The following is a 49,873-nucleotide window of genomic DNA, read 5'->3' as shown; positions in this document are numbered from 1 at the left end:
GGCTTCCCGGATACCAAAGTACTCAAACCCGAACACTTCCTGGCCCACAAGGAGCTGCTGAGAGACGCAGACTGGGTTCTGTTCCCGGAATACTGGCAGTTGAACGCCCTGGTTCATGGTTTGAAATGCCGGGTGTTTCCCAGCGTTGCCAGTTATCGCATCGGCCACGACAAAGTGGAGATGACCCGTGCTTTCCAGGTGGTGGCTCCGGAGCACACGCCATGGACATTGATCGAGGCCAACGGCCCCGAGGAACAACAGGCGGTGTGGGATGCCATGGTGCTGCCGTTTGTGGCCAAGTTACCGAAGGCGAGCATGGGCGAAGGGGTCTGGCTGATCGAGAACCGGACCGGCGCCGCTGTGGCCGGTTGCGGTATAGTCCGGATCAGGCCCTGACGTCAACGGTGGTGCCAACCTGCTCGGATGGATTGGCGCCAGTGGTGGCCACTGCGGTTTCAGTCACGCCTTCCAGCAGTTGCATGGCGCCCTGCTGGGCCATGTCCTGGGATTGTTTCATGACCGCAATCTGCGCCTGTTCCCGGACGTTCTGCTGACTCATCTGGGTACTGCTGGCAGCCAGGGATGCAATGTCAGACATACAAACTCCAAGTGCATAGTGGATTTACCATTACCGTAGCATACCGAAACGGCCTTTCCAGCCCTGATTAGCAGACCGTAACAAAACTCCCTACAAATGCGACACGCCCGGGTTTTCGATGGCGGTCACCTATGGTTAGATGTGCTCATATCCGGGCTCTCGGAAAAGCCCGATGATCCCGCGAAATTACCGGGGAAATCCATCCATGACCGAGTCTGCCAACGCCATCATCGACCGCCAGTACAATGAACTGGTGGAAGGCTTTCCCTATGCCAGTGTCTACTACGCGGTAAAGGCCAACCCGGCCCCGCAGGTTCTGACCATGTTGCGGGACAAGGGTGCCAGCTTTGATATTGCGTCTGTGTATTAACTCGAGAAAGTCATGGCCCTGGGTGTAACTGGTGAGCGCATCAGCTACGGCAACACCATCAAGAAAGCCAGGGACATCCAATCCGGAGAAGGCGAAGACTGTGTTATTGCAGGTCCAACGTGCGACAGTGCCGACATTATGTATGAGCATCACAAATATCCATTGCCACTGATCCTGGCCATCGGCGATCGCATGTACTGGCTGTCCACCGGCGCCTATACCCCCCCCCACCCCGCGGCCAGGCACAGAGCTGACCAATAGCACCAGATAAAGGGTCAACCCTCGGGTTGGCCCGTTTGTCGTCTCAGGTCCAGAGTAAAGGCCAGCGGAAGCACCAGTAAGGCGTAGGCGATGATGAAGAATATGGCGAAGCGGGCATCACCGCTCCAGTCAGCGAGTAACCCTCCAACCATGGGAACCGAAAACGCCAGAGTGTAACCGACCAGAAAGTTACCTGCTGACAGTCGGCCGGTATCTCGCGATTCCACCAATACAGGTGGTAATGCCACCAGCAAGATCAGCAGCATGCCTGCTGTAAGACTCATAAATGTCGCACTGGCGATGGCCCACCAGCCGGTTAAAAACAGTGTTCCAACTGTGCCAATAATGCTACAGCTGGCGGTCACGATGATGGGAAATTTCCGGCCCATCCAGTATCTGGCCATTTTCAGCATTACCAGGGATGCGATCACCTGGGCAAAGTTGTACCAGAACAGGGCATCCGCCAGCATTTCAAAGTTGCCCTGCTGTTCCAGAAGATTGCCCATATAGGCGTTCAGGCCGAAGAACATGGAGCCTGACAAACCCAGAAGCAGGCCGATTCTCAGCGTCAGGGGGTTTTTCCAGTCAGGCAGCCATGAAGGTTTTCGTACCGGCCGTGACATTTCACGGCGGGGCAGGAACAGCGCCGCGGCTACCAGTAAGCCGGGCAGGGACCAGGCCAGCAGGGTGGCTCGCCAGCTATCATCCATCAATGGCATCAGTAACGGCAGGGTGATGCCTGCGCCGATGAATTCGCCCATCAGCATGCCATTCATGTAAATGGCCGAACCAATGGCCAGGTGGTGGGGTTCCAGCCACCTCGGTAACAAAGCAGGCAGGGAGGGCTGCATCATTGCAATCCCCAGGCCCATGACAGCACTGGTCAGCATCAGGGTGATGGTGTCCGGCGAGAGGCCGCGGCCGGCGGAGCCGATGACCATGATCACCATGGCCAGGGCCAGGGTGTTCCGTGGGCCCAGTCGTGCGATGGCCAGGGAGCCTGGCATGGAGCCGACGGCCAGCATCAGTATGGGCAGGGTGGTGAGTGCGCCTGTCAGGGCCTGGGACAGGCCAAGTTCGTCGCTGATAAACGGTGCCAGGGGCGGCGCCACCAGTACCGGTATGCGCAGATAAACACCGGCCAGCCAAAGCAACACCGCCACCGGGAGCAGCTTTGCTGCCGGTGGCGGTGTTGTGGTCTCTGGTGCTTCAGCCACTGGGGCCGGGCTTAGTTGTCGCCGGTGTCCGGGAGGTAGGCACCGTCTTCGTCGTGAACTTCACGGCCGGTAACCGGCGGGTTGAAGGCGCAGATCAGGCGCATGTCTTCGGTGCCGCCACGGAGGGTATGGGGGTCGTTCTTGTCCAGAGCGTAGAGGGTTCCGTCACTGATTTCGTGGGTTTCCCCGGTTGTCTTGTCGTAGATGCTGCCGTTGCCGGCCACGCAATAGACGGCTTCGAGGTGATGCTTGTACCAGAGGTTCAGCTCGGCACCTGCAGGGATGATGGTCTCGTGGAATGAAAAGCCCATGCCATCTTTCTTGAGCAGCATGCGGCGGCTGGTCCAGCCCGGCCCGCTGACTTCACGTTCGGTGCCGATGATGTCCTGAACTCGTACAATTTTCATATTTATCCCTCATTATTTGGTGGAGCAGTCCTTCAGTATACACGTCCCGGTCAAGTTCGGTTCAACCGCCAATCGTCGTAAGCACCCATGGCCTGTTCGATGGCCGCCGTTAGTGCCATTCGGGTTTTGTCGTCCAGGGCGCGCTGTTTACGGCAGCGTTCGAGGGCTCGGTGGATGATCTGGCGGTTGGCCCGGTCCAGGTGCTCGAGCCAGTGATTGTCAGCCGGTGCCAGGTCCAGCAGTTCGCGTCCGGCGTGATTGCGGTGGCTGATATGCCACCAGTGATTTATTGCCCTTCCCAATACGACATAGCCGAACTGGCTGTCCTGTACTGGCCCGAACGTGGCCGTTCTGAGGCCGTTGGTCAGCACTCCTGTGTTGAGCACCGGCAAAGTCAGTCGGTCACCGTAGAAATAGCTCCCCGCGGCACCGATTAATCCGCCGACCAACGCACCGGCACCCAGTGAATGGCCCAGTGCCACTGCATCCACGCCGGCCCCACCTACGGCTCCGGCCCCGAATCCGGCCGTTGCCAGGTAGCGCCTGTTAACGCCCCAGGCCTTGCGGCTGTCCTCGCTGAACAGGTCGTGCTCGCTGTGCCACTCCAGCTCGGCCTCCTGACGTTCCACGCGGTGGTGCTCATAAAGTCTTTCAATGGCGATTCGCAGGTGCTGTTCCCGTTTCCGCTGGTTGTCATACCAGCTGGTTCGCAGCTGTCGGGCAAGCTCTTCGTCAGACAGTTCGCTGGTCTGTAGGCTGGTCAGGGTCCGCTTCTCGCGAAACGACATCATGTCTTCCAGAGTACGAGCGATCAGCGCGGCTGCCTGGGCCCGGCGTTGGCGGCGCTGGGCCTGGAGAAAGGCCGTTGCCTGCTCAAGAGGCTGCTCCCACTCCGGCTCCAGTTGGCCAAATGCCCGTAAGAGGCTCAGATGTTGTTCGAACGGTGCGCTAACGGCATTGAATTTGCGCACGACCTGGAAAAACTGGCCAAGCGCTTGTGCCCAGGTGTCGCTGTAGTCGTCATCACCAATGCTGTTGATCAGCGCCAGGCTTGGCCGACCGGTCCATCGCAGGATCGTCATTTCAGCCTCGTGCTGAGCGCTGTAGGGTACCGAGCCATCAACCACGTAAATGATTCCTGCGCCTTCGGTCAGCGGTGTCAGCAGCTCACACTCATCGGTGAATCCGTTGTCGCCACGATGCTGGACAATAAACGCCTGCACGGTTTCCGCCCGGTCCGAGGCGGCGATGCTGTGGGCTTCCAGCCATTCCAGTGCCCGGCGGGGGCGCTGGAAACCCGGAGTGTCCACCAGGGTGTAAAGGGTTTTGCCATCGACCGTTAGCGGGTATTCCTGACGCTGGCGGGTCGTTCCCGGTTCCAGGGCAATGGCGATGGCATCGTTCTGGGACAGGGTGGCCACGATGCTGGATTTTCCCTTGTTGGGATGGCCAACCACGGCAAATACGGGTGCGGTCATGGTCGGTGCTCGTCCTGAAGTGCACGGTGAATGCGGGCTTCTGGTGACGCCATGTCCGGCGTGCTGACAACGATCCGGCTGTCTCCGGTTCTGTCAGCAAATCGCAGCCACTGGTTTACCTGATGGTGCGGAGGCAGCTGTTCCGGCTCCGCCGCCATGGGTACCAGGGCGATGAGCGTGGTGGGTGGCCAGGATGCCCGGGCTTCGCGCAGGAAATCTGCCAGCTCACCGGTAGGCGGTTCCCAACTGCGGGTGACGATCAGAGCCGCGGGGCTGGGGTTGGCTGCAAGCACTTGCCGGGCGTTCTGGATCACATGATTGTCATGCTCCAGAGAGACGTTTCCTCCTGCCGCAAGAATGCTGCTGTAGCCGGTTGCCAGGGTGTCAGGAAGTTCGGGTTCGCCAGCGCCGGCCCAGCAGATCAGGACCTGTCCGGCAGGCAGTGGTTGTGGTTGCCCGGCGGTGTTGGTATCCGGCTGGTCGGCCGCATCGTTATGAAGGTTTCCGGTATCCAGTGCCGGGGTTTCCATGCGGTACTGCAGGGCGATCATGCCAGGGTGTCGGGCCAGTTCCCTGCGCGCCCTCATGCCGGTATGAATGCTTGCCAGCATCAGCAGCACCAGACGCGGCAATATGACATAGGTGACCCAGATCATCGCGACGAATGGCCACCAACGTCCCCAGAGCGCGGGGTCCTGGGCGTTCTCAGCGCCACTGCGGAAGAAGCGTGTGGCATCCACCAGTTCCCTGTCGGGAAACGCCGCAGGCCAGAGGTTCTGCCATGGCGTGGCGAGTGTTGCCAGTAGTTGGTAATAGCTGCCGGATCCGGTATCGAGGGTGGTGCTCCAGCCAAAGGCAAGATCCTGGACGACCACAAGCACCAGCAGGGTGAGCAATCCGGCCAGGCCAAGCATCAGCCCGCCGGTATGCGCGGCGCGGGCCATCAGCATGGGTTGCAGGGGACGCAGCGGGCCGGCGGAACTGCTTCTGTCCAGTTTTCTCAGCAGCCACTGCCAGGGTTGCCAGCCGGCAAAGGCCTGTACTGTGGTGATCGCGGCAAGCAGGCACTGGAGCATGACGAACGCCAGAATGACCGTCAGGTTGATTCTCTGGCCACCGTCGTAGAACAGCAGGCCCAGCATTGCCATAAACCCCGTCATCAGGCCCACAAGTGCGAAGCCCGTGGTCAGTTGCCGCCAGCGGCGCAAGGGGTTTCTGGTGGGTAAGGGCGGGCGCAGTCGACGGACATGCTCAAGCCACAGTTCCGGGGCGGGCGACAGACCTCTGTCACGGCAGTCCAGGGCAAAACGGCGATCCCTTCGATGGAGGAAGGCGGGCGACTGGTCGCTGTCGCGCTGAACCTGGCTGTCAAACTCCAGTAATCGTCGAATGGCGCTGTCCTGCATTGATTATCCTGGTGAACTGCGGGTGAGAGCCTTGCTGGAATGCTAGGATAAGGGTACCCCATAATCCGGTGCCAGACACAACATGACCAACCATCTGATGAACCTGCGTCACGTTCCCGACGACGAAGCGGATGAAATCCGTGAGCTGTTTGAAGCGCACGACGTGCCCTACTATGAAACCCCGCCCAGCCGCTGGGGGATCAGCATGGGTGGATTCTGGGTCCACGATGACGACGAGGCCCGGCGCGCCAGGGAACTGCTGGATAACTATCAACGGGAGCGTTTGCAGCGCCAGCGTGAAGCCTACAAGGCGGATCTGGCTGAAGGAAGAACAGGGGGCTTCTGGCATCGGTTGCGCCACAGGCCGGTCACCACGTTTGCTGCCTGCCTTGCCATTCTGGTTATTCTGGCGCTGAGCGTAGCCCCTTTCGTCACCCTCTAGCTGCTGGCTAATTGCTGGCCTGGCGCTCTTCCCCGGCGGGTCGGGCGTGCCGGAGCAGAAAGTCGGTGGCCTTTTCAACCGCATTGCCGGCGGTGAGAAAGCTGGTGACATGGCCGCGCAGATGCATCAGGTACAGTTCACTCTCGACACCATGTTCCGTCAGTAGCGCCCGAAACGCCTCTGGCTGGCGGGCAGGTACCAGCATGTCCTGGGCGCCATGGAACAGGAAAAAAGGCGGTGCGCCGGCGGTGATGTGGGTAATGGGTGATGCGGCCTCATAGACGCCGGGAATATCGTCCTGTTCACCACCAAGAAACTGGCGGATCAGTTTTCCCGAACCGAACGCACGGAGATCTCCCGGCAGCCCACCGGCCACAACGGCTACCGGCCTGGCGTACTTTCCTCCATGGGGCTGGTTTAACGGATGCCGTGATTCGGCGACAAGGGCCATCAGGCTGACCAGATGCGCGCCCGAGGAAAATCCGAAGGCACTGATGGCATCCCGGTCCAGATTGTAGCTATCGGCCTGGTTGTGAAGCCAGTTCATGGCTATCTGAAGATCGTATAGCTGGGCCGGAAATAAATGCTCCGGCGCAAACCGGTAGTCGATGTTCATCACCGCGAAACCCCGGCTGGCAAGGTGCTCGGCAATCCACGTCATATCCTCCCGCGAACGTCGCTCCCAGCCACCGCCGTGGACGAGAAGTACGGCCGGTAAAGGCTCATCTGTCTGCGGAAGATAGATATCGGCCTGCAGGGTCTGGGGCCAGCCATCGGGCGAGAAGGTAATGTCGGTTTGGGTGCTGAAGCCGGTTTCCGGTACCTGCGCTGCATCTGCCGGTGCATTCTGGTGAGAGGCACAGGCAGTCAGCAGAACGCTGGCGAACAGGGCCAGCAGTCGTGAGGGGTGCATCGGTTCTCCGTTGTGTGATCCGGTACGGCAAGTAATACGCCGGAATTGCGCCTGTGGATGCACGGCGCTTTTCACAGGCGCAACGGCTCAATGGTGGAGAGTGTCCGGTAGGCGAGACACTGTCTGGATATCCCTACACTTGTCCCTGCGGCTCTGGGCACAGCCATGGTGCCGCTTTTCTTGCTTGTTTCGGGTTCAGACTGTCCGGCAATCCGGAAATCTGTGTCCCATACCTTCCATGGTCTCCAATTATCTACAAAGTATCAAAGACTTGCTTTATTGGCACACGATACGCATGGGTTTTTCGTAGTGGCCGGAGTTTATGAGGAGTGCCGGATTCCGGACTGAATCCCGTTTGCCCCGCTTGCGGGGCACCCATATACTTTAACGATCGCTGCACGGTCCTGGCCGGGTAGTGACAGGGTATGACCATGCAAGACACTCTTCCCGGCGGTAATCAGTTCATGACACAGCTTTTCACCAAGAATAACAAAAGCGGGCTGACGAGGGACCTGATTGAAGCTCTGTTTCCCATGTTCGAGGAAGCCAGTGCGGGGGCCATTGCTGTCGACCACGAAAGCCGTATTACCTGGATTAACAGCAGCTACTCCCACCTGTTGGGCCTGGGTGATCCCAAGGACGTCATTGGCAAGCCGGTGCGCCACGTTATCCCCCAGACCCGGATGCCGGAGGTGGTGGAATCCGGCAAGCCTTTGCTGCTCGACATTATGGAGCACAACAGACAGCAACTGGTGGTTACCCGTTTGCCCTTCTATGACGATGATGGGCGAATCATGGGGGCGGTTGCTTTTGTTCTTTACGACGACCTGCAACCGTTGACGCCGCTGGTGGCCAAATATCGTCGTCTGCATCAGGACCTGGCCGCTGCCCGCCAGGCGTTGGCGAAAAAGAGCCGTGGAACCCGTTACAACCTGGCTGACTTTGTCGGAGCCAGCCCCGCGGCACTGGAGGTCAAGCGTCGTGCGCGGCTCGCGGCCGGACGTGACATGCCGGTGTTGTTATTGGGGGAGACAGGCACCGGCAAGGAAGTGTTGGCGCAGGCCATTCACTCCGTCTCCATCCGCGCAGAGAAGCCGTTTGTAGGTGTGAACGTTGCCGCCATTCCCGACAATCTGCTGGAAGCCGAGTTTTTCGGTGTCGCGCCAGGAGCTTATACTGGCGCGGATCGACGTACCCGAGAGGGCAAATTCCAGCTGGCCAACGGTGGCACCCTGTTCCTGGATGAAGTCGGAGATATGCCGCTGTCGCTACAGGCGAAATTGTTGCGGGCCCTGCAGGAGGGCGAAATTGAGCCCCTGGGGTCAAACAAGGTTGCGTCAGTGGATGTGCGTGTCATAGCCGCGACCAGTCGAAACCTGGAGGCGATGATCGCCGACGGTGAGTTCCGGTCGGACTTGTATTACCGACTGAATGTTCTGGAAATACCCATACCCCCGCTGAGGGACCGTCTGGCAGACCTGGGCGTGTTGTGTGAAGCCTTGCTGGGTGAGATCTGCGAAGGCCTGGAAATGAGAGGGGAAATCACAGACGCGGGTGTATCCGCACTGGGCAGTTATGATTGGCCCGGTAACATCCGTGAACTGCGTAATGTGCTGGAGCGGGCCCTGACCATGGGCGAAGATGGCGGGTTGCTGGACGCTGATGCCATTTTCAAGGTGTTGCCACGCAATGGTAACCGGGCGACCTCTTCATTGGTGCCCCAGCCAGTGCGTCGCCTTGCCAAAACCCTGGCTGATGCAGAGGCGCAGGCCATTGAGGAAGCACTGGTAGCAAGTCGGGGCAATCGAACCCGGGCGGCCAAGCTGCTGGGCATTTCGCGCTCTGTACTGTATGAAAAGCTTGCAAAAATGTCCTGATGTCCGGACACCTGTCTTGATATCCGTGCAAACCCCTACCACCTTTGTCTAAAACTGTCTTTTATTCCGGACACCTAACTATCCGGCGATATTGAACTAAACTTACAGAACGCTGATTTAATGAGGATTTCAGTCTCTGGCACAGTGTCTGCTTTATCAATCAGCGCAGGACGTCAGAATAACCGTGATAACAAAACTGGCGCACATGTTGGACCCACCAAGAAGTCCGTTTTGTTACCTGCGGTATCTGGCTGAACTTCAGACCAGGACTGTCGCGGTTGATTCCCGACAAGCCGAGCACAACAACAAGAAGGATCATCTTCATGTCGATCAAACACAAGATTTCGCGTCTGAGCTATGGCGTTGCTACGGCAGCGATCATTTCAGGCAGCATGATCAGCAGTAACGCAGTTGCAGCAGAAAAAATCCGCTGGCAGGTGCCATTGGCGTTTCCCTCTCACCTCGTCGGTCTGACCACGCCGGTCAAGCACCTATCTGAAAGTCTTAAGGCCATCTCTGGTGGCGATGTTCAGCTTCGTTACTATGAGCCGGGAGAACTGGTTCCCCCATTTGAAATCATGGACTCCGTCAGCGAAGGCAAGTACCCGGCAGGCTACACCTGGGTTGGCTACGATCAGGGAACCATTCCTGCGCTGCCTCTGTATTCCGGCGCTCCATTCAATATGGAACCTTCTGCCTATCTGGCCTGGTATTACGAGGGTGAAGGCAGAGATCTGCTGGAAGAAATCTATGACGAGCGCAACATTCACCCGATGCTGTGCAGCATTATCGGTCCGGAGGGCGCCGGTTGGTTTGCTGATCCTATCGAGAGCCTGGATGACTTTGACGGGTTGAAGATCCGCTTCGCCGGCATCGGTGGCAAGGTGCTCGAAGAACTGGGAGCGTCAGTCACCATGATTCCAGGTGGCGAACTCTATCAGTCCCTGGAACGGGGCACTATTGATGCAACCGAATTTTCGCAGCCGGCCATCGACAAGATGCTGGGCCTCGATCAGATCATCAAGAACTACATCATGCCGGGCTGGCACCAGACTCTGACTACGTCACACCTGCTGGTAAATAAGGACGTCTGGAACGACCTTGAGCCCGAGAGCCGTGCACTCATCGAGATGGGTTGCGAGTCGGCCACGCTGAAAGGCCTCGCAGAGAGCGAGTTTGCTCAGCCAACAGCTCTGCGTGACTACGAGAGCGAAGGCGTGAACGCCCAGACCCTGCCAGAGCCGGTTCTGCGTGAATTGGAAAAGGCCACCAACAAGGTGCTGGACGATATTGCCGAAGAAGATGAAATGTTCGCTCGTGTACTCGAGAGTCAGCGTGAGTTCATGGAACATCACTCTATCTGGCACAACCAGGGTTACCTGCCACGGGATTTCTACCAGTACGACTGATAGACGCCCCATTGTGTAATACAGGCACCGCTTTTGCGGTGCCTGCTATCCCTTCCCGTTTTTATCGAGGTTCCCGTGACTGATAAGCACGATACTCATGAGGTACCAGTACCCCAGCCGGCCACTGACCATCTGCCCTACAACCGTGTGTCCTGGAAACTGGACCGGTTTGTGGTTGCGGTTGGCAAGGCGAGTTCCTGGCTATGGATTGGTGTGCTGCTGGTAGTGCTGGCCAATGTTTTTGCCCGTTTTGTTTTGAATGCCGGCTCCGTAGCGTTGGAAGAGGCATCCTGGCACCTGTTTGGCGCCGCGATGATGCTGACGCTGGCCTATGCCGTGGTGCGCGACGATCACGTTCGCGTCGATGTACTTCATGAAAAATTTTCTTTGAAAACCCAAGCGGTGATCGAGTTTCTGGGCCTTGTGATACTGGCACTGCCGATCATCTACCTGATGATCGAGGTATTGATTCCATACGCTTACAAAGCCTATGAGCTGAATGAGCGCTCCCAGGCCCCCAGCGGTCTGCCTTACCGGTTCGTTTTCAAAAGTGTGTTGCCTGTGGCGATGATCCTTATCTGGGTGGCGATGTTTTCCCGCCTGCTTCGTTGCACAACGCTGTTGTTCCGCTTTCCGCGGGAAATTCAAATTCCTCGTGATGACCGCAATGGCGGCCATCCGATTCCCTGAGCAAGAGGCAAAGACGTCATGGGTTTGGAAGAAATTCTTGTAGCGGCCATGTTTGCCAGTTTTATGCTTCTGTTGCTGCTGGGCTTCCCGGTGGCCTGGTCGCTGGCCGGCATTGGCCTGGTGTTCGGGGTAACCGGCTTTGTTCTGGTGGAGTATTTCGACGCCGATATATGGTTTACCTGGAGCGGCACGATCGGAGCGCTGGACTCCCGTATTTACGGTATTGTCGCTAATGAGTTGATGGTGGCACTGCCACTTTTCATTTTCATGGGCATCATGCTGGACCGTTCCGGCATCGCCGAGAAACTGATGCACAGTCTGGTCCGGGTACTGGGTCCTCTGCGCGGTGGTTATGCCATTACCGTGGTCATTGTTGGCGTTCTGCTGGCGGCGTCTACCGGCATCGTCGGGGCTTCCGTAGTGCTGCTCGGCATGCTCTCCCTCGGGCCGATGATGCAGGCCAATTACAGCAAGTCACTGGCAGTTGGCACTGCATGTTCTGTCGGCACGCTGGGCATTCTGGTGCCGCCAAGCATCATGCTGGTACTGATGGCCGATCGGCTCGGCACCTCCGATGCATCGGTTGGCAAGCTGTTCATGGGCGCACTGATTCCCGGTGTCATGCTGGGTGTTATGTATATCCTGTATATACTGATTGCCTCCTGGATCAAGAAGGACCTGGCACCAGCACCGAAAAATCGCGAGCCTTTTACCGCAAGGGCATGGCTGGACGTGCTTCTCGCCGTGGTTCCGCCGCTGGCGCTGATCATGGCGGTGCTGGGGTCCATTTTCTTTGGCATTGCCACTACCACGGAAGCCTCTGCCGTTGGCGCTGCGGGCGCCCTGCTGATGGCTGTTGCCAGCCGGCGGCTTGACCTGGAAGTGCTCAAAGAGTCGCTTTACCAGACCAGCCGCACAACGGCCTTCATTTTCGGCATTTTTATCGGTGCCACGGTGTTTGCTGCCGTTTTGAGAGGCCTGGGCGGTGACGACGTCATCCGTGAAGCAATCAACAGCCTGCCCTTCGGCACCACCGGAGTTCTGCTGACTATCCTGTTCATTACCTTCTTGTTGGGCTTTTTCCTGGACTGGGTAGAGATCACGCTGATTATTCTTCCACTGGTCGCGCCGGTCATCTTCTCAATGGGTGTTGAACCTGTATGGTTTGCCATCATGTTTGCTATGTGCCTGCAGACATCGTTCCTGACTCCGCCAGTAGGTTTCTCACTGTTTTACATCAAGGGTGTATGCCCGCCGGGGATTACCACCCGCCACATCTATCTGGGCGTGTTGCCATTTATCGCGCTTCAGTTGCTGGGGCTGGCCCTGGTGTTCTGGTTTGAGCCACTGGCGACGTGGTTGCCGAATGAGGTTTATGGTGGTCCGTAACGTCAAACCGTGAGCAGCGCCCAGCACTGCTGTTTTCAATCTAGTTGATATCACAAAAAGGAGATGACGCCATGCGTCTCAAAGACCAAGTTGCGCTTATAACTGGTGCAGGCCGTGGAATCGGTCGGGCCATTGCGGAGCATTACGCCCGCGAGGGTGCCCGAGTGGCTGTTGCTGATCTTGACCTGGCAGGCGCCCAGGAGGTGGTTTACGCTATTGAGGCGGCCGGCGGAACTGCCATGGCACTGGCGATGGACGTTACAGACGAAAAGGCCGTGGATGACGGTGTAGCTGATATCGTTGAACGCTGGGGTGGATTGAATATTGCCCTGGCTAATGCCGGCATTCAGCATATAGACCCCATACACAAACTGTCCTTCAATAACTGGAACAAAGTGATGAGTGTGCATCTGGACGGTGCCTTTCTGGTCACCCGCGCTGCTTTGAATCAGATGTACGCTGGCGGCGGCGGCATCATGCTGTACATGGGCTCTGTCCATTCTCTTGAAGCCTCTCCGTTGAAGGCACCCTACGTGGCGGCCAAACACGGTATGCTGGGCCTGTGCCGGGCTGTCGCAAAAGAAGGGGCCGAGCACGGTGTTCGTAGCAACATCATCTGCCCGGGTTTTGTCCGAACTCCGCTGGTGGACAAGCAGATTCCGGAGCAGGCAAAAGAGCTCGGGATTTCCGAAGAGGAAGTGATCAGCAAGGTCATGCTGAAGAACACGGTGGACGGAGAGTTCACCACGCTGGAAGATGTATCGGAACTGGCGGTTCACCTGGCAGCCTTCCCCTCGGCGGCATTGACCGGCCAATCCATTGTGGTCAGCCACGGCTGGCATATGCAGTAAGTAGCAGGAGAGTCGGATGAGTAATACTGAACAATCACCGGTGGTCTGGTCTCCCTCTGAAGACACGCTGAAGAACAGCCAGATGGGCCGGTTCCAGGGCTGGCTTGAGCAACAGGGCTTTGGCCCGTTTGCCGATTACCACGCCCTGCACCAGTGGTCGATTGATAACCTTGAGACGTTCTGGCAGAAAGTCTGGGACTACTGTGGTCTGGTTTGCGATACCCCGGCCGACAGTGTGCTCGGCAAGCGTGATATGCCGGGTGCGGAATGGTTCCCCGGCATGAAACTGAATTTTGCCGCCAACCTGCTGCGGCTGGCCGATGGCGAACATGCCGACAGCGAAGCCGTTGTGGCCTATTGCGAAACCCGCCCGGTGCTGCGCCGCACCTATGCGCAGCTGAAAGCGGATACCGGTGCCCTGGAAGCTTTCCTGCGCGGAAAGGGCATCAGGCAGGGTGATCGCGTAGCCGGTGTGGTCACCAATGGCTATGAAGCCCTGGTGGGCATGCTGGCAGCGACCAGTCTGGGCGCTATCTGGAGCTCGGCTTCCCCGGATTTTGGCGTTGGCGCCATTCTTGATCGCTTTGGTCAGATCGAACCGGCGGCACTGATTGTGGTGAACGGTTATGGTTATGGCGGCAAGGTCTTCGACCGACGGGAGGATTTCGCCGGACTGATCGATGGTCTGCCAAGCCTGAAGTGTGTGGTCAGCATCGAACAGCTGCCGGGCGAGCCCGCTATCGCCGGTGACAAGGTTACCCACTGGGACGAGGCGCTTGCCGAAGGCCAGGGCAAGGCGCCCTCCTTCACCCCGCTGCCACCGGATCATCCGGTGTATATCCTCTATTCCTCTGGCACCACCGGCAAGCCCAAGTGCATCGTTCATGGCAACGCCGGCCTGCTGGTCAACCATGCCAAGGAACTGATGCTGCATGGTGATGTGGGCCCGGACGACCGCTTCCTGTATTTCACCACCTGTGGCTGGATGATGTGGAACTGGCAGGCTTCCGCCCTGCTGACCGGCGCTGCCGTGATCACCGTCGACGGTTCCCCCGGCTACCCGGACCTGAACCATCTGTGGCAGGTCGTCGCGGATGAGAAAGTCACCCACTACGGCACCAGTGCCCGCTTCATTGCCGGTTGTCGCAAAGCGAAACTGGCCCCAGCAAAAACACTCGACCTGAGTGCTCTGCGCGTAGTGTTCTCCACCGGCTCACCACTGTTGCCGGAAGACTACGACTGGGTCTACAGCGACGGTGCTCCGAACGTGCTGTTGGGCTCGATCGCCGGTGGCACAGACATCTGCGGCTGCTTCGTGGGTTCCACACCCCTGTTGCCGGTACGCCGTGGCGAAATCCAGTGCCGGTTCCTGGGCGTTGACGCCGTGGCTTACGACGATGACGGCAAACCCGTCACTGACGGCCGCGGTGAACTGGTCTGTCGCCAGCCTCTGCCGTCCATGCCGGTCAGCTTCTGGCAGGACCCGAATGGCGAACGCTATCACGATGCCTACTTCAACACCTTCCCGGGGGTCTGGGCCCACGGTGACTTCATCGAATTCACCGAGCACGGCGGCGCCGTTATCTATGGCCGCTCCGACGCCACGTTGAACCCCGGCGGGGTCCGTATAGGGACCGCCGAAATCTACCGCCAGGTGGAAACCATCACTGAAGTCAAAGACAGCCTGGTTGTCGGCCGCCAGATCGACGGCGATGTGGAAGTGGTTCTGTTGGTGGTACCGGCCGAAGGTGAAACCATGACCGGCGATCTCCAGAAAAACCTCAAAACCCGCATCCGCCAGGGCGCCAGCCCCCGCCACGTGCCAAAGCACATCATCGAAGTGCCGGATATTCCGTACACTCGGAGCGGCAAGAAGGTCGAGCTGGCGGTGGCGCGGCTGATCAATGGTTCATCCAAGGCTGATAACCGCGACGCATTGGCGAATCCCGAGGCGCTGGACCGGATTGGTGAGTGCCTTGCGGAGGTGGGGTTGTTGCCGAAGGGGTGAGTTCGCCTTTGGGCTGGTTGTCGGATTACGCCTTCGGCTAATCCGACGGTCGCGGTAGGCCCGCAGAGGGTATGCCGGCGCGATACTCCCAGTCACTCCCGAGCCAAAATGTCCGAAAGTTTCGTAAATTCCAGCCTTTTCATCGTCCTGTAACGTGTTTTGGCGCACTTTTAGTCGGTTCTTATACTAAGATCGTAACCAGAATTTTCAAAAAAATGCTATCTTAGGAGCCCTATCAAAAGTTCCCGAATCAGTCATTGCTCAGGTCGGGCGTTCAAAAGACACCTGACCCTGCCATGACCGTCCTGAACTCACCCATTAGCCTGAGGACGAAAATGACATCATCCAAAGCAAAGATCATCTACACCCTGACCGACGAGGCCCCCGCCCTCGCTACCCGGTCACTGCTTCCCATTCTTGAAACCTACGCCAAGCCGGCAGGCATCGAATTTGAAACCAGCGATATTTCCCTGGCAGCCCGTATTCTGGCGTTGTTTCCTGATTACCTGGACGAAGACCAGCGGGTTCCTGACGACCTGAAAGAACTGGGCGATTACACCAAGGACCCGGAAGCCAACATCATCAAGCTTCCCAACATCAGCGCGTCTATCCCCCAGTTGCGGGCAGCCATCAACGAGCTCAACGAGCAGGGCTACAAGGTTCCCGAGTACAAGGAAAATCCCGAGTCTGACGAAGAACAGGAAATTCAGGCCCGTTACTCGAAGGTGCTGGGCAGCGCCGTTAATCCGGTACTGCGGGAAGGCAACTCCGACCGTCGCGCTCCGACTGCGGTCAAAGCCTTTGCCCGCAAGCATCCCCATACCATGGGCGAGTGGAGCCCGGCGTCACGTACCCACGTGGCCCATATGCGTGGTGGCGACTTCTATTCCAACGAGCAGTCACTGACCCTGGACAAGGCCACCAACGCCCGCATCGTTTTTGAAAACGCCAAGGGTGAGCAGACGGTACTCAAGGGTGAGCTGCCGCTGCAGGAAGGCGAAGTTCTGGATGGCATGTTCATGAGCTGCAGGGCCCTGCGCAAGTTCTTCGAAGACTGCATCGAAGACTGCGAGAAGACCGGCGTGATGTTCTCCCTGCACGTCAAGGCCACCATGATGAAAATCTCCCACCCGATCGTATTCGGTCACGCGGTGAAGATTTTCTACAAGGAGCTGTTCGACAAGTACGGCGAGCTGTTCGACCAACTGGGTGTTAATCCCAACAACGGCTTGTCCAGCGTTACCGAGAAGATCAAGGAGCTACCGGAATCCAAACAGGAACAGATCCTCGAGGACCTGCATGCCTGCTACGAGCACCGTCCGGAAATTGCCATGGTGGACTCGGTGAAGGGCATCACCAACCTTCACGTGCCCAGCGACGTCATTGTTGACGCCTCCATGCCGGCGATGATCCGTAACTCCGGCAAAATGTGGGCGCGGGACAACAAGCTCAAGGACACCAAGGCGGTGATGCCGGAGAGCACCTACGCCACTATTTACCAGGAAGTGATCAACTTCTGTAAGACCCATGGCGCTTTTGATCCCACCACCATGGGCACCGTGCCAAACGTTGGCCTGATGGCGCAGAAGGCCGAAGAGTATGGCTCCCATGACAAGACCTTTGAAATCAAGGAAGACGGTATCGTTCGTGTAATCGCCGAAGACGGCACCGTGCTGACCGAGCATAAGGTCGAGAAGGGTGATATCTGGCGCGCCTGCCAGACCAAGGACCTGCCGATCCGCGACTGGGTCAAGCTGGCGGTGAACCGCGCCCGTGCCACTGGCATGCCGGCCCTGTTCTGGCTGGACGACGAGCGTCCCCACGACGCCCAGCTGATCAAGAAAGTGGAAATGTATCTGAAGGAACACGATACCGACGGCCTGGAAATTCTGATCAAGTCCCCGGTACGCGCTATCCGCTGGACCATGGAGCGACTGATCCGCGGGCTGGACACCATCTCCGTCACCGGTAACGTGCTGCGGGACTACCTCACTGACCTGTTCCCGATTCTGGAACTGGGCACCAGTGCCAAGATGCTTTCCATCGTACCGCTGCTGAATGGCGGTGGTCTGTATGAAACCGGTGCTGGCGGTTCTGCGCCCAAGCACGTTCAGCAGCTGCTTCAGGAAAACCATCTGCGCTGGGATTCGCTGGGTGAGTTCCTGGCAACAGCCGTCTCCCTGGAAGAACTGGGCGAGAAACAGAGCAACGAGCGTGCCCGCCTGCTGGGCCTGACCCTGGACAAGGCCACCGAGCGCCTGCTGGAGAACAACCAGTCGCCCTCCCGTAACACCGGTGAGCTGGACAACCGCGGCAGCCACTTCCATCTGGCCCGTTACTGGGCGGAAGAACTGTCAAAGCAGGACGGCGACAAGGATCTGAAAACCTTCTTCGAGCAGCTGTCGAAGCAGCTCGAAGAGAACAAGGACAAGATCCTGGAAGAGATGAGCGTGATTCAGGGCCATCCGACAGACATCGGTGGTTACTACCATCCGCCTGCGGAAAAGGTCTGCAAGATCATGCAGCCTAGCGAGACCTTCAACAGGATCCTGGCAGACGCCCGTGCATCCGTGAAGTGATCCCAATCCAGGCTGGCCGGGCGATAGCCTGGCCGGTCTGAACAGGAACCGGACATCCCGAAAGGGCTCTCCGGTTTTTTTGCCTGGTGTTATGCCCTGGAGCCGGATTCCAGGGCGCGGATAAAGGTCTGAAGGTCGGCCATGGGCAGTGCCCGCGAATACCAGAAGCCCTGGTAGCCCGTGCATCCGAACTGTCGCAGTAGCCTGAACTGTTCTTCCGTTTCCACGCCTTCGGCCACCACACTCATTCCCAGCTCCCTGGCCATGGACAATGTTCCCCGGGTAATGGCGGCGTCACGGTCGTTGGAGGTGATACCGTTAACAAAGGTACGGTCGATCTTGATTTTGTCGACCGGCATGTCGCGCATGTAACTTAGGCTTGAAAACCCGGTCCCGAAATCATCAATGGCCACTTCCATGCCCATGTTCCGGATCTCCCGCAATTGTCTGATCACATCCTTCGGATCATTGAGGAACACATTCTCGGTAATTTCTACGCAGAGCTGCCCAGGCCTGAGTGAGTACTGGTCGTTCAGGCGGGCGAGCAGATTCACCAGGTTATGACGGTGAAACTGTAGCGGTGAGAGATTGATGGAGATGCTGTTTACACCAAGTTCCGCCAGTTCCTCTGCCCTGGCAAAGGCTTCGTGCATGACCCATTCACTGATCGGCAGAATCTGGCCGGTGCGCTCCGACAGCGGGATGTACTCCGCCGGTGAAATATACCCGCGGTCAGGGTGTTGCCAGCGAATCAATGCTTCGACTCCCACCGTGGACAGGTCGTTGTTGAACATGGGTTGGTAGAACAGTTCGAACTGGTCCCTGGACAGTGCCCGCTGAAGTTGCTGGCGTAACGCGACTTCGTGCTGCACGCGACGATCGAGCGTCCGGTTGAACCATTGCCAGTTATTACCGCCGAGCTTCTTCGCCTCGTACATTGCCATGTCAGCCTGCTGGATCAGCAGCATGGAGTTATCGGGCATGGCTTTAACGATACTGATGCCGATGGCTGCTGACAGGGTTATTTCCACATCCTCGTTCAGAAACGGCTGCGAGAACTGGTCAAGAATCAGATCAGCAATAGTGTTAATGGCCTGGCGATCCGTGGATCCGGGAACAAGGGCGACGAATTCGTCGCCACCAAATCTCACCAGTGTTGTACCGGCAGGAAGTGCGGCCTCGAGCCGACGGGCTGTCTGGGCCAGTATTTCATCGCCAAAGGCGTGGCCAAGGCTGTCGTTGATGGGCTTGAAACCATCCAGGTCAATGAACAGGGCATGGACGCATAGCTGCCGGTCAAAGGCCTGGTGACAGATTCCCTGTAAATGGGATTCCAGGTAAATACGGTTGGGAAGCCCGGTGAGGGAATCATGGCTGGCCTGGAAGGTCAGGACTTCCTCCTGGCGGATACGGTCGCTGATATCGGTCTGGATACCGATGAAGTGTGTCACCTCATCGTCGTCATCCCTGACCGGCGCAATGTAAAGGTCATTCCAGAAGCAGCTGCCATCCTTGCGGTAGTTCAGCAGCGATGTGTGGACCTCGCGCATGTTTTCCAGGCCTTCGCGAATACTGGCGATGGCAGATTCGCTGGTGTCAGGCCCCTGGAGGATCCGGCAGCTCTGGCCAATCATGTCATCGGCGCAGTAGCCGGTGATACGCTCAAAGGCTGGGTTCACATAAATAAGCGGATATCCGGACAATTGGGCGTCGGCAATGACCACACCGTTGGAGGAAGCTTCTACACTTCGCTCCAGTATGCGCAGACGGGCCTCTGTCTGGCGCTCACGGGTCCTATCCCTGGCCTGTCCGTGAACACCGGTGATCCTGCCATTCACGATGACCGGGATATTGAGAACATCCAGCTGCAGGATCTCGCCATGCAGATTTCTGATCCGGACTTCGTAGCGCTGATGGTTTCCGGCCAGGGTGGCCTCGAAATGGCTGCGGGTGCGTTCCAGGTCTTCGGGTACGACGAGCATTGCGTAATGCTGGCCGACAATCTCCTCCTCTTTCGCACTGACAAGATCGCATCCCGACTGGTTGATCTGCAGGAACTCTCCAGCGGTATTCAGGGTGAAAACCGCGTCGGGGTTATAGGTGAACAGCGAACGATAATGTTGTTCGGTGTCTTCGTGCGAATCTGGCTGGGACACCTTTCACCTCTGGGACAGTGGACCACGAAAGCTGACAAAATCTACGTTTATCCATACAGTAGGTCAGATAGAGTAAAATAGCATCCAATTGCAACAAACACTCGACTCACCTGCGCTCAGTGACTAACTTCAGGATATGCCGAATACTTTTTGGTTCCTTGGGCGGTGCGAGCCATCAGGGAAATAGCAGAAACCCGGGGATACGGTCTGAATGGACAAACTTAAAGGGCGCCATACACCGCTGCGACGCTCGTTGTGGGTGGTTGGTGTTTATCTGCTCGCCGGATGGCTGTGGATTACATTTTCGGATTACCTGGCAGGTCAGTGGTTTCCCGACCCGGAAGCATTGAGCCGTGTGCAGACCTACAAAGGCGCACTGTTTGTTCTGGTGACGGCACTGGTGCTGTTTCTGGTACTTATGCGGCAATTCAACCGGGACCGGAGCATGTTGTCGCTGCATCATCACCAGCGTGAAGAAATCAGGGCGCTAAACCAGTTTCGTGAAAGTGTGATCGAGCGGGCCAATGTCTGGATCAACGTGCTTGATCCAGAGGGGCGGGTCGTGCTCTGGAATGCGGCCGCGGAGGAAATCAGCGGGTATCGGCGTGACGAGGTCATAGGTTCTGACCGCATCTGGCAGTGGCTTTACCCGGATGGCGACAACAGGGCAAGAATTCGCGAGCGCGCCAGTGACATAATCCGGGATAAGGGTGAAGCCGTGGGTTATGAAACCCGAATTACTAGCCGGGATGGTTGCGAGCGACTGATCTCCTGGAATGCGCGAAGTCTTCGGGATGACGATGGTGAGATAGTCGGTTCGATAGCCATTGGTCACGACATAACGGATATCCGCAATGCCGAGATCACCATTCGCCAGCGTGAGCGCCAGCTATCGACGCTGATGGACAATCTGCCGGGCATGGCTTACCGCTGTCTGTATGATGAGCACTGGACCATGCTGTTCGTGTCCAGCGGATGCCGGGATCTGACCGGGTATGAGCCGGATGAGCTGGTGAACAACCAGCGGATCAGCTACGCCGAGCTGATTGCCGATGGCAGCAATGACGCTATCCTGCGAGCCGTTGAATCCGCGATAGGCAACGCTGAACCGTTTTCTGTCGAGTACACCATCGTCCGCAATGATGGCCGCAGCATCTGGGTCTGGGAGCGTGGAAGAGCTGTAGAGGACAATGGTGATCTGGTGCTTGAGGGCATTATCCTGGACATTTCCGATCGCAAAGCGCTTGAGGACGAGTTGTCCGAACTGGCAATACGTGATCCGTTGACCGGGCTGTTTAACCGCCGTGAAATGACCCGGTTGCTGGATGAGGAAATCGCCCGGGCCGAACGCTACGGGCGTGCATTATCACTGCTCTGGATCGATTTCGATCACTTCAAGACGATCAACGATGACTATGGCCACGCCGCCGGGGATTCGGTGTTGAAAGTCACCAGTGCGCTGTTGGCGGGCAGTGTCCGTAGTGTGGACGTCATCGGCCGATTCGGCGGCGAAGAGTTTGTTATCCTGCTGCCGGAGATGGACCGCTTCGAGGCAAGAGATACCGCAGAGCGCCTGCGCAGCCTGATCAGTAATACACCACAGCCCCTGGGGGACGGAAGAACGGTACCACTGACCATCAGCGTTGGCATTTCTGTGTTCCCGGATAATGGTACCGATTCCCGTGCGCTCTGTGCCGCTGCCGACAGGGCGATGTATCAGGCCAAATCTAGCGGTCGCAACCGGGTGGTTCTGGCGCCTCTGGCTCAAGAAGCCCATAATCCCTAGATAAATATCATAATCAGAGGTTAAGCGATGAACCGACTTGCCCGCCGTGCCCTTCATACCTGTGCCGTGCCCGGTGATCTGGCTTCCGTTACCTGTCGTGACCCGGATAGTGAGCAACCGGAGAAGGCGGGTGTGAACCCGGAGGTTGTCGAGGATATCTGGCGCAGCGTGGAGAGGCTGTATCGCACCGGTGTGCATCCGGGGCTGCAGTTGTCGGTCAGGCACCGGGGCGAACAGATATTGCATCGTGCCATTGGCCATGCCTCGGGCAACGGACCCGGCGATGGGCCCAATGCGATCAAAGTGCCCATGAGCACGGACACCCCAATCTGCTATTTTTCCGCTTCCAAGGCGGTTACCGCGTTGCTGATGCATATGCTGGCGGAGCAGGGGCTGGTCAACCTGATGGACCCGGTGTCCTATTACTGCCCGGAATTCGCCGGCGGCGGCAAGCGCACCATTACGGTTCATCAGATTCTCTCTCACCGTGGTGGCATTCCGGCTATCCCCCGGGAAACGCCCATCGACGTACTCTGGGACAGGGATGAAATCTGGCGGTTGCTGTGCGACGCAAAACCGGTAGAGGTCGACGGTGCCAAGGTGGCCTACCATGCCATTACCGGTGGTTTTGTATTGCAGCGGGTTCTGGAAAAAGTCACTGGTGACACCATTGAAGCCTACATTGACCGTTACATTCGCCGGCCCATGGGCATGCGCTGGTTCACCTATGGCATCGCCCCGGAACATGTCACCGAGCTGGCCAGCAATTACGCCACCGGGCCAACGCCACGTTTCCCGGTGTCCTGGATTGTTAATCGTGCTCTGGGTGGTGACATCCGCACCGTGGAGCGGGTGGTGAATGATCCGCGCTTTCAGGAGGCGGTGATTCCAGCCGGTAACCTGTGTGGAACTGCAGAAGAAATGGGCCGGTTCTTCCAGATGATGCTTAATGGCGGCGTCTGGAATGGTAAGCGTATCTGCAGCGAAATGACGGTCAGGCGATCCATTCAGCAGTTTGGTTCACTGCAGGTTGATCGCACCATGATGATTCCCATGCGCTTCAGCGCCGGCATGATGCTTGGTGGTAATCCCATGGGCTTGTGGGGACAGAGCAGCCGTTATGCCTTTGGCCATGTCGGGCTGATCAACAAACTGTGCTGGGCAGATGCGGCACGGGATATCTCTGTCAGCCTGCTCAACACCGGCATACCGATTGTTGGCCATCATATCCCTGCACTCGCGCGTTTCATCTATACCGTGTGCGACCGTTTCCCGTTGATCCCCGAGAGCCAGAGGCCACTGGTGGCTGCCTGAACGTCCTTGCTACATAGTAGCCAACTGTGCCTCCAGGATGCCCAGCACTGACGACAGAATGTCACGGAAGTCAGTCAGTGTCTGAGTCCTCTGAAGCACATCCTCCCGGCTTTCATCCAGCCGCTCCAGTTTGGGCACCACCCGCCGTATACCCTCGGTGATAACCTCGTAGGGGTAATGGTGATCCATGATGCTGAGCTTGTTCATCTCCGCCACTTCCTGGCTGAAGATACTGATAATGTCGTACAGCATGTCCTTGTGCTGAATGGTGCTGGCCTCCCAGTAAGCATCATCAAGCAGTTCCAGCAGGGAAAGATACTCCCGCAGGGTGTCGGCAACGGATGTCTGGCTCATAGGTAAGGTTCCTGCTTGCTGAAAAATCAATATGCTGACTGGAACTATAGCAGGGGTTCGTGCGTGGGATTCTGAAACAGTCCCTGTTGTCCAGGGAAAATATATGAAACTCTATTCATTTTTATTGAAGTCTGTCTGATAGTTGTGCAACATTGCAAAGGGTTGCGTACAGTTGCGAATGCCTGCCACAGTCAGTTCAAGAGCTGTAAAAGCTCTACGAAACAAAAGGATGAATAGTCATTTCGCTTTGGCCATGAAGCCAACCCATACAATAATGGGCGAAGTGACAGGTTTCGGCGTATTGATCAGAATACTCAGTGGAAGAGGAAGATCATGGACAAACAAACGCAGTCTCAGGCACGGCCAGATCAGTCACGCCCCGTCAAACTCGATCACCACGACAGTGTCCGTTCCCACGTATGCCAGCAGATCAGTACGGAAGTGGAGCGCCTGGAGCGCCGTATTGAGACTCTGCGGCTGACCAAAGCCCCCCATGCAGCCATCATGATTTCCACCTATGAGCGGATGATCAATCGCAAGAAGGGCTTCCTCAGGAAATGGAACATGCAGGGCAGCGCCAACTACTGATGCTGCCCGACATCGGGAGCGGCTGACAACCCGATCCGCGGCAGATGTTACCGGCCCGGACGATATGCCGTCATGATTCAGGGCCGAACCGCCAGCATTGACGGTTCGGCCCGCTTGCGCTCCGCTATGCGACCTGCCGCGCAATCCAGGAATTGTAACGGGTCGCCAGCGCTCTGACATAGCGCGCTTCGGCGTCATTCAGGTTGACCAGCACGCCCTTGAAGATCCAGCCGCGCTCGTACACTCCCAGCACTCGCTGTTCGTCATCCAGGTTCACGCGCTGATTCAGCTTCTTGCAGATCGCATCCAGCAGCGGCAGCTTTTCGGGACGTCTGATCGGACCCATGCGGCTGCTTGCCGGCCGGTTTGCTGCTTTTGTTGGATGTTTTCTCATGATCTTCTCCTTTTCGTTTTGCGGCTGCAAAAACAAAACCCCGGTGCTTTGGGCAACCGGGGTCTGGCGGAGAAGCTCGCCCGGTCGCTCCAATGGCTTCCGGGACTGGACCGAAAGCCGTCAGATAGTTTTCACCATGGTGTGAATGCACATCCCGCTGTCACGGCGTGCGAACGTTTCAATCACTGGATATTCCTGATTCGTCGACATATCTTCTGGCTCTGTACCGGCGTAATCCACCGGTCATTAATGCTTCGGTACTATCTTCAGTGTATCGCTTACCCAATGCTTTGCAAGAGGCAAATGGCTTCGGCAAACCCGTACAGACGCAAACTGCAGAACTGCTCATAATCCGTCGCGTCACGTGTTTTACGTTGTGCAATCCTCCGGTGCCCACCATTCATCTGTGGCGCACTGCATGGATCTCTCCTTTATACGCAGCCCAATGGGCTGCGTTTTTTTATTCTTTCCGGAAAGAGTTGCTGGCACTGTTGGCAACCTGCCACACCCTATTGTGGAAACTCCGTAGCCGCTAGTTCGTACAGACGTGCAGGGCGCTTTCCGGCGATAATTCGCACACTAATTAATGTCTTTTATCACCAGACCAGAGGTTGAAACCGAAGAAAATGTCCGACGAAAACGGATCAGCACAAACCAGATTCCAGAACCATGCCATGGTAGAAGTTGTTCTGTTGCTGGTGTTGCTTGCCTATATGGCCCTTGCCCAGACCAGGATGGTGGGAGATGACTTTTCCTTCACCGTGGTCGGCGCCGCACTGATGGCGCTTGTCACCTACTGGACATTGAACACACTGAGGAACGGGCTGGAAGTCATTGCAGTCAGAATCGGTCGCTCAAAGCATTGAGCCAGAAGCGATCAGCTGAATATCTTCCCAGGTTTTGTGGAGAATCAGCGCATCATTGGCCGCGCGGTGGACGGGCAGCCCCAGCCGGTTGATGACCTGCTGCCGTGAAGTTGCCCAAAGCCTTATCTGGTCGGCGTCCAGCAACATGGATACGGACTCGAGCTGAAACTCGGCACGGACGTTGGCGGCGCGGAACAGTCGATGCAGCCAGAAGCTGTCAAAGGTCCAGGCATCACAGAACACCTGCCCGGACAGCAGGCGGTTAAGTCCGGCTGCCACCTCGGAAACCGGCGTTCCATCCCGTTCCAGGGTTTGCCGGGTAATACCGTGTATCTTTTCCGCACTCTCCGACCAGTCCTGCCACAACACATGGGGTTGAATCAGCCAGCTGTGCAGCGTGCCGTCGGGTAAGCAGATACCGACCTCTATGGGGTAACTTGCGATGAGGTCAAGACTGGAGGCCTCGAAGTCAATAAATGCTGGGCTGGGTTCGGTTATCATTCCGTCAGATTTTTGTTGGTGAGCCGTGTGTTGAGTTTACCCGCCCACCTCCGCAGACGCGAACCCATGATGGCATTCCACTGTTACAATATGTCCACGGATGTTAGTCCACTCATGTTAAAACCGGAATTCCCTGATGACCGATACCGTTGTTGTGATTTACTCCGGGGGCATGGATTCGTTCACCCTGCTCCACCTTGCACGTGCTCGCGGATACGAGGTTCATGCCCTGTCGTTCGACTACGGCCAGCGCCATGTCAGGGAGCTGGAATGCGCGCGGGATGTATGCACTGAACTGGCGATTCCCCACAAAGTGATCGACATCCGCGCTCTTGCAGAGGTAATGGCCGGATCGGCGCTGACGGGCAACGTGGCTGTGCCGGAGGGGCACTACGAAGAAGAGAGCATGAAAGCCACTGTGGTGCCCAATCGCAACATGATCCTGCTGTCCCTGGCGACTGGTTATGCGGGGACGGCCGGGGCTGCGGCTGTCTGGTATGGCGCCCATGGCGGAGACCATGCGATTTATCCTGACTGCCGTCCCGAATTCGTGGAAAAGATGGATGCCGTCTGCAGGGTCGCCAACTATGAGCCGGTGGGTATCGAGGCACCCTTTATGGGGTCCGACAAGGGGGCGATCCTGGCGGAAGGCTTGAAGCTGGGGCTCGACTACAGCAAGACGTGGACCTGCTACAACGGGCGGGAAAAGGCCTGTGGCCGCTGCGGCTCGTGCGTGGAACGTCTGGAAGCCTTTGCTGCAAACGGTCTGTCTGACCCCCTGGCCTATGAGGTGGTTCGCTGATGTACCGGGTGAAAGAGGCCTTTTACACCCTGCAGGGGGAAGGTGCCCAGGCGGGCAGGGCTGCGGTATTCTGCCGCTTCAGCAAGTGCAATCTCTGGAGCGGTCGGGAGAAGGATCGGGCCAGCGCAGTGTGCAACTTCTGCGATACGGATTTTGTCGGAACCGACGGCCAGAACGGTGGCCGCTTCGAAACGCCCGATGCCCTGGCAGCCCACATTCGCAGTCTGTGGCCGGACGCACCGGGAAGGCCCTACGTGGTCTGCACCGGTGGCGAGCCCCTGCTGCAACTGGATGAGGCGTTGATCGACGCTTTTCACCGTGCAGGCTTCGAAGTAGGTGTGGAGACCAATGGCACTCTGCCGGCGCCGACCGGTATTGACTGGCTGTGTGTCAGCCCCAAGGCCAACGCCCCGGTTGTGGTGAGTCAGTGCGATGAACTGAAACTGGTCTATCCCCAGCCGTTGGCGATGCCCGAGCGCTTTACCGATATCCGGGCCAACCACTATTTTCTCTCTCCCATGGCCTCGCCAACGCTTCCGGACGGCGAGTCAGATCCCGTCAAACGGAGTAACACCCGCAAGGCGACCGATTACTGCCTGGCTCATCCGCAGTGGCGGCTGACCCTGCAGATGCACAAGATTATCGGTATTGACTGAGCGGTTCAGGCCATCGCCCGGGAAGCCGTTGCCGTCAGAATGAGAAATCGGTAATGACAGGGTTGTGGTCCGAGGAGCGCCAGGGCTTGTCGTCAGCCAACGGAACAGGGCCCTGATAACTCAGTGCCTTTGGTTCCTCGGCATTGATCGACCAGACGTTGGCGCCAACGAGCCGATCGGCAAGGCCCCGCGACACCAGGCTGTAGTCGAGAGTGCCACTGCGGCCCCGGTAACGATAGCTTGTGTGGTCGCAGGCGGTTTCAGTGCAACCATGGAACCGCCGTACGGCGTTGGTGTAGCCAGCGGCCGCCATTAACTGCAGGGGTTTTTCCCGGGCATAGCTGTTCATGTCGCCGGTGATGAGGGTGCCTGCAAGATTGTCAGGCTGTGGTAACGACTCTGTCCAGTCGAGGATCGCCCGGGTAGCCTGCTCGCGGCTGTGGCTGTAGCAGCCCTGGCCGTCTTCCTGGTCCCGGTTCGGACCTTTTGCGCCGCGGCAGGCCTTTGATTTCAGGTGGGCAACGATAATACGCAGTGTTTCGTGGCTTCCTGCCGGCCTGAATAGCTGCGCCACCGGTGGCCGTCCGGGTTTCGGAAAGCTGGACGGCCCCGGGCGATGGGCTTTGCCGACAACTGTTACGCGGTCCTGGCGGTACAGCAGATCCGAGCGAATAGCGTCCTTGCCGGTTCTGCTGCTGGCTTTCACGTAGCGCCAGTGCTCGCCGAGGGCCCTGGCCAGGCCTGCTATCGCGCTCTCGGGGCCATAACCGTCGTTTTCCATTTCGGTCACCGCGATGATGTCCGGGTTCGGGGCGATCAGTGCCGCAACCAGTCTCGATTGCTGCTGTTTGTATTCGGCAGCCATTTCTGCGCCGCGAGCTGTGGGAAACCCCCTGCCGTTGCCATCGCCATTGAAAAGGTTACCGAGGTTAAGGGTCACAATCCGGAGGGTGGCTGATTCGGATCGGGACGGCACTTCAGGGCGCGGGTTGGCGGTGCGGAATACTGGTGGTGATTCCGGCTGCAGCCGCCAGGCGCCAAACCGAAAATCCAGAATACCCGATATCTGGCTGACATGATCGCCCGCTCGCACTGAATTGTCTGCTGACAGACCGGGGGCGGGCCAGGGAATCGGGCGGGGGTTGCGGGTTCCCATGACATCGTCGAGAAGCAGGCGGTTACGTTCCTGATTCTGGTGGCGAGCCCGGGCTTTCTGCCCCGGTTTCAGGATTTCTGTAGCGATGATCTGATCACCGGCTGCGAGGGTCAGTTCGCCGTAGCGGTCGAGGTTGTAGTGATCAATGACCGTCAACTCACCGGAAACGGCTACTCTCATGTTTTCCAGGTGTTCCGGCTGCTGCCCCCTTGGCCAGGGCAGTGTGACCGGGGCAGGTTCCGGCAGGACGCCCTTGCCACAAGTCTCGATTGCGGAGATATCGGTGAGCTCGGTCAGACCATGAAACTCTTTGACCCGGCCGGATACACGTACCCGTTCTCCACGGTTGCCAGTGGCTCGGTTGGTGTAGACAAAAAGGGCTTCGGAGGTTTGCGGATTATCGTCGGTTTCACGGTCAGGCTGTTGCAGGTAAAACCCCTGGAACCCGCCGCCATGTCGAGCGTCCATGGTAATTACGCCTTCGACCGTGACTGTCTCGCCGGCGAGGGGTGAGCTGGATTTCTCACCCTGGACCTGTGAAATGGCCGTGGCCGAAGCCCCACAGCCTGCGGCGGCTGCGAAAACTGGCAGCCAAAGTAGCAGCAGGGGGGCCAGAAGGCCTTTGACGAACGCGCGGAGTGTGATCACCCGCGCAGTCTAGCAGAGCCCGGCAACCGCTTTAATAGCCCGTTCGCGGGCAGATTCAGCAATTCCCAGCTGTTCCTCGTTGGCCAGCTCAAGCTGCTGCACCATTGGATCGGGGTGCCGGCTGTCGTTGCCCAGACCGAGCCGCGACAGCACGTACGGAGCGAGAGCAGCCCGGGTGGTCAGTTCCAGCCGGTTGTCGCTCATGTCGTAGTCGGTAGCGATGATTTCCTGTTGTGCCAGGTTCAGCCGACTGTCGGGAACCATTACCAGAGAAATCTGCCGATTCCAGTCGTCATCGTGATGCCTGGTGTGGCGGCTGCGCTGGCGGATCACTTCCGGCTTGCCACGGAAGCGGCTGAGGGCAAAATCCCGGAACTCCCGGTTGGAATCACACCAGGCGCGCAGATGCCAGCTCTGGCCAACGCAGACCAGGCTGTGGGGCTCCAGTGTGCGCTGTGACACGCCTGCGGGGCTGAGAGAGGCATACTCTGCCTTCAGCACTCTGCCATGCCGGGTGGCAGCTACAGCCGCTCTCATGACTTCCGGTTTAACAATTCGTTGCGGGCCGCGGACTATGGTGCTGTCGGGCAGGCTGATATTCAGGGACTCGAATGTGTTGCTGAGGCTTTCCTGCCGGGCCAGCAGGTCCTGATACTCGCTGGCATGGCCGGAAGTAACCACAGGGCTGAAGTTTGCCGAGGGTACGTAGCCTTTCAGGTGGCGATCGTAAACCAGGTTATCCGGCGCCAGTTCCCGCAGGTAGGTGTTTATGTCCTTTGAAGCCTGCTGACGCCCAATGCCGAAACTGTGGCAGATGTGATTGGTGGTGAGCCGTCCTTCCCAGAGGGCGATGATTTCAATCAGCCGGTAGCGAAGCAACAGATCCCACCGAATGGGCCAGTCCGTTTTTTTCATAACCAGGCGCTCATGGTTAGCGTGGGTTGCATGAGTTGAGAGACTCGTAGGTTAAATTAGGCAGCAATATAAGCTTCCTCATGTTAACCCCTCAGGCCGCCGGCGTGTGTTACGTCACCTTAATGTAAAATAATGTTAAATACGGTAACTGCAGCGCTGCAAGCGGTATTTCAGATTTCGGCAAATGCGTAGTGGTGTCGTCAATCATGCCCTGATCTAATTCTCGTCCGGTAATGTTCCGGCGTTGCTGCTACCTTCTACAACGTTCCTGATTCCTTCCTGTTCTGATACGCCGGAGCCTGTCTGATGACCCGTATGGTCACATCACTCTCAGCCCTTATTCTCAGTATAGTCCTGTTGGTGAGCGGCAACGCTTTTTTGATGACCCTGCTGGGTGTCCGGCTGAGCATCGAGGCGGTCTCTCCCGATATCATTGGCTGGATTCTGGTGTGCTACTCAATCGGCTTTGTGCTGGGCACTCTGTACGTACACCATATCATCGGCCGTGTCGGGCATATCCGTGCGTTTGCCGTGTTTGCGGCCATGGCGGCAGTGTGCGCATTGATGTATCCAATGGCGGTGTCGGAACTGCTCTGGGCTCTGCTGCGGGCGCTTTCCGGTTTCAGTGTGGCCGGCGTTCTGGTGGTGATTGAAAGCTGGTTCAGCAGCCGCGCCACCAATGCCAACCGTGGCGCCCTGTTCGCGGTCTACCAGATTGTTTTCTATCTTTCCGCCGCCGGTGGTCAGTTGCTGATTAATGTGGGTGAACCAGCCTCATTCATTCCTTTCTCGCTGGCAGCCGTATTTCTGACACTGGCGCTGGTGCCATTGGCGCTGACACGCATGGATGCGCCGGTGATTGAACGCCATGAACGCCTGTCCTTCTTCACCCTCGCCAGGGAATCCTTCACCGGTGTTTCCGGGGCTCTTATCTGTGGTGTGATGATCGGTTCCTTTTATGCACTGGGCCCGGTTTACGCCACCCTGGTGGGGCTGGAAGTCAGCCGGGTGTCGACCTTTATGGCGAGTGCCATTGTGGCAGCCATGATTCTGGCATGGCCCCTGGGGCTGGTGTGCGACCGTTTTGATCGCCGCCGGGTGATGTTCTGGGTCGCTGTGATGGCAGGCCTGTCGGCGGTAACCGTTGGTGTGTTCGGTGCCGAGCGGATGTGGCTGCTGACCCTGATGGTGGGGTTGTTTACCGGTCTGTCTGCCACGCTTTACCCGATTGCCGTGGCTATCACCAACGATCGTATGGAGAGCAACCGTATTGTCTCGGCCAGTGCCACTTTGCTGCTGAGTTACGGCGTGGGCAGTGTGATCGGCCCGGTCGTGATGGCGGAACTGGTGGCGGTCGTCGGCCCACAGGGCCTGTTTTTCGGTAATGCCGGATTCCTTGCAGTACTGGCGGTTATTACCAGTTATCGCATTAGCCACACCGACGATGTGCCGGTTGCAGAGCAGGAGCATTTTGTCCCGGCGATGCCCGAGACTTCTGCGGTATTGACGGAAATGGATCCTCGCAACGAGGAATTCCAGGAGTCACCGGAAGTGACGGAAAGGCGGGAAGAGGATCTGTGCGACACCGGTTGATGAACACAGGCTCTCGGTTTTCCCCGATTTTGTTTTACCTTTCACATCTGTATTTCTATTAATGGTTAGCTTACTATTGGTAACGTTATTCATCGCTGCATGGTTCGGCAGCGGCTTCCGTTACAACCGTAGGCAGTCGATTTCCTTTACCGGAGTTCCAGATCATGAGAGACCAGTTTCCCTTTGCCGTAGCCCGTGTAACCCGGCGCTGGCGCAAGCTCCTCGACGAGCGCCTGAAAGATCTGGGTGTCACCCAGGCTCGCTGGACCACCATGGTCTACCTGCAGAAAGGCGGTGAGGGACTAACCCAGCGTGAGCTTGCCCGCCTGATGGCCATTGAAAATCCGACTCTGGTACGGCTGCTTGACAGCCTGGAGCAGCAAGGCCTGATTGAACGTCGCCCCTGTCCGAACGACCGTCGGGCCCGCCGTCTCCATCTGACGCCGGACGGCACCGAATTCATGAATGTGCTGACGGAGCGAGCTGCCAAATTGCGCGAAGAAATGCTGGAAGGTATCAGCGACGAGGAAATCGAGGGTGCTGTGGCGGTCTTCTACAAGATCATGGAGAACGCTGAGCGCCAGAAATAACCGTGTTGGTCCGGATGGAGGGTTACTGGTCTGAGTGATAACACGGTTGAGGGGCTGAAAGCCCGGTATGGTGAGCGCTGGCGCTGGCTGGCGGTGGCCACGGTGATGCTGGGCACCATGGCGACCGTGCTCAGCGCTACGGTTGTCAACGTTGCCCTTCATGACATCATGGTGGAGTTCGGCATCCGCCAGGGCCAGGTTCACTGGCTGGCTACCGGATTCATTGCCGCCATGACCACCACCATGCTGGCCTCATCGTGGTTGCTGGATCACTTTGGTGTACGCAAGACGCTGGCTACGGCGATGTTGCTGTTCACGGTGATTTCACTGCTCGGCGGTTTTGCCACCTCTCCGGAACAACTGATTGCTGCGCGTATTGGTCAGGGGGCCATGGCCGGCCTGATGCAGCCCATGGGCATGTATCTCGTGTTCCGGATCTTCCCCCGCAACCGTCGCGGTCAAGCCATGGGTATCTATGGCATGGGTGTTATTCTGGCACCGGCCCTGGGGCCGGTGCTGGGGGGCTTTCTGGTGGACCAGCTGAGCTGGCGGTACGTGATGTTTGCACCGGTGCCGGTTACCCTTGCAGGCATAGTCATGTGCTGGCGCTTCCTGCCGTTGCCGGTCTCCCGCCCGGAGCCCTACCGCTTTGACCTGCCCGGCTTTGTGCTGCTGGGAGCCACCATCGGATTGTCACTGGATACCCTGAACCGGTTACAACAGCTCTCCGGCCAGGAAATGCGCATACTGGTTGAGGGTTCGCTGACACTGATCCTGCTGGCCGTGTTTGTAGTGCGGGAGCGCAGGGCCCTTCATCCACTGGTCAATATTGGCCTGTTGCGTAACTCCAGCTTTGTTTATGCCAACCTTGGTGCCATGGCGCTGGGGCTTGCGCTGTTTGGCTCTACCTATCTTGTGCCGCTGTTCGTCCAGACTTCCCTCGGCTTCTCTGCAACCCAGGCAGGCCTGCTGATGCTGCCGGCGGGTATTGTACTGGGTATGACGTTTCCACTGGCCGGCCGACTGGCGGACCGGTTGAGTGCCCGCAAACTGGTGATCTTCGGTATTACACTGTTCGCCGCTTCCGCTGTACTGTTTGCACTGTCTGATCTGGATCTGGCCTTTGGCTGGCTCGCACTGTGGACGATACTGGGGCGCATCGGTATCGGCTTTATGCTGCCTGCGCTTTCAACCGGCGCGCTGAATCCGCTGGCCCCGGAACAGCTGGGTGCCGGTTCCAGCACCATCAACTTTACCCGCCAGCTTGGTGGTGCTTTTGGCGTAAATATAGTGGCGCTGACCATTGAGTTCGGTGATCACAGTGGCGGCGTGCCCACGATCGACGCCTTCCATTCCGCGTGGTGGCTGGTGGCTGTTTTCGTGGCGGTGGCGGCGATACCGGTATGGAAAATGCGGGTATAGTTGTCATTTCCCCGGCAATTGATTAACATTTTCGCACTCTTCAGGGGAGTAGCCTCCGTGCCGGAGCGGGATTCATGGTGCGGATGGTAGTCAACATACTTGGAGCTCAATCTCCGTGGCTATCATGTTTCACCCGGGCAATGGTGAAACTGGCAAGACCTGAGGCAGTTGCACCTCCCAGGGCGGAAGGTGGGCTGTCTCATGTCTGTATGTCCGCCCCGGAGTTTTTCATGGACGCTTTTCTTGCCTCGACACTTGCGGTTGCTGTTGCCGAAATTGGCGACAAGACGCAGTTGCTGTCTCTTTTCCTTGTTGCACGATACGCCAGCCGTCTGCCCATCATTCTGGGCATATTTGTTGCCACAATACTGAATCATGCCCTGTCGGCCCTGCTGGGAGCCTGGATAGCGGAATGGATACCTGAGGCATGGCTGCCGTGGATTCTGGCCGTCAGTTTTGTCGCTATTGCCTTCTGGCTGCTGGTTCCGGACAAGGATGACAGTGATGATTCCGCATTTCTGGGCATGGGGGCTTTCATGGCGACCACTGTGATGTTCTTCCTGGCGGAGATTGGTGATAAAACCCAGATAGCGACGGTGGTTCTGGCGGCCCGGTATACCGAGACCTTCTGGGTGATCATGGGTACCACCGTTGGTATGCTTTTGGCCAATATACCGGTTATCATGGCTGGTAAATGGCTTATGGACCGGCTGCCACTGGCAACGGCCCGAATCGGGGCAAGCGTTCTGTTCGTGGTTCTGGCGGTTGTTACCCTGTGGGCCGCGGTGATGTCGGTTTGAACCGGCGTGTCAGTAACCTGAGGTGCCGGATTCCGGATCTGAAACTTATGTATCGTAAACATTGCAATGGCATGATCGTCTTCTGGCTGGCACTGCTGCTGGCTAGCCCGCTGTATGCAGAACCCGAGCGGCAGGCCAGCGGCATGGAGCTCAGCGCCGAACAGTCCGGGGATGAGGACGCCGACAAGCCCCGTGTGCCGACCTTTGCCATTGAGGGCGACCTGGCGGGGGAGCTGTCCGTCATTTCGACCCGCTACGAAGATACGTTCGCCGCGATCGGCAATCGTGACAGCCTTGGATACCTCGAGCTGGTGAAAGCCAATCCGGGCGTCGACCCCTGGCTGCCCGGTGAAGGCACCCGTATCACCGTGCCCCGTCACTATGTGCTGCCCGATGTCAAGCGTGAGGGCATCGTCATCAATCTGGCCGAGTACCGGTTGTACTATTTCACCAGGGACGGCGTGCAGGTTTATCCGGTGGGTGTAGGTACCGAAGACAACCCCTCGCCGCTGACCGACGCAGAGGTCACCATGCCGCTGGAGTCACCCGCCTGGTACCCGCCTGCAAGTATTCGTGCCGAGTACGAGGCAGACGGCGACTACCTTCCGCGAATGATTCCACCCGGCCCTGACAACCCGCTCGGAAGCCACGCGCTGATGCTGAGTGAGAAAGGTTACCTGATTCACGGCACCAACAAGCTGTTTGGTGTGGGCATGCAGGTCAGCCACGGTTGCTTCCGCATGTATAACGAGGACATCTCCCGCTTCGTATACGAAGTCAGCAAGGGCACACCGGTACGGGTAATCCGGGAGCCGGTGAAGATAGGGCTTAAAGGTAATGAGGTCTGGATGGAAGTACACCGTCCGGAAGAGGAGTACAGCAAGCAGGATCGCGACAGGCTCTGGCGCGAAGTGTCAACGGCCGTCGAAGAATTCCGCGGCAAGGTGCCGGGGGTGGAAGTTCAAAGGATGTCTATCGAGCTGGCCGTGGATCAGGCCGACGGGCTTCCACGGATGATTGGCGAAAGGGTTACCCGTGTGGCCAATGAAACCGCGGAGCAATTGCATAACACCCCGGATGGTGAGGATGGCAGGGAACAACAGCTCTGGTTCTGAACCTGCTCTGCCGCTTTAAGGAGAAGCAATGACCAGCACGATACTGATTACCGGTGCCAGTTCCGGCCTGGGTGAAGGCATGGCTCGGGAGTTTGCGGGCCGGGGCAACAACCTGGCCCTGTGTGCCCGTCGCACGGAGCGATTGGATGAGTTGCGGGACGAGCTGCTTCAGAGGCACCCGCATCTTGCCATCAGTGTGCGGGCCCTGGATGTAAACGATCACGACCAGGTGTTTGAGGTCTTCCGCGAATTTGCTGCGGAGTCCGGCTCGCTCGACCGTATTATCGTCAACGCGGGTATTGGCAAAGGGCAACCTCTGGGCACCGGCAAGTTCCTCGCCAATAAACAGACAGCCGAAACCAATTTTGTCTCTGCGCTGGCACAGATGGAAGCCGCCATGGAAATCTTCCGGGCGCAGAACCGCGGGCACCTTGTGGTCGTATCTTCTGTATCTGCGGTTCGGGGTATGCCGAAAAATATCACTACGTATGCGGCTACCAAAGCGGGGCTGGCCTCACTGGCGGAAGGGTTGCGGGTGGAGTTGGTCAAGGCCCGCTCACCAATACGTGTGTCTACCCTCTATCCCGGCTATATTCGTACCGAGATAAATGAAAAAGTAAAAAGTGCGCCGTTTATTGTGGACGCTGCCACCGGTTGCAAGGCAATGGTCCGTGCCATTGAGTCCGGCAAAGCCGAATGCTTTGTCCCTTCGTGGCCCTGGCGACCGATCAGCTTTCTGATGAGGAGGTTGCCGGTCGCGGCACTGGCCCGTCTGTTCTGATTCGACACGCGGATTCGGGGAGAAGTAATGAACGCGAACCGAGCCACCCGATCAAACCATCCCGGCCGCCTGAAGTGGTGGCTGGCTATCTTCCTGTTGGGCCTTGCACTGGCACTTGGCTCGCTTACCCACACCGTGCTCGCACAGCAGGAAGAAGACACTCCCACCGGAATTGTACTCTCGATAGAAGGCGCCATCGGCCCTGCTACCATGGATTATGTGGTACGGGGTATTCGTCGTGCCGAATCTGAAGATGCCGGTCTGCTGATTATCCAGATGGATACCCCGGGTGGCCTGATGGATTCCATGCGTGGCATCATCAAGGAAATCCTGTCCTCCGAGGTGCCTGTCGTTACCTGGGTATCCCCTGCCGGGGCTCGCGCTGCCAGTGCCGGTACGTACATACTGTACGGTAGCCACGTGGCCGCCATGGCGCCGGCAACCCACCTGGGGTCAGCAACCCCGGTGCAGATGGGTGGCCTGCCTGGTTCGGAGGAACCCGAGCAACAGGAAGAGGATGGCGGTTCTGAAGACGGCCAGAAGCAGGAGGGTGAAGAGGAGGCATCGGATAGTGAGTCCGGGTCTGAGAAACGGCGTGGCAGCTCGGCGATGGAGCGCAAGGTTCTTGAGGACGCTGTGAGCTATATTCGCGGGCTGGCGGAACGTCACGGCCGCAATGCTGACTGGGCGGAGGAGGCCGTGAGAGAGGCAGTCAACCTGGGTGCTACCGAAGCTCTGGAAAAGAACGTGGTGGAGGTAGTTGCCGATAATATGGACAGTCTGCTGGAGCAGCTGGACGGTCGTACGGTAAAGATGGCCGACGGTGAAAGAACGTTGGCCACCGCCAATATGCAGCTGACTCGCGCCGACCCGGACTGGCGTACCCGATTGCTGTCGGTAATCACCGATCCGAACGTAGCCTATTTCCTGATGATCATCGGGTTTTACGGCATCATCTTTGAGCTGTCCAATCCGGGCGCTGTCTTCCCGGGCGTGATCGGCGCCATCTGTCTCATCCTCGCACTGTTTGCCTTCCAGGTGCTCTCCGTCAACTACGCTGGCCTTGCGCTGATTCTGCTCGGACTGGCCTTTATCGTGGGTGAGGCCTTCATGCCCAGCTTTGGCATATTGGGGGTAGGAGGTATCGTTGCCTTCGTGACCGGTTCCATCATTCTTATGGACGGCAGCCACCAGGATATTTCCCTGCCTACGATCGGGGGTACAGCGCTGGTTGCCGCCGGGTTTATGCTGTGGACAGTGATCCGCTTTATTGGTCTCCGCCGGAAACATCCTGTCAGCGGCACTGAGCAGATCGTCCATGAGCGGGCAACCGCGCTGGATGACTTCCAGGAACAGGACGGCCAGTACAGGGGGCACGCCCGCCTGAGCGGCGAACGCTGGAACGCGTTAAGCCAGGCCCCTGTCCGGGCCGGAGACAGGCTGCACGTATCAAGTATCGAAGGGTTGACAGTCCATGTTGAACCCGAGGAAACCAAGGAGACGTTATGAATATTACCGATCTGATTCCCTATATTGCACCGGCAGTGGTGCTGTTGCTGATTCTTGGATCGGCCATCAAGATCCTGCCGGAATACGAACGTGGTGTGGTGTTTTTCCTGGGACGCTTTCAGGGCGTGAAAGGTCCGGGCCTGATCATTGTTATTCCCGGCATTCAACAGATCGTGCGAGTCGATCTGCGGGTTATCACCCTTGACGTGCCAAGCCAGGACGTAATCTCCAAGGACAACGTCACGGTCAGGGTCAACGCTGTGTTGTATTTCCGCGTGGTCGACCCGGAGCGGGCCATTATTCGGGTGGAAGATTTCGGCTCGGCTACCAGCCAGCTGGCCCAGACCACACTGCGCTCAGTGTTGGGCAAGCATGATCTGGACGAAATGCTTTCCGAGCGGGACAAGCTCAATTCTGACATTCAGGAGATCATTGATTCCCAGACGGAAGAGTGGGGTATCAAAGTTGCCAACGTTGAAATCAAGCATGTTGACCTGAATGAATCCATGATCCGTGCCATCGCGCGTCAGGCTGAGGCGGAACGTGAACGTCGCGCCAAGGTTATCCACGCCGAGGGCGAATTGCAGGCATCGAAAAAACTGGTGGAGGCTGCGGAAGTGATGTCTACCGACTCCGGGGCCATGCAGTTACGCTACATGCAGACCCTTGCGGATATGAGCACTAACAACAGTTCTACAATCGTGTTCCCGCTGCCGATGGAGATGATGTCTTCCTTTATGAGCAAGCCTGCCCCCAAGGCGCCGAAGAAAGATGACGAGGAAACCTGACGAGGCAGAATATCACAGGCACAAAAAAGGCCGGGGTATCCCGGCCTTTTTTTATTACTACGTAACAGCCTTACTTCTGGCTGGCACGCTCGAGCATGCGCTTGGCGCGCTCGTTGGCTTCGTCCGCGGACTTTTGTGCAGCCTTGGCAGCAGCAAGAGCCTCGTTAGCAGTTTCCTGAGCGGAACTGGCTGCACTGTTAGCGCTATTAGCGGTGTTCAGTGCATTGTCAGCAGTCTGCTCTGCAGAAGAAGCAGTTGCATTCGCATCATCAATGGCGCCTTCGTCTGTGGTCGCACAACCTGCGGTCAGTGCGGCGGCCATTGCAAACCCTGCGATCGTCAGTTTACGCATTGTAAATCCCCTTGTTAGTCGTTTTGGTTCCTGCGTTCCAGAAGTCGTTGGTGCAGACATTCTGTCAAATCGGGGCCGATAGCGCTTGCTGCTAACGGCGTCGTTAAACAGTGTAAAACACTCTAGCCGGAAATGTTAACTAAGGATACGTAAAAGTTCCCGGGTTATGACAACAACTTAATTTTGCAGTAGCTTATTACGCCAGATTGCCAGGGGCAGATCAACGACTTCAGGGAACGATCTTGATGGGGGTGCCGTCGGCGACCAGTTGCCAGATTTCGTCCATTTCTTCATTACTGACGGCAATGCAGCCATCTGTCCAGTCCAGCCCCAGGAAAGCAAACGCCATGTCACCGGCATCGTTGGGCAGGCCGTGGATCATAATGCTGCCTCCGGGGTCCAGCCCCCAGGCTGAAGCCTGCTCGCGGTCCTGCTTGTTCGGATAGGAGATGTGAATGGATTTGTAGAAGTCACTGTCGGGATTGCGCCAGTCCAGCACGTATTCTCCCTCAGGCGTGCGTTTGTCGCCTTCATAGAGCTTGTGGCCGGAAGGGTTGTCGCCAAGCCCGATGCGATAGCTACGAACTACCTGCTCGCCGGACAGAAGATATAGCCGCCGCTCCTCTTTGCGAACCAGTACCTCGCTCACTTCCGGTGCTTCAGCCATGGCGCCCATTGGCAGCTCTGAGGCTTTCGCCGATGTACCCGCAAGGGTGAACAGGCAGGCCAGGATAGTTGCGCAGGCGGCTATCAGGTGGCTGTTCGTTGTGGTGTTGCTTCGCAACAAAGTCTTCAATGGCATAAGCGAGTCAATCATTACTATTGGTACACTTTATAGCACATGAGTTTTGTTTATCGAACCAATGTTTTGACGTGATTTTGTTAAAGATTTTTATTGGTTGTCCATTTTCAGGCCCACCTTTGTCACTCTGTCGGCCTCAGTCGCCCGGGCCACCAGCGTAACTGGCCCCAGTGTCACCTTGTCTCCCACTACCGGGTGCCCCTTGGTCCGGCGGGCAAAACACTCGGCCAGTGATAGCTCTGGCGGCAGTTCATCAAACTCGATCCCGTAGACCTGTTCCACATCACCCAGCAAAGCATCGCCGTTGAGTACGAAATCACCAAAAAATGCCCGCTCTGCGAGGTACCGGGGCGCATGCCGACCACTCAGAGCCTTGCCCAGTTCCGGCAGCACAGCAGGTGTGGCAAACATCGCGATCACGTCTCCGGCCGATACCTCCATGTCCGGGCTGGGTTGATGGCAGGTACGTTTGCGGAAGACGCCAGCAATGGCGGTATTTTCAGGAAGGCGAAGCTGGCCCAGGGGCCTTGGTGTTTCCCAGACCTCCCCCTTCAGTGGAAAGAGCATCAATTCATGATCTCCGGCGGCCGGGACGTCCAGCGGCAAACGGCGATACGGGTCTTCTCCGGCAGGTACCTCAAGCCGTAACTTCCTTGCCAGCGGTGCCATGGTGGTGCCCTGGACCACCAGCGACACAAGTACGATGAAAAAGGCCACGTGGAATATCAGCTGGGCTTGGGGGATGTCTGCGATGATGGGGAACAACGCCAGTACAATCGGCACGGCGCCCCGCAGGCCGACCCAACTGATAAACCCAAGCTCCCGTCGGTTGAATCCGAATGGCCACAGCGTAACCATAACCGTAGCTGGCCGGATCAGGAAAATGAGCGCAAAGGCGAGAATCAGTCCGCCACCGGCTAGGGGAAGTAGTTCAGAGGGGGCAACCAACAGGCCGAGCATCAGGAACAGGCAAAGCTGGGCGAGCCAGGCCAGGCCGTCGTGGACCTGAAGAATCATCGGCATCATACGTACCGGCCGGTTACCAATCACCACCCCGGTCAGGTAGATCGCCAGGAAGCCACTGCCGCCCAGGGCATTGGTACCGGAAAACACCATGATACCGGCCGCGACCACCAGCAATGGATACAGCGACGGCGTCAGCCTGATGCGGTTCGCCATTTCCACCACAATGAAGCCACCGGCCACTCCCACGGCACTGCCGATGCCGAACTGTTTTACCAGCATCACCAGTGCCATCCAGCCTTCGGATGCGCCACCGGCTTCAATCATGGTGACCAGCATCAGGGTCAGGAATATCGCCATCGGGTCGTTACTGCCCGACTCGATTTCCAGGGTGGCGCTGACCCGCTCGTTCAGGTGAAGGCCCCGTCCCTGAAGCAGTGAAAACACGGCGGCCGCGTCCGTGGAGGAGATGATGGCACCGATCAGCAGAGCTGTCAGCCAGTGCAGATCAAATACCCACCAGGCCACAAGTCCTGCTCCGGCAGCGGTCAAAAACACACCGAACGTCGCCAGAATCACGGCCGGACGCAACCCCACCCGGAAGGTTTCCGCCCGTGTGCGCATACCGCCGTCCAGCAGAATCACACCCAGCGCAAGGTTGGCTATCAGAAAAGCCAGCTCGAAATCGTCAAACAACAGGCCACCGGGGCCGTCCTCTCCCATCATCATGCCGACAACAAGAAAAATCAGCAGTACTGGCATGCCCAGCCTGCTGGACAGCGGTATGAGCATGATGCTGACAACCAGCATCAGCGCACCGATCAGGGTGAGAATCGGGTCCATTCATGCTCCGGTTCGGGAATAGACTTTGATAATAACAGCTAGAGGTTCTGTGTCAGTGTAGTTTCAGGCGTGGATGCATGGCCCGTGTTAACCGGTCCAGAAACCAGATAATGCTGGTGCGCAGAGCGCCATGCAGGGCAACCTGGTGCATCCGGTACAGGGAAAGGTAGAACAGGCGTGCTACCTTGCCTTCAATATACATGCTGCGGCCGGACAGGTTGCCCATCAAATTGCCTACTGTGGTGTAGCGGCTGAAATTGATCAGCGAGCCATGGTCGTTGTAGACAAAAAGCACGGCGTCCTCGCCTTCCAGGCGATTACGGAGCGTTTTGAACAGTACATCCGCCTGCTGGTGTGCGGCTTGTGCTCGTGGCGGCACCGGCCGATCTGAATCCGGCTGGGGGCATTCGGCACAGTCACCAAACGCAAAGATATCCGGATCAATGGTGGATTCGAGGGTTTGCCTGACCTTTATCTGGTTGCTGCGGTTGGTCTCCAGCCCGTTCAGGTCCGAGAGGAATTCAGGTGCCTTGATGCCCGCCGCCCATATGGTCATCTCGGACGCAAGCTCGGTACCGTCCTTCATGACCAGGGTGCCGTCGCGGATTTCGCTGACCGGCTGGCCGGTCATTACCCTGACGTTCTGGTGTTCCAGTTCACCGGTTGCCGCAGACGAGAGCCGTGGCGGGAGCGCGGGCAGAATGCGGTCCGCTGCTTCAATAACGGTAATGGAAACATCTTCCGGCCGCAGGTGATTCATGCCGTAAACCGGCAGTTCCCGGGAAGCCAGGCGTAGTTCGGCAGCCAGTTCCACACCGGTAGCACCGGCACCGATAATGGTGATGGGCAGTTCGTGGCTATTGCCCGAGTGGGCGTCATGATTCTTTCGCAAAAAGGCATTGAGCATCAGGTTGTGGAATCGCCTGGCCTGATTCAGGCTGTCCAGGAACAGGCAGTGTTCCTGGGCGCCGGGGGTTCCGAAATCATTGGCATTGCTGCCAACGGCAATAACCAGTGTGTCGTATCCGATACGTCGCTCCGGCACAACTTCCTGCCCTTCTCCATCACGAAAGGGCGCAATGACGACTTCCTTTGCATCGCGATCCAGCCCGCTCATCCGGCCTAGCTGGAACTCGTAGTGGTGCTTGCGGGCATGGGCCCGGTAATTGATTTCGTTGGCGCTGGCATCCAGGGAGCCGGAAGCCACTTCGTGAAGCAGCGGTTTCCAGACATGGGTCAGGCCGGAGTCCACAAGAGTGATGCGAGCCTTGTGTTTCTTTCCAAGTTTGTTGCCAAGGCGGGTGACCAGCTCAAGGCCGCCCGCTCCGCCGCCAACGACGACAATGTGGTGCAGGTTTTCCATGACAGTGTTTTCCCAGGGCCCCCGGAGGGAGCAGTTCAGATTCAGTGGCGGACGCGGTAATGGTCGAGAATAGCCGCCATGTCGTCGGCAAGCCCGGTGACGTGTTCCGGATCAACGTCCCGCTGTGCAAAGGAGCGGAGGCCGATCAGCTGGGCCTGCAACAGCCTGGCCAGCCGTGCACAGTCAGTATCGGGAACCAGTTCGCCCTGTCCTTTTGCCTGCTGCAGAAGCTCCGTGAACGAATCTTCTATGGCGTTGAGGATCGTATTCGCCTCATCTGCCATGGCCGCGTTGGTGTTGCTGGCTTCCAGCAGGGTTTTTACGATCATGCAGGCCCGGGAAGGGGTTTCTTCGCCCGGTCTCGACTGCCGTGCTGTACGCCGCAGATATTCCTGTAGCCCGCCAAGCACAGATGTATGTCCGGCCAGATGCTCGCGAAGTTCAGTGCCACCCCGCTGTGCGTAGGAGGTCAGTGCCTCTCTGAACAATCCGTCCTTGCTGCCGAAGGTGGCGTAGATGCTCCCCGGGCGCATATCCAGGGCCTCTTCGATCTGCTTCATGGAGGCGCCTGCGTAGCCTTTCTCCCAGAACAGATTCATCGCCTTTTCAAGGGCGGTTTGTCGATCGTAGCGAGCGTTTCTGGCCATTGGTACCTACCCACTTGCGGTGGTTGAAATATATCCGATTATAACTTGAGTGGCTGTTCAAAAACAGACAGGGTGAACATGTGATTGAGCATTTACTCAAAAATAATCACGGAGGTTCACCCTATGTCAGATTTCCCAACTCACGATGTTGAGTCCGCACCGGAAAAATCGAAGCCTCTTCTGGAAAATTCACTGAAGGGCTTTGGCATGATTCCGGGACTTCACGCAGTTATGGCGGAAGCGCCTGGTGTTCTCGAGGCCTATCAGAAACTGCATCAGCTTGTGCTGGACAGCAGCTTTGACAATGATGAAAAAACGGTCGTCTGGCAGACCATCAACGTTGAAAATGCCTGTCATTATTGCGTACCTGCCCACACGGGTATCGCCAGGATGATGGAAGTATCCGACGACATCACCAATGCACTGCGGGACGAAGCGCCTCTGCCCAATGACAAGCTGGAAGCCCTGAGAACCTTCACCCTTGCCGTGATGAACAAGAACGGCACCGCGGATGCGGCTCAGCCTGCATCCGTGGCCAGTATATTGGCCTGCTGCTCACGTTTCTTCTGCAACCGCTTGTCCACGCACTGGTCCTCGTCTTTCAGAATCACTACACACTCAAGGCATTGGATACACTCGTCGTAGTCAATGCGACCGTCCTTGTGTATGGCATTGATGCCGCAGCTGTTCTTGCAGTGTTGGCAGGGTTTGCCGCAAAGCTCCACGCGATCCAGCCAGCTGAAAAGCCGCAGCCTGCCCAAAACTGCAAGTCCCGCTCCCAGCGGGCACAGGTAGCGGCAGTAAAATTTGTGGATGAACATACCAATGACCAGCAGACCTACGGCATAGACCACAAAGGGCCAGGAGCGCACAAAGAACAGTGTGATACTGGTTTTGAACGGCTCCACTTCCACCAGTTTTTCCGCGAGTTCCAGTGAGTAGAAAGCCGTGCCCACCAGCACCAAAAGGATCGGATATTTCATCAGGATCAGCCGCCGGTGCCATTTCTCCGACACTTTCACCTGCCGGAATTTCAGTTTTTCACCCAGCCAGGCGGCCATTTCCTGCAGTGCGCCAAAGGGGCACAGCCAGCCGCAGAACAACCCTCTGCCCCAGATGAACAGGGTGATGAAGGTGTAGGTCCACAGAATGAACAGCACCGGGTCCATCAGGAACACGTTCAGGGAGAAGCCGTCCCAGATGGCCAGGAAAAGGGTGTAGATATTCACTACAGAAAGCTGCCCCTGGATGTAGAAACCGATATAGAACAGGGTGAAGAACAGGAACCCCCAGCGAAAACGGCGCACAAGCTTTGGATAGCGGCTCAGGGTGCGCTGGCGGGCAAAAAATACGGTCAGAATGGTGAGGCTGGCCACCAGTATCGAGATGGTCAGCCAGCGTTCTTTCCAGAGCCCGATCCATACCGGCTGGCGGGTGTCTTCCGGTCGTGGGGCAACTTCGACGGTCTCGAACAGTTCGTCAGAAAAGGCTACAGGAATATCGAGTTCGGTGCTGTCTGCCACCAGATGGTTCTTGCGCAGGGCCACACTCATTTTCAGGGTCGCTCCCGCGCCGGGGTTGTAACCGGCATTGCCGCCAACCCGGAACAGGGTTTTCATGTCCACATCCGGCATGCCATCGGCGTTGAAGCGGATGTTCTGGTCAAACACGTTGATATCACGGATCTCAACCGAGAGGTTATTCTGCTGTAATCCGAGCCGGTCAGGAGAACTGCCGGGGGTGAAGTCGTCGGACAGGTGGGGATAGAGCCCCCTGGACATGACGGCCATGATCTGCGCGTCCGGCCCGATGCGTGCTTTCAGCTGCGAAAAGCCCTCATCCCCGAGCAGGTTGCGACCAACCATGGGTGAATTGATATAACCGAAAAACAGTTCGGTGAAAGGCTCATCAGGCTCTGGTTGCGGCATCTCGGGATAGTCGGAGAGGGGGCGCCCAGTCCTTCGCTCGAATTCGTCCGGGCTGAGACGAAAATGGCCGATGTACCCGCGCTCAACAAGTTCTGACCAGGACAGGGGTTGGTAAAAGTTTGACCGGGCACGGGTGGGTGCTTCCTGGGAGAATCCCTCCAGTTTTTCCCGCGCCACCTTCAGGGCAGAGGACAGAATCGTGTCGTTAATGATCAGCACGGAGACTGTCGCCTTGCTCACCCCGTCAAAAACCGCCACATTGCCCTCCGAATCCCTGGCGGAGCGTTTGCCGGAAGTGCTGACAATAATCTGTTCCTTCAGCGATCGGTCCTCATATTGTTTGACGAAATCAAACAGGACCTCTTCACCAAGTCCATACTCAAACACAGGCTCGTTATGCTTGAGGATGCGTACACCGGTAAAGCGGCCGCGGGTATCCAGTCCGACCAGCATGCTGATGGGTTTGCCGGCGAATCCCTGAAGCCGGCTCAGATCCAGGGATTCGTAGGCGTAGCCAAGCAACTCCTGGAGCTGGTAAACGGGATAGACCGGGTAATCCGGTAACTTGTCCCGGATTTCCGTGGCCTTGGGAAACAGTTCCTGGATCAGCGCCCGCTTTTCATCGTCCAGCGCGCCGTGGGCCGCCGGGAAAAAGAAGCAGACAATGACCAACAGCAGCGACAGCCGCCCGGGCATGGCATATCTCCAGAGTCTTGTTGTTGTTGGTTCTATCAATGCTAGAGATTTGCATGTGCCGCACAATGCTACCTGCGGGCCGTGCGTCTGCTACTTTGTGAGGAGAAATGGCGGAGGGTTATTTCCGGATCTGGCCATTCAGGTAAGGCGTATTACCCTTGCCATCAGTCGGCGCCAGTCGATGGGCAGGCTCTTTTCCAGCGCGACCAGTGCGGGGTCTCTGGCATGCATGGTTTCGAAGGGACGCTTGCTGGCAAAAATCACCGTATTGTTGGTTTTGCTCTTGAACAGCAGCAGTACTGCAAATTCAGCGCGGAGCTGCCGGAACAGCGGCCCGTTGATATCCGGCGTGCGGTGATAGTTGATTGAAAGCCAGCCGCCATCGCTGAGAACCCGGCTGGATTGTCTGATAAACTCCCGCTGGGCCTGCGCGGGGCTCATGCGTTCCGAGTTGTACATGTCCGCCAGGATCAGGTGGGTGCTGTGGTCAGGCATCCTGCCCAGCGCATCCCGGGCATCGCTGACAGTCACTGTCAGGTTTGCGGAATCCGGCAGGCTGAAATACTCCCGGGCCACCTGCAGTACACTGCTGCGCAGTTCCACGGCATGGATCTGGCATTCGGGCAGCAGGTGCAGCAGTGCGCTGGCCATCACGCCGCCGCCCAGACCCAGAACGGTTACGTGGGATGGCTGTGCGTAGGCAACCGGTAACAGCATCGCGCGGCTGTATTCATGAACGGGAAGATGGGGCTTGCGGCGGTCTATCTTGCTCTGTTCAAACACCGAATCAAAGGTCATAACCCGATGTTTGCGATAGTCGATCACCAGAATGCCACCGAGCGCGTCCCGGGTGTAATGGATAATCTCGCCCTTCACGGTGGCTTTCCTCGTCTGATCGCTGCGCCGCTATTCTGGGCATTTGCTAGACGGTTCTCAAGCGTGATTCACTTGCCGGGGCTCGCCTTGTCATGAGTACAGATGCCTTTAACGCCCTGGCCTGCCCCCTCGATGGCAATCCGCTCGCTCCTTTCGGGGCTTGCTGGCGCTGTCCTTCCGGTCATAGTTTCGACGTTGCCCGCCAGGGCTATCTGCATCTGTTACCGGTGCAGAAAAAACGCTCGCTGGACCCCGGCGACAGCAAGGAAATGGTGGCGGCCCGCCAGCGTTTCCTGAACGCAGGTTACTACCGTCCCATTGCAGAGGTGGTAAATGCGGCTGTGCTTCAGAGTGCAGCCGATGAACCCCGCACCCTGTCCGGACTGGATGCGGGTTGCGGCGAAGGTTACTACCTGCGGGAACTTGCAGCAGCAGATACCGGCGCCAAGCTTGCGTTGATGGGACTCGATATTTCCAAATGGGCGACCCTTGCGGCGGCAAAGCAGGACAAACGCCCGCGTTGGGTGGTGGGCAGCAATGCCAACCTTCCGGTCCTGCCTGGTGCGCTGGATTTTGTCATCTGCCTGTTCGGTTTTCCCGTCCACGGTGAATTCGCGCGGGTACTGAAACGCGGAGGGATGCTGATTGAAGCGCATGCTGGCCCCAGCCACTTGCGGGAACTGCGGGAGATCATCTACCCGTCATTGAAGCCCGAAAAACTGTCGGCAGCAGAGGCTCCGGAAGATTTCTCCCTGGTGGACGCGAAAACGGTCTGTTACCCACTGACCCTGGATAACCCCGGGGCTATTGCTGACTTACTGGCGATGACACCGCATCTTTACCGGGCGTCGGCAGAGGGAAGAAGCAGGGCTGAAGCACTGACAACACTGACGGTAACCGTTGAGGTGATATTGAGACGCTTCGCCCTGCCCGAAAGCGATGCTATTTATTAAGGCTGTTGACGGCATCCTCCGCGCCAACAGATTTCGCCAGGTCCAGGGCGGACTGGTCACGGGCATCCGTTAAAGATTTATCTGCCCCGCCCTCCAGCAAATGCGCAATTATTTCAACGTCATTCAACCTGGCGGCGACCATAAGCGGGGTCTGCCGCTGCTCATTACGCAGGTTGGGATCCGCGCCGTTTTCAAGCAGCAAACGGGCGGTGTCTGCATGACCGTTGCTGCACGCCAGCATCAGCAGGCTGTCTCCGGTGTTGGTGCGGATATCCACGGGTACACCGGCATTGAGCATCACGCTGAGTGGGCCCGCGCCACCATTGCGGGCCAATTCAAAAAGTCCCTGTGCAAAGGCGATGGCATCTTCATCCTGTTGATTGTCTGGCTCCTGGGGGGTGCCGGGCCTGTTGTTGCTCATGGTCTTCATCTGGTTTCCTAGCATATGGAAACAGACCGTATCATGTTCCTGTCTGACTACGAACCGGGGCTGACTGCGCCATGGATCTGGACAGACCCACAACGCCACTGTTAAAACCGTAGTATGGGCAAGTAAAAACCATCAAAGGTACAGGAGAGCAGGACAGTGAAAATCAAGGTTCGAGGTATTGAAGAGGGCCAGCCGGTGCCGGAGAAGTTTGCATTTGGCGTTTACAGTGAACAGGACCACATGAGCTTTGGCCCCAATCGCAACCCGGAAGTGACCTGGGAAGACGCCCCTGAAGGCACAAAAAGTTTCGTAGTCATGATGTTCGACCCCGACGTACCCAGCATTGCTGATGACGCCAATCAGGAAGGCAAGACGGTATCGAAAGACATTCCACGGGTGGATTTCTTCCACTGGTTGCTGGTGGATGTTCCGGCATCCATTTCCCGCATTCCCGAAGGCGAAGACAGTGACGGCGTGATTCCCAAGGGCAAGGAACCCGGTTCTGGCCCCCTGGGAATCCGCGGCGTGAATAATTTCACCCAGTTCCTGGCAGGCAATCCGGATATGGCCGGCACATACGCCGGTTACGACGGCCCCTGCCCGCCGTGGAACGATGAAATCATTCATCAGTACCACTACGAGGTGCATGCCCTGGATGTAGACAGCCTGGGCCTGGAGGGTGAGTTCGATGGCGCTGCCGTGCGTGAAGCCATGGCGGGCCATGTACTGGCCAGTGACCGGGTAACCGGTACCTATACGCTTAACCCGGACCTGCGTTAATGCCGGCAACTCAATAATGCCGGAATCTCGATGAAAGTACCTTCCGGCTGGCCTTTCAGGTTGGGCCTGGTGGCTGCAGTTGCCGCACTTATGGCGGTGCTGTGGCTGGTTCTGAGGCAAATGGGAATGCCGGCGAGCCTGTCTCCGGATGCCCTGTCAGCGTGGCTGAACGGGCAGGGCATGTGGGGGCCGGTGCTGCTGTTTCTAATGATGGTTCTGGCGGTCGTGGTGGGGCCCATACCGACACTGCCTGTCAGTGCCGCGTCGGGGCTCGCCTTCGGTGTCCTCACGGGCACCCTGCTGGCGGCGACCGGAGCCCTGGCCGGCGCAATGATTGCGTTTTCCATTGCCAGGATACTGGGCCGTGAAGCACTCAAGAGCAAACTGTCGGAAAACCCTGTTTTTGCCTCCGACGGGTCCCAGAAACTGTTGTTCTGGATGGTCCTCCTGACACGTCTGATTCCGCTGTTTTCCTTCGCCCTGATCAGCTACGCCGCTGGTGTAACGGCTATTCATGGGTGGCGTTTTGCGTTGGCATCAATGCTGGGGATGTTGCCGATGACGTTCGTGTTTGCGGGGCTGGGCAATACCTTCGAGTTGAATCCATTGGT

The 49,873-nt window shown here is 57.6% G+C and carries 45 protein-coding genes and 4 pseudogenes; 29 read left to right on the top strand and 20 right to left on the bottom strand.

Features of this window, described 5'->3' with window-relative positions; all coding sequences use genetic code 11:
* Positions 1–348, top strand: a pseudogene (locus ACESMB_RS07360) (hypothetical protein); the annotation flags it as partial.
* A gap of 37 nt (positions 349–385) precedes the next feature.
* On the opposite strand, the gene ACESMB_RS07355 reads toward ACESMB_RS07360, so the two are convergent.
* On the bottom strand, positions 386–598 hold the full coding sequence (locus ACESMB_RS07355; RefSeq protein WP_372971212.1) for a putative motility protein: 213 nt from the start codon (positions 596–598) through the stop codon (positions 386–388).
* A gap of 205 nt (positions 599–803) precedes the next feature.
* On the opposite strand from ACESMB_RS07355, the pseudogene ACESMB_RS07350 reads away from it, so the two are divergent.
* Positions 804–1,049: pseudogene (locus ACESMB_RS07350) on the top strand (type III PLP-dependent enzyme); the annotation flags it as partial.
* A pseudogene (locus tag ACESMB_RS07345) lies at positions 1,047–1,229 on the top strand (hypothetical protein); the annotation flags it as partial. The pseudogenes ACESMB_RS07350 and ACESMB_RS07345, both read left to right, overlap by 3 nt.
* 14 nt (positions 1,230–1,243) lie before the next feature.
* Here ACESMB_RS07345 and ACESMB_RS07340 read toward each other — a convergent pair.
* From ACESMB_RS07340 to ACESMB_RS07325, 4 genes are read right to left on the bottom strand one after another with little or no spacing between them, the layout of a single operon-like run.
* Positions 1,244–2,446: a CynX/NimT family MFS transporter gene (locus ACESMB_RS07340; protein WP_372925829.1), complete on the bottom strand. Its 1,203-nt coding sequence runs from the start codon at positions 2,444–2,446 to the stop codon at positions 1,244–1,246.
* 11 nt (positions 2,447–2,457) lie between these two features.
* Entirely contained in the window at positions 2,458–2,853 is a 396-nt protein-coding gene (locus ACESMB_RS07335) for an ectoine synthase (RefSeq protein ID WP_372971211.1), read from the bottom strand.
* A gap of 50 nt (positions 2,854–2,903) precedes the next feature.
* Positions 2,904–4,331, bottom strand: a complete 1,428-nt coding sequence (locus tag ACESMB_RS07330) for a GTPase/DUF3482 domain-containing protein (protein ID WP_372925828.1) — start codon at positions 4,329–4,331, stop codon at positions 2,904–2,906.
* Positions 4,328–5,737 (bottom strand): DUF2868 domain-containing protein, encoded by a 1,410-nt coding sequence (locus ACESMB_RS07325; protein ID WP_372925827.1) that lies wholly within the window; start codon positions 5,735–5,737, stop codon positions 4,328–4,330. Before ACESMB_RS07325 ends, ACESMB_RS07330 begins: the two co-directional genes overlap by 4 nt.
* A gap of 82 nt (positions 5,738–5,819) precedes the next feature.
* Between ACESMB_RS07325 and ACESMB_RS07320 the strand changes: the two genes are divergently transcribed.
* On the top strand, positions 5,820–6,179 hold the full coding sequence (locus ACESMB_RS07320; protein ID WP_372925826.1) for a DUF6164 family protein: 360 nt from the start codon (positions 5,820–5,822) through the stop codon (positions 6,177–6,179).
* A gap of 7 nt (positions 6,180–6,186) precedes the next feature.
* Here the strand turns inward: ACESMB_RS07320 and ACESMB_RS07315 are convergent, their stop codons facing one another.
* The gene (locus ACESMB_RS07315; RefSeq protein ID WP_372925825.1) at positions 6,187–7,092 is read right to left on the bottom strand and encodes an alpha/beta hydrolase fold domain-containing protein; all 906 of its coding nucleotides are present in this window, start codon (positions 7,090–7,092) and stop codon (positions 6,187–6,189) included.
* A gap of 464 nt (positions 7,093–7,556) precedes the next feature.
* On the opposite strand from ACESMB_RS07315, the gene ACESMB_RS07310 reads away from it, so the two are divergent.
* From ACESMB_RS07310 to ACESMB_RS07280, 7 genes are all read left to right on the top strand, one after another.
* Positions 7,557–8,969: a sigma-54 interaction domain-containing protein gene (locus ACESMB_RS07310; RefSeq protein ID WP_372925831.1), complete on the top strand. Its 1,413-nt coding sequence runs from the start codon at positions 7,557–7,559 to the stop codon at positions 8,967–8,969.
* A 323-nt stretch (positions 8,970–9,292) separates the two neighbouring features.
* Positions 9,293–10,378 carry a TRAP transporter substrate-binding protein gene (locus tag ACESMB_RS07305; protein WP_372925824.1) on the top strand — a complete coding sequence of 362 codons (1,086 nt, stop codon included), beginning with the start codon at positions 9,293–9,295 and terminating at the stop codon, positions 10,376–10,378.
* Positions 10,379–10,453: 75 nt separating this feature from the next.
* On the top strand, positions 10,454–11,068 hold the full coding sequence (locus ACESMB_RS07300) for a TRAP transporter small permease subunit (RefSeq protein WP_372925823.1): 615 nt from the start codon (positions 10,454–10,456) through the stop codon (positions 11,066–11,068).
* Positions 11,069–11,086: 18 nt separating this feature from the next.
* Positions 11,087–12,457, top strand: a complete 1,371-nt coding sequence (locus tag ACESMB_RS07295; RefSeq protein ID WP_372971210.1) for a TRAP transporter large permease subunit — start codon at positions 11,087–11,089, stop codon at positions 12,455–12,457.
* Positions 12,458–12,528: 71 nt separating this feature from the next.
* Complete coding sequence (locus ACESMB_RS07290) at positions 12,529–13,308, top strand: 3-hydroxybutyrate dehydrogenase (RefSeq protein WP_372925821.1); 780 nt, start codon at positions 12,529–12,531, stop codon at positions 13,306–13,308.
* Positions 13,309–13,324: 16 nt separating this feature from the next.
* A complete protein-coding gene (locus ACESMB_RS07285; RefSeq protein ID WP_372925820.1) occupies positions 13,325–15,316 on the top strand; it encodes an acetoacetate--CoA ligase in 1,992 nt (663 codons plus the stop codon).
* A 335-nt stretch (positions 15,317–15,651) separates the two neighbouring features.
* Positions 15,652–17,895, top strand: a complete 2,244-nt coding sequence (locus ACESMB_RS07280) for an NADP-dependent isocitrate dehydrogenase (protein WP_372925819.1) — start codon at positions 15,652–15,654, stop codon at positions 17,893–17,895.
* Positions 17,896–17,984: 89 nt separating this feature from the next.
* Here the strand turns inward: ACESMB_RS07280 and ACESMB_RS07275 are convergent, their stop codons facing one another.
* A complete protein-coding gene (locus ACESMB_RS07275; RefSeq protein ID WP_372971209.1) occupies positions 17,985–20,051 on the bottom strand; it encodes an EAL domain-containing protein in 2,067 nt (688 codons plus the stop codon).
* A 211-nt stretch (positions 20,052–20,262) separates the two neighbouring features.
* On the opposite strand from ACESMB_RS07275, the gene ACESMB_RS07270 reads away from it, so the two are divergent.
* Both ACESMB_RS07270 and ACESMB_RS07265 read left to right on the top strand, forming a co-directional pair.
* Entirely contained in the window at positions 20,263–21,837 is a 1,575-nt protein-coding gene (locus ACESMB_RS07270) for a diguanylate cyclase (protein WP_372925817.1), read from the top strand.
* 27 nt (positions 21,838–21,864) lie between these two features.
* A complete protein-coding gene (locus tag ACESMB_RS07265) occupies positions 21,865–23,151 on the top strand; it encodes a serine hydrolase domain-containing protein (RefSeq protein WP_372925816.1) in 1,287 nt (428 codons plus the stop codon).
* A gap of 9 nt (positions 23,152–23,160) precedes the next feature.
* Here the strand turns inward: ACESMB_RS07265 and ACESMB_RS07260 are convergent, their stop codons facing one another.
* Positions 23,161–23,505: a hypothetical protein gene (locus tag ACESMB_RS07260; RefSeq protein ID WP_372925815.1), complete on the bottom strand. Its 345-nt coding sequence runs from the start codon at positions 23,503–23,505 to the stop codon at positions 23,161–23,163.
* Between the two features lie 333 nt (positions 23,506–23,838).
* Between ACESMB_RS07260 and ACESMB_RS07255 the strand changes: the two genes are divergently transcribed.
* The gene (locus ACESMB_RS07255; RefSeq protein ID WP_372925814.1) at positions 23,839–24,093 is read left to right on the top strand and encodes a hypothetical protein; all 255 of its coding nucleotides are present in this window, start codon (positions 23,839–23,841) and stop codon (positions 24,091–24,093) included.
* Positions 24,094–24,217: 124 nt separating this feature from the next.
* On the opposite strand, the gene ACESMB_RS07250 is transcribed toward ACESMB_RS07255, so the two are convergent.
* The gene (locus ACESMB_RS07250) at positions 24,218–24,487 is read right to left on the bottom strand and encodes a hypothetical protein (protein ID WP_372925813.1); all 270 of its coding nucleotides are present in this window, start codon (positions 24,485–24,487) and stop codon (positions 24,218–24,220) included.
* Positions 24,488–25,161: 674 nt separating this feature from the next.
* Between ACESMB_RS07250 and ACESMB_RS07245 the strand changes: the two genes are divergently transcribed.
* Complete coding sequence (locus ACESMB_RS07245) at positions 25,162–25,353, top strand: hypothetical protein (RefSeq protein ID WP_372925812.1); 192 nt, start codon at positions 25,162–25,164, stop codon at positions 25,351–25,353.
* On the opposite strand, the gene ACESMB_RS07240 is transcribed toward ACESMB_RS07245, so the two are convergent.
* Complete coding sequence (locus ACESMB_RS07240; RefSeq protein ID WP_372925811.1) at positions 25,342–25,854, bottom strand: hypothetical protein; 513 nt, start codon at positions 25,852–25,854, stop codon at positions 25,342–25,344. The two genes, ACESMB_RS07245 and ACESMB_RS07240, sit on opposite strands and share 12 nt — an antisense overlap.
* Positions 25,855–25,990: 136 nt before the next feature.
* Between ACESMB_RS07240 and queC the strand changes: the two genes are divergently transcribed.
* Complete coding sequence (gene queC / locus ACESMB_RS07235) at positions 25,991–26,656, top strand: 7-cyano-7-deazaguanine synthase QueC (RefSeq protein ID WP_372925810.1); 666 nt, start codon at positions 25,991–25,993, stop codon at positions 26,654–26,656.
* Complete coding sequence (gene queE / locus ACESMB_RS07230) at positions 26,656–27,312, top strand: 7-carboxy-7-deazaguanine synthase (RefSeq protein ID WP_372925809.1); 657 nt, start codon at positions 26,656–26,658, stop codon at positions 27,310–27,312. The genes queC and queE overlap by 1 nt, the downstream gene beginning before the upstream one ends.
* Positions 27,313–27,346: 34 nt before the next feature.
* Here the strand turns inward: queE and ACESMB_RS07225 are convergent, their stop codons facing one another.
* Together ACESMB_RS07225 and ACESMB_RS07220 are read right to left on the bottom strand one after the other, a co-directional pair.
* Positions 27,347–29,116, bottom strand: a complete 1,770-nt coding sequence (locus tag ACESMB_RS07225) for an ExeM/NucH family extracellular endonuclease (RefSeq protein ID WP_372925808.1) — start codon at positions 29,114–29,116, stop codon at positions 27,347–27,349.
* Positions 29,117–29,125: 9 nt separating this feature from the next.
* Positions 29,126–30,031: a helix-turn-helix transcriptional regulator gene (locus tag ACESMB_RS07220; protein WP_372925807.1), complete on the bottom strand. Its 906-nt coding sequence runs from the start codon at positions 30,029–30,031 to the stop codon at positions 29,126–29,128.
* 306 nt (positions 30,032–30,337) lie between these two features.
* Here ACESMB_RS07220 and ACESMB_RS07215 point away from each other — a divergent pair, with 306 nt between their 5' ends.
* The 8 genes from ACESMB_RS07215 (at position 30,338) to ACESMB_RS07180 (ending at position 38,629) form a co-directional block, all read left to right on the top strand.
* The gene (locus tag ACESMB_RS07215; RefSeq protein ID WP_372925806.1) at positions 30,338–31,624 is read left to right on the top strand and encodes an MFS transporter; all 1,287 of its coding nucleotides are present in this window, start codon (positions 30,338–30,340) and stop codon (positions 31,622–31,624) included.
* 164 nt (positions 31,625–31,788) lie between these two features.
* Complete coding sequence (locus tag ACESMB_RS07210; RefSeq protein ID WP_372925805.1) at positions 31,789–32,214, top strand: MarR family transcriptional regulator; 426 nt, start codon at positions 31,789–31,791, stop codon at positions 32,212–32,214.
* A gap of 30 nt (positions 32,215–32,244) precedes the next feature.
* On the top strand, positions 32,245–33,636 hold the full coding sequence (locus tag ACESMB_RS07205) for an MDR family MFS transporter (protein ID WP_372925830.1): 1,392 nt from the start codon (positions 32,245–32,247) through the stop codon (positions 33,634–33,636).
* A 230-nt stretch (positions 33,637–33,866) separates the two neighbouring features.
* The gene (locus ACESMB_RS07200; protein WP_372925804.1) at positions 33,867–34,436 is read left to right on the top strand and encodes a TMEM165/GDT1 family protein; all 570 of its coding nucleotides are present in this window, start codon (positions 33,867–33,869) and stop codon (positions 34,434–34,436) included.
* Positions 34,437–34,483: 47 nt separating this feature from the next.
* Positions 34,484–35,551, top strand: coding sequence for a L,D-transpeptidase family protein (locus ACESMB_RS07195; protein ID WP_372971208.1), 1,068 nt, complete (start codon positions 34,484–34,486; stop codon positions 35,549–35,551).
* Between the two features lie 28 nt (positions 35,552–35,579).
* Complete coding sequence (locus ACESMB_RS07190; RefSeq protein WP_372971207.1) at positions 35,580–36,332, top strand: SDR family oxidoreductase; 753 nt, start codon at positions 35,580–35,582, stop codon at positions 36,330–36,332.
* Positions 36,333–36,359: 27 nt separating this feature from the next.
* A complete protein-coding gene (locus tag ACESMB_RS07185) occupies positions 36,360–37,841 on the top strand; it encodes an NfeD family protein (RefSeq protein ID WP_372925801.1) in 1,482 nt (493 codons plus the stop codon).
* A complete protein-coding gene (locus tag ACESMB_RS07180) occupies positions 37,838–38,629 on the top strand; it encodes a slipin family protein (RefSeq protein WP_372925800.1) in 792 nt (263 codons plus the stop codon). Before ACESMB_RS07185 ends, ACESMB_RS07180 begins: the two co-directional genes overlap by 4 nt.
* 70 nt (positions 38,630–38,699) lie before the next feature.
* Here ACESMB_RS07180 and ACESMB_RS07175 read toward each other — a convergent pair whose 3' ends face one another.
* The 5 genes from ACESMB_RS07175 to ACESMB_RS07155 all read right to left on the bottom strand — a co-directional run bounded on the left by ACESMB_RS07175 (position 38,700) and on the right by ACESMB_RS07155 (position 43,599).
* Positions 38,700–38,981, bottom strand: a complete 282-nt coding sequence (locus ACESMB_RS07175; protein ID WP_372925799.1) for an Lpp/OprI family alanine-zipper lipoprotein — start codon at positions 38,979–38,981, stop codon at positions 38,700–38,702.
* A 229-nt stretch (positions 38,982–39,210) separates the two neighbouring features.
* On the bottom strand, positions 39,211–39,798 hold the full coding sequence (locus tag ACESMB_RS07170; RefSeq protein WP_372925798.1) for a murein L,D-transpeptidase family protein: 588 nt from the start codon (positions 39,796–39,798) through the stop codon (positions 39,211–39,213).
* A 75-nt stretch (positions 39,799–39,873) separates the two neighbouring features.
* Positions 39,874–41,589 (bottom strand): potassium/proton antiporter, encoded by a 1,716-nt coding sequence (locus tag ACESMB_RS07165; protein WP_372925797.1) that lies wholly within the window; start codon positions 41,587–41,589, stop codon positions 39,874–39,876.
* Positions 41,590–41,641: 52 nt separating this feature from the next.
* Positions 41,642–42,952, bottom strand: a complete 1,311-nt coding sequence (locus ACESMB_RS07160) for an NAD(P)/FAD-dependent oxidoreductase (protein ID WP_372971206.1) — start codon at positions 42,950–42,952, stop codon at positions 41,642–41,644.
* A 41-nt stretch (positions 42,953–42,993) separates the two neighbouring features.
* The gene (locus ACESMB_RS07155) at positions 42,994–43,599 is read right to left on the bottom strand and encodes a TetR/AcrR family transcriptional regulator (RefSeq protein WP_372925795.1); all 606 of its coding nucleotides are present in this window, start codon (positions 43,597–43,599) and stop codon (positions 42,994–42,996) included.
* Between the two features lie 123 nt (positions 43,600–43,722).
* Here ACESMB_RS07155 and ACESMB_RS07150 point away from each other — a divergent pair, with 123 nt between their 5' ends.
* Entirely contained in the window at positions 43,723–44,244 is a 522-nt protein-coding gene (locus tag ACESMB_RS07150) for a carboxymuconolactone decarboxylase family protein (RefSeq protein ID WP_372925794.1), read from the top strand.
* A 113-nt stretch (positions 44,245–44,357) separates the two neighbouring features.
* On the opposite strand, the pseudogene ACESMB_RS07145 reads toward ACESMB_RS07150, so the two are convergent.
* Both ACESMB_RS07145 and ACESMB_RS07140 read right to left on the bottom strand, forming a co-directional pair.
* A pseudogene (locus tag ACESMB_RS07145) lies at positions 44,358–46,223 on the bottom strand (4Fe-4S binding protein); the annotation flags it as partial.
* 138 nt (positions 46,224–46,361) lie between these two features.
* Positions 46,362–47,099 carry a spermidine synthase gene (locus ACESMB_RS07140; protein WP_372925793.1) on the bottom strand — a complete coding sequence of 246 codons (738 nt, stop codon included), beginning with the start codon at positions 47,097–47,099 and terminating at the stop codon, positions 46,362–46,364.
* A 92-nt stretch (positions 47,100–47,191) separates the two neighbouring features.
* Here ACESMB_RS07140 and ACESMB_RS07135 point away from each other — a divergent pair, with 92 nt between their 5' ends.
* Complete coding sequence (locus tag ACESMB_RS07135) at positions 47,192–48,052, top strand: putative RNA methyltransferase (RefSeq protein ID WP_372925792.1); 861 nt, start codon at positions 47,192–47,194, stop codon at positions 48,050–48,052.
* Here ACESMB_RS07135 and ACESMB_RS07130 read toward each other — a convergent pair.
* A complete protein-coding gene (locus ACESMB_RS07130; RefSeq protein WP_372971205.1) occupies positions 48,042–48,482 on the bottom strand; it encodes an ankyrin repeat domain-containing protein in 441 nt (146 codons plus the stop codon). The genes ACESMB_RS07135 and ACESMB_RS07130 overlap by 11 nt on opposite strands.
* Positions 48,483–48,638: 156 nt before the next feature.
* On the opposite strand from ACESMB_RS07130, the gene ACESMB_RS07125 reads away from it, so the two are divergent.
* Together ACESMB_RS07125 and ACESMB_RS07120 are read left to right on the top strand one after the other, a co-directional pair.
* On the top strand, positions 48,639–49,262 hold the full coding sequence (locus ACESMB_RS07125; protein WP_372925790.1) for a YbhB/YbcL family Raf kinase inhibitor-like protein: 624 nt from the start codon (positions 48,639–48,641) through the stop codon (positions 49,260–49,262).
* Between the two features lie 30 nt (positions 49,263–49,292).
* Positions 49,293–49,873: TVP38/TMEM64 family protein (locus tag ACESMB_RS07120; RefSeq protein ID WP_372971204.1), on the top strand; the 581-nt coding region annotated here is incomplete at its 3' end.

It is taken from the genome of Marinobacter sp. (assembly GCF_041686475.1).
Taxonomy (GTDB): Bacteria; Pseudomonadota; Gammaproteobacteria; order Pseudomonadales; family Oleiphilaceae; genus Marinobacter.
Note: the sequence above shows the minus strand (reverse complement) of the source record. Positions and strands in the feature narration are given on the sequence as shown.

Coding starts and splice junctions, on each gene's coding strand:
- ACESMB_RS07270 (WP_372925817.1), top strand. CDS start 20,263: ATGGACAAACTTAAAGGGCGCCATACACCGCTGCGACGCTCGTTGTGG.
- ACESMB_RS07155 (WP_372925795.1), bottom strand. CDS start 43,599: ATGGCCAGAAACGCTCGCTACGATCGACAAACCGCCCTTGAAAAGGCG.
- ACESMB_RS07200 (WP_372925804.1), top strand. CDS start 33,867: ATGGACGCTTTTCTTGCCTCGACACTTGCGGTTGCTGTTGCCGAAATT.
- ACESMB_RS07285 (WP_372925820.1), top strand. CDS start 13,325: ATGAGTAATACTGAACAATCACCGGTGGTCTGGTCTCCCTCTGAAGAC.
- ACESMB_RS07170 (WP_372925798.1), bottom strand. CDS start 39,798: ATGATTGACTCGCTTATGCCATTGAAGACTTTGTTGCGAAGCAACACC.
- ACESMB_RS07250 (WP_372925813.1), bottom strand. CDS start 24,487: ATGAGAAAACATCCAACAAAAGCAGCAAACCGGCCGGCAAGCAGCCGC.
- ACESMB_RS07180 (WP_372925800.1), top strand. CDS start 37,838: ATGAATATTACCGATCTGATTCCCTATATTGCACCGGCAGTGGTGCTG.
- ACESMB_RS07265 (WP_372925816.1), top strand. CDS start 21,865: ATGAACCGACTTGCCCGCCGTGCCCTTCATACCTGTGCCGTGCCCGGT.
- ACESMB_RS07305 (WP_372925824.1), top strand. CDS start 9,293: ATGTCGATCAAACACAAGATTTCGCGTCTGAGCTATGGCGTTGCTACG.
- ACESMB_RS07185 (WP_372925801.1), top strand. CDS start 36,360: ATGAACGCGAACCGAGCCACCCGATCAAACCATCCCGGCCGCCTGAAG.
- ACESMB_RS07325 (WP_372925827.1), bottom strand. CDS start 5,737: ATGCAGGACAGCGCCATTCGACGATTACTGGAGTTTGACAGCCAGGTT.
- queC (WP_372925810.1), top strand. CDS start 25,991: ATGACCGATACCGTTGTTGTGATTTACTCCGGGGGCATGGATTCGTTC.
- ACESMB_RS07315 (WP_372925825.1), bottom strand. CDS start 7,092: ATGCACCCCTCACGACTGCTGGCCCTGTTCGCCAGCGTTCTGCTGACT.
- ACESMB_RS07135 (WP_372925792.1), top strand. CDS start 47,192: ATGAGTACAGATGCCTTTAACGCCCTGGCCTGCCCCCTCGATGGCAAT.
- ACESMB_RS07320 (WP_372925826.1), top strand. CDS start 5,820: ATGACCAACCATCTGATGAACCTGCGTCACGTTCCCGACGACGAAGCG.
- ACESMB_RS07260 (WP_372925815.1), bottom strand. CDS start 23,505: ATGAGCCAGACATCCGTTGCCGACACCCTGCGGGAGTATCTTTCCCTG.
- ACESMB_RS07160 (WP_372971206.1), bottom strand. CDS start 42,952: ATGGAAAACCTGCACCACATTGTCGTCGTTGGCGGCGGAGCGGGCGGC.
- ACESMB_RS07195 (WP_372971208.1), top strand. CDS start 34,484: ATGTATCGTAAACATTGCAATGGCATGATCGTCTTCTGGCTGGCACTG.
- ACESMB_RS07190 (WP_372971207.1), top strand. CDS start 35,580: ATGACCAGCACGATACTGATTACCGGTGCCAGTTCCGGCCTGGGTGAA.
- ACESMB_RS07150 (WP_372925794.1), top strand. CDS start 43,723: ATGTCAGATTTCCCAACTCACGATGTTGAGTCCGCACCGGAAAAATCG.
- ACESMB_RS07280 (WP_372925819.1), top strand. CDS start 15,652: ATGACATCATCCAAAGCAAAGATCATCTACACCCTGACCGACGAGGCC.
- ACESMB_RS07255 (WP_372925814.1), top strand. CDS start 23,839: ATGGACAAACAAACGCAGTCTCAGGCACGGCCAGATCAGTCACGCCCC.
- ACESMB_RS07355 (WP_372971212.1), bottom strand. CDS start 598: ATGTCTGACATTGCATCCCTGGCTGCCAGCAGTACCCAGATGAGTCAG.
- ACESMB_RS07215 (WP_372925806.1), top strand. CDS start 30,338: ATGACCCGTATGGTCACATCACTCTCAGCCCTTATTCTCAGTATAGTC.
- ACESMB_RS07130 (WP_372971205.1), bottom strand. CDS start 48,482: ATGAAGACCATGAGCAACAACAGGCCCGGCACCCCCCAGGAGCCAGAC.
- ACESMB_RS07330 (WP_372925828.1), bottom strand. CDS start 4,331: ATGACCGCACCCGTATTTGCCGTGGTTGGCCATCCCAACAAGGGAAAA.
- ACESMB_RS07210 (WP_372925805.1), top strand. CDS start 31,789: ATGAGAGACCAGTTTCCCTTTGCCGTAGCCCGTGTAACCCGGCGCTGG.
- ACESMB_RS07335 (WP_372971211.1), bottom strand. CDS start 2,853: ATGAAAATTGTACGAGTTCAGGACATCATCGGCACCGAACGTGAAGTC.
- ACESMB_RS07290 (WP_372925821.1), top strand. CDS start 12,529: ATGCGTCTCAAAGACCAAGTTGCGCTTATAACTGGTGCAGGCCGTGGA.
- ACESMB_RS07295 (WP_372971210.1), top strand. CDS start 11,087: ATGGGTTTGGAAGAAATTCTTGTAGCGGCCATGTTTGCCAGTTTTATG.
- ACESMB_RS07310 (WP_372925831.1), top strand. CDS start 7,557: ATGACACAGCTTTTCACCAAGAATAACAAAAGCGGGCTGACGAGGGAC.
- ACESMB_RS07175 (WP_372925799.1), bottom strand. CDS start 38,981: ATGCGTAAACTGACGATCGCAGGGTTTGCAATGGCCGCCGCACTGACC.
- ACESMB_RS07245 (WP_372925812.1), top strand. CDS start 25,162: ATGGTAGAAGTTGTTCTGTTGCTGGTGTTGCTTGCCTATATGGCCCTT.
- ACESMB_RS07165 (WP_372925797.1), bottom strand. CDS start 41,589: ATGGACCCGATTCTCACCCTGATCGGTGCGCTGATGCTGGTTGTCAGC.
- ACESMB_RS07220 (WP_372925807.1), bottom strand. CDS start 30,031: ATGAAAAAAACGGACTGGCCCATTCGGTGGGATCTGTTGCTTCGCTAC.
- ACESMB_RS07240 (WP_372925811.1), bottom strand. CDS start 25,854: ATGATAACCGAACCCAGCCCAGCATTTATTGACTTCGAGGCCTCCAGT.
- queE (WP_372925809.1), top strand. CDS start 26,656: ATGTACCGGGTGAAAGAGGCCTTTTACACCCTGCAGGGGGAAGGTGCC.